The 52,538-nt window shown below is 50.9% G+C and carries 53 protein-coding genes, 1 pseudogene and 2 other annotated features (1 of these 56 only partly in view); of the genes and pseudogenes, 15 read left to right on the top strand and 39 right to left on the bottom strand.

Going from position 1 to position 52,538, the window contains the following annotated elements:
- Positions 1–157: 157 nt before the first annotated feature.
- Together QOX26_RS10155 and QOX26_RS10150 are read right to left on the bottom strand one after the other, a co-directional pair.
- Positions 158–1,180: a substrate-binding domain-containing protein gene (locus tag QOX26_RS10155; RefSeq protein WP_283674861.1), complete on the bottom strand. Its 1,023-nt coding sequence runs from the start codon at positions 1,178–1,180 to the stop codon at positions 158–160.
- Positions 1,181–1,553: 373 nt separating this feature from the next.
- The gene (locus tag QOX26_RS10150) at positions 1,554–2,579 is read right to left on the bottom strand and encodes a LacI family DNA-binding transcriptional regulator (RefSeq protein WP_283674860.1); all 1,026 of its coding nucleotides are present in this window, start codon (positions 2,577–2,579) and stop codon (positions 1,554–1,556) included.
- Positions 2,580–2,843: 264 nt separating this feature from the next.
- Here QOX26_RS10150 and QOX26_RS10145 point away from each other — a divergent pair, with 264 nt between their 5' ends.
- The 3 genes from QOX26_RS10145 (at position 2,844) to QOX26_RS10135 (ending at position 6,591) form a co-directional block, all read left to right on the top strand.
- Positions 2,844–4,505 (top strand): solute:sodium symporter family transporter, encoded by a 1,662-nt coding sequence (locus QOX26_RS10145; protein WP_283674859.1) that lies wholly within the window; start codon positions 2,844–2,846, stop codon positions 4,503–4,505.
- Positions 4,506–4,695: 190 nt separating this feature from the next.
- Complete coding sequence (locus QOX26_RS10140) at positions 4,696–5,712, top strand: Gfo/Idh/MocA family protein (protein ID WP_283674858.1); 1,017 nt, start codon at positions 4,696–4,698, stop codon at positions 5,710–5,712.
- 18 nt (positions 5,713–5,730) lie between these two features.
- Positions 5,731–6,591 (top strand): sugar phosphate isomerase/epimerase family protein, encoded by an 861-nt coding sequence (locus QOX26_RS10135; protein ID WP_283674857.1) that lies wholly within the window; start codon positions 5,731–5,733, stop codon positions 6,589–6,591.
- A 74-nt stretch (positions 6,592–6,665) separates the two neighbouring features.
- Here the strand turns inward: QOX26_RS10135 and QOX26_RS10130 are convergent, their stop codons facing one another.
- From QOX26_RS10130 to QOX26_RS10110, 5 genes are all read right to left on the bottom strand, one after another.
- Positions 6,666–6,968 (bottom strand): phage holin family protein, encoded by a 303-nt coding sequence (locus QOX26_RS10130; RefSeq protein WP_283674856.1) that lies wholly within the window; start codon positions 6,966–6,968, stop codon positions 6,666–6,668.
- A 157-nt stretch (positions 6,969–7,125) separates the two neighbouring features.
- Positions 7,126–8,202, bottom strand: coding sequence for a 3-isopropylmalate dehydrogenase (gene leuB, locus QOX26_RS10125; RefSeq protein WP_283674855.1), 1,077 nt, complete (start codon positions 8,200–8,202; stop codon positions 7,126–7,128).
- 3 nt (positions 8,203–8,205) lie between these two features.
- Positions 8,206–8,697: a 3-isopropylmalate dehydratase small subunit gene (gene leuD, locus QOX26_RS10120; protein WP_283674854.1), complete on the bottom strand. Its 492-nt coding sequence runs from the start codon at positions 8,695–8,697 to the stop codon at positions 8,206–8,208.
- A gap of 15 nt (positions 8,698–8,712) precedes the next feature.
- Positions 8,713–9,972, bottom strand: coding sequence for a 3-isopropylmalate dehydratase large subunit (gene leuC / locus QOX26_RS10115; RefSeq protein ID WP_283674853.1), 1,260 nt, complete (start codon positions 9,970–9,972; stop codon positions 8,713–8,715).
- An 18-nt stretch (positions 9,973–9,990) separates the two neighbouring features.
- Positions 9,991–11,529 (bottom strand): 2-isopropylmalate synthase, encoded by a 1,539-nt coding sequence (locus QOX26_RS10110; protein WP_283674852.1) that lies wholly within the window; start codon positions 11,527–11,529, stop codon positions 9,991–9,993.
- Between the two features lie 42 nt (positions 11,530–11,571).
- Positions 11,572–11,808 (bottom strand) — a binding site (T-box leader).
- Between the two features lie 146 nt (positions 11,809–11,954).
- Between QOX26_RS10110 and QOX26_RS10105 the strand changes: the two genes are divergently transcribed.
- From QOX26_RS10105 to QOX26_RS10095, 3 genes are read left to right on the top strand one after another with little or no spacing between them, the layout of a single operon-like run.
- Positions 11,955–13,148, top strand: a complete 1,194-nt coding sequence (locus QOX26_RS10105) for a dicarboxylate/amino acid:cation symporter (protein WP_283674851.1) — start codon at positions 11,955–11,957, stop codon at positions 13,146–13,148.
- 22 nt (positions 13,149–13,170) lie between these two features.
- On the top strand, positions 13,171–13,743 hold the full coding sequence (locus tag QOX26_RS10100) for a phosphatase PAP2 family protein (RefSeq protein ID WP_283674850.1): 573 nt from the start codon (positions 13,171–13,173) through the stop codon (positions 13,741–13,743).
- 10 nt (positions 13,744–13,753) lie between these two features.
- On the top strand, positions 13,754–15,184 hold the full coding sequence (locus tag QOX26_RS10095) for a lipopolysaccharide biosynthesis protein (RefSeq protein WP_283674849.1): 1,431 nt from the start codon (positions 13,754–13,756) through the stop codon (positions 15,182–15,184).
- Positions 15,185–15,232: 48 nt separating this feature from the next.
- Here QOX26_RS10095 and QOX26_RS10090 read toward each other — a convergent pair whose 3' ends face one another.
- The 3 genes from QOX26_RS10090 to ptsP form a co-directional block, all read right to left on the bottom strand.
- Positions 15,233–15,661 carry an RrF2 family transcriptional regulator gene (locus QOX26_RS10090; RefSeq protein ID WP_283674848.1) on the bottom strand — a complete coding sequence of 143 codons (429 nt, stop codon included), beginning with the start codon at positions 15,659–15,661 and terminating at the stop codon, positions 15,233–15,235.
- A 210-nt stretch (positions 15,662–15,871) separates the two neighbouring features.
- Positions 15,872–16,087, bottom strand: a complete 216-nt coding sequence (locus QOX26_RS10085; protein ID WP_283674847.1) for an alpha/beta-type small acid-soluble spore protein — start codon at positions 16,085–16,087, stop codon at positions 15,872–15,874.
- A gap of 192 nt (positions 16,088–16,279) precedes the next feature.
- A complete protein-coding gene (ptsP, locus tag QOX26_RS10080) occupies positions 16,280–17,992 on the bottom strand; it encodes a phosphoenolpyruvate--protein phosphotransferase (RefSeq protein ID WP_283674846.1) in 1,713 nt (570 codons plus the stop codon).
- Positions 17,993–18,184: 192 nt separating this feature from the next.
- On the opposite strand from ptsP, the gene QOX26_RS10075 reads away from it, so the two are divergent.
- Positions 18,185–19,480, top strand: a complete 1,296-nt coding sequence (locus QOX26_RS10075; RefSeq protein ID WP_283674845.1) for a DUF1015 domain-containing protein — start codon at positions 18,185–18,187, stop codon at positions 19,478–19,480.
- Between the two features lie 20 nt (positions 19,481–19,500).
- On the opposite strand, the gene QOX26_RS10070 is transcribed toward QOX26_RS10075, so the two are convergent.
- The 5 genes from QOX26_RS10070 to QOX26_RS10050 all read right to left on the bottom strand — a co-directional run bounded on the left by QOX26_RS10070 (position 19,501) and on the right by QOX26_RS10050 (position 23,251).
- The gene (locus tag QOX26_RS10070) at positions 19,501–20,079 is read right to left on the bottom strand and encodes a hypothetical protein (protein WP_283674844.1); all 579 of its coding nucleotides are present in this window, start codon (positions 20,077–20,079) and stop codon (positions 19,501–19,503) included.
- A gap of 77 nt (positions 20,080–20,156) precedes the next feature.
- Positions 20,157–20,519, bottom strand: a complete 363-nt coding sequence (locus QOX26_RS10065; protein ID WP_283674867.1) for a type II toxin-antitoxin system PemK/MazF family toxin — start codon at positions 20,517–20,519, stop codon at positions 20,157–20,159.
- 154 nt (positions 20,520–20,673) lie between these two features.
- Complete coding sequence (alr, locus tag QOX26_RS10060) at positions 20,674–21,795, bottom strand: alanine racemase (RefSeq protein WP_283674843.1); 1,122 nt, start codon at positions 21,793–21,795, stop codon at positions 20,674–20,676.
- 21 nt (positions 21,796–21,816) lie between these two features.
- Complete coding sequence (locus tag QOX26_RS10055) at positions 21,817–22,362, bottom strand: hypothetical protein (RefSeq protein ID WP_283674842.1); 546 nt, start codon at positions 22,360–22,362, stop codon at positions 21,817–21,819.
- 37 nt (positions 22,363–22,399) lie between these two features.
- The gene (locus QOX26_RS10050) at positions 22,400–23,251 is read right to left on the bottom strand and encodes an NAD(P)H-hydrate dehydratase (protein WP_283674841.1); all 852 of its coding nucleotides are present in this window, start codon (positions 23,249–23,251) and stop codon (positions 22,400–22,402) included.
- Between the two features lie 188 nt (positions 23,252–23,439).
- On the opposite strand from QOX26_RS10050, the gene QOX26_RS10045 reads away from it, so the two are divergent.
- Both QOX26_RS10045 and QOX26_RS10040 read left to right on the top strand, forming a co-directional pair.
- Entirely contained in the window at positions 23,440–24,552 is a 1,113-nt protein-coding gene (locus QOX26_RS10045; protein ID WP_283674840.1) for an ABC transporter ATP-binding protein, read from the top strand.
- 67 nt (positions 24,553–24,619) lie between these two features.
- On the top strand, positions 24,620–25,471 hold the full coding sequence (locus tag QOX26_RS10040; protein WP_283674839.1) for a helix-turn-helix domain-containing protein: 852 nt from the start codon (positions 24,620–24,622) through the stop codon (positions 25,469–25,471).
- Between the two features lie 106 nt (positions 25,472–25,577).
- On the opposite strand, the pseudogene QOX26_RS10035 reads toward QOX26_RS10040, so the two are convergent.
- The 3 genes and pseudogenes from QOX26_RS10035 to QOX26_RS10025 all read right to left on the bottom strand — a co-directional run.
- Positions 25,578–26,069, bottom strand: a pseudogene (locus tag QOX26_RS10035) (sigma-70 family RNA polymerase sigma factor); the annotation flags it as partial.
- Positions 26,070–26,091: 22 nt separating this feature from the next.
- Positions 26,092–27,465, bottom strand: coding sequence for a recombinase family protein (locus QOX26_RS10030; protein ID WP_283674838.1), 1,374 nt, complete (start codon positions 27,463–27,465; stop codon positions 26,092–26,094).
- Positions 27,462–27,650 (bottom strand): hypothetical protein, encoded by a 189-nt coding sequence (locus tag QOX26_RS10025; protein ID WP_283674837.1) that lies wholly within the window; start codon positions 27,648–27,650, stop codon positions 27,462–27,464. The genes QOX26_RS10030 and QOX26_RS10025 overlap by 4 nt, the downstream gene beginning before the upstream one ends.
- A gap of 155 nt (positions 27,651–27,805) precedes the next feature.
- Between QOX26_RS10025 and pta the strand changes: the two genes are divergently transcribed.
- Positions 27,806–28,780: a phosphate acetyltransferase gene (pta, locus tag QOX26_RS10020; RefSeq protein WP_283674836.1), complete on the top strand. Its 975-nt coding sequence runs from the start codon at positions 27,806–27,808 to the stop codon at positions 28,778–28,780.
- 216 nt (positions 28,781–28,996) lie between these two features.
- Here the strand turns inward: pta and QOX26_RS10015 are convergent, their stop codons facing one another.
- Genes QOX26_RS10015 through QOX26_RS10000 form a run of 4 tightly spaced genes read right to left on the bottom strand, consistent with a single transcriptional unit; the run spans position 28,997 to position 32,011 of the window.
- Complete coding sequence (locus QOX26_RS10015) at positions 28,997–30,334, bottom strand: AI-2E family transporter (RefSeq protein WP_283674835.1); 1,338 nt, start codon at positions 30,332–30,334, stop codon at positions 28,997–28,999.
- Positions 30,335–30,369: 35 nt separating this feature from the next.
- A complete protein-coding gene (locus QOX26_RS10010; protein WP_283674834.1) occupies positions 30,370–30,672 on the bottom strand; it encodes a hypothetical protein in 303 nt (100 codons plus the stop codon).
- Positions 30,673–30,692: 20 nt separating this feature from the next.
- Positions 30,693–31,316, bottom strand: a complete 624-nt coding sequence (locus QOX26_RS10005) for a 3'-5' exonuclease (protein WP_283674833.1) — start codon at positions 31,314–31,316, stop codon at positions 30,693–30,695.
- Positions 31,313–32,011, bottom strand: a complete 699-nt coding sequence (locus tag QOX26_RS10000; RefSeq protein ID WP_283674832.1) for a DUF2461 domain-containing protein — start codon at positions 32,009–32,011, stop codon at positions 31,313–31,315. Before QOX26_RS10000 ends, QOX26_RS10005 begins: the two co-directional genes overlap by 4 nt.
- 182 nt (positions 32,012–32,193) lie before the next feature.
- Between QOX26_RS10000 and QOX26_RS09995 the strand changes: the two genes are divergently transcribed.
- Positions 32,194–32,685, top strand: coding sequence for an Lrp/AsnC family transcriptional regulator (locus tag QOX26_RS09995; RefSeq protein ID WP_283674831.1), 492 nt, complete (start codon positions 32,194–32,196; stop codon positions 32,683–32,685).
- Positions 32,679–33,863, top strand: a complete 1,185-nt coding sequence (locus QOX26_RS09990) for a pyridoxal phosphate-dependent aminotransferase (protein WP_283674830.1) — start codon at positions 32,679–32,681, stop codon at positions 33,861–33,863. Before QOX26_RS09995 ends, QOX26_RS09990 begins: the two co-directional genes overlap by 7 nt.
- A 39-nt stretch (positions 33,864–33,902) precedes the next feature.
- Here the strand turns inward: QOX26_RS09990 and QOX26_RS09985 are convergent, their stop codons facing one another.
- From QOX26_RS09985 to ilvB, 6 genes are all read right to left on the bottom strand, one after another.
- Positions 33,903–35,507: a DUF6056 family protein gene (locus QOX26_RS09985; RefSeq protein WP_283674829.1), complete on the bottom strand. Its 1,605-nt coding sequence runs from the start codon at positions 35,505–35,507 to the stop codon at positions 33,903–33,905.
- Positions 35,508–36,170 carry an orotate phosphoribosyltransferase gene (gene pyrE / locus QOX26_RS09980; RefSeq protein ID WP_283674828.1) on the bottom strand — a complete coding sequence of 221 codons (663 nt, stop codon included), beginning with the start codon at positions 36,168–36,170 and terminating at the stop codon, positions 35,508–35,510.
- A gap of 117 nt (positions 36,171–36,287) precedes the next feature.
- Positions 36,288–37,952: a dihydroxy-acid dehydratase gene (gene ilvD / locus QOX26_RS09975; protein WP_283674827.1), complete on the bottom strand. Its 1,665-nt coding sequence runs from the start codon at positions 37,950–37,952 to the stop codon at positions 36,288–36,290.
- 114 nt (positions 37,953–38,066) lie between these two features.
- Entirely contained in the window at positions 38,067–39,062 is a 996-nt protein-coding gene (gene ilvC, locus QOX26_RS09970) for a ketol-acid reductoisomerase (protein WP_283674826.1), read from the bottom strand.
- A gap of 46 nt (positions 39,063–39,108) precedes the next feature.
- Complete coding sequence (gene ilvN / locus QOX26_RS09965; RefSeq protein WP_283674825.1) at positions 39,109–39,585, bottom strand: acetolactate synthase small subunit; 477 nt, start codon at positions 39,583–39,585, stop codon at positions 39,109–39,111.
- Positions 39,586–39,604: 19 nt separating this feature from the next.
- Positions 39,605–41,272, bottom strand: a complete 1,668-nt coding sequence (gene ilvB / locus QOX26_RS09960; protein WP_283674824.1) for a biosynthetic-type acetolactate synthase large subunit — start codon at positions 41,270–41,272, stop codon at positions 39,605–39,607.
- Between the two features lie 56 nt (positions 41,273–41,328).
- Positions 41,329–41,569, bottom strand: a binding site (T-box leader).
- Positions 41,570–41,745: 176 nt separating this feature from the next.
- Here ilvB and QOX26_RS09955 point away from each other — a divergent pair.
- The 3 genes from QOX26_RS09955 to QOX26_RS09945 all read left to right on the top strand — a co-directional run bounded on the left by QOX26_RS09955 (position 41,746) and on the right by QOX26_RS09945 (position 43,500).
- The gene (locus tag QOX26_RS09955) at positions 41,746–42,420 is read left to right on the top strand and encodes a DUF421 domain-containing protein (protein WP_283674823.1); all 675 of its coding nucleotides are present in this window, start codon (positions 41,746–41,748) and stop codon (positions 42,418–42,420) included.
- A gap of 1 nt (position 42,421) precedes the next feature.
- Positions 42,422–42,760, top strand: coding sequence for a DUF4363 family protein (locus QOX26_RS09950; RefSeq protein WP_283674822.1), 339 nt, complete (start codon positions 42,422–42,424; stop codon positions 42,758–42,760).
- Positions 42,761–42,876: 116 nt separating this feature from the next.
- A complete protein-coding gene (locus QOX26_RS09945; RefSeq protein ID WP_283674821.1) occupies positions 42,877–43,500 on the top strand; it encodes a flavin reductase in 624 nt (207 codons plus the stop codon).
- 90 nt (positions 43,501–43,590) lie between these two features.
- On the opposite strand, the gene QOX26_RS09940 is transcribed toward QOX26_RS09945, so the two are convergent.
- The 11 genes from QOX26_RS09940 to QOX26_RS09885 form a co-directional block, all read right to left on the bottom strand.
- Complete coding sequence (locus QOX26_RS09940; RefSeq protein ID WP_283674820.1) at positions 43,591–44,820, bottom strand: CapA family protein; 1,230 nt, start codon at positions 44,818–44,820, stop codon at positions 43,591–43,593.
- 19 nt (positions 44,821–44,839) lie between these two features.
- Positions 44,840–45,319, bottom strand: a complete 480-nt coding sequence (locus QOX26_RS09935; RefSeq protein ID WP_283674819.1) for a pyridoxamine 5'-phosphate oxidase family protein — start codon at positions 45,317–45,319, stop codon at positions 44,840–44,842.
- 13 nt (positions 45,320–45,332) lie between these two features.
- On the bottom strand, positions 45,333–45,656 hold the full coding sequence (gene hisE, locus QOX26_RS09930) for a phosphoribosyl-ATP diphosphatase (RefSeq protein WP_283674818.1): 324 nt from the start codon (positions 45,654–45,656) through the stop codon (positions 45,333–45,335).
- Entirely contained in the window at positions 45,653–45,985 is a 333-nt protein-coding gene (gene hisI, locus QOX26_RS09925) for a phosphoribosyl-AMP cyclohydrolase (protein ID WP_283674817.1), read from the bottom strand. Before hisI ends, hisE begins: the two co-directional genes overlap by 4 nt.
- A 4-nt stretch (positions 45,986–45,989) precedes the next feature.
- The gene (hisF, locus tag QOX26_RS09920; protein ID WP_283674816.1) at positions 45,990–46,754 is read right to left on the bottom strand and encodes an imidazole glycerol phosphate synthase subunit HisF; all 765 of its coding nucleotides are present in this window, start codon (positions 46,752–46,754) and stop codon (positions 45,990–45,992) included.
- Positions 46,754–47,467 (bottom strand): 1-(5-phosphoribosyl)-5-[(5-phosphoribosylamino)methylideneamino]imidazole-4-carboxamide isomerase, encoded by a 714-nt coding sequence (gene hisA, locus QOX26_RS09915; protein WP_283674815.1) that lies wholly within the window; start codon positions 47,465–47,467, stop codon positions 46,754–46,756. The genes hisF and hisA overlap by 1 nt, the downstream gene beginning before the upstream one ends.
- Positions 47,464–48,081: an imidazole glycerol phosphate synthase subunit HisH gene (gene hisH / locus QOX26_RS09910; protein WP_283674814.1), complete on the bottom strand. Its 618-nt coding sequence runs from the start codon at positions 48,079–48,081 to the stop codon at positions 47,464–47,466. Before hisH ends, hisA begins: the two co-directional genes overlap by 4 nt.
- 27 nt (positions 48,082–48,108) lie before the next feature.
- A complete protein-coding gene (hisB, locus tag QOX26_RS09905; protein WP_283674813.1) occupies positions 48,109–48,684 on the bottom strand; it encodes an imidazoleglycerol-phosphate dehydratase HisB in 576 nt (191 codons plus the stop codon).
- Complete coding sequence (gene hisD, locus QOX26_RS09900; RefSeq protein ID WP_283674812.1) at positions 48,671–49,972, bottom strand: histidinol dehydrogenase; 1,302 nt, start codon at positions 49,970–49,972, stop codon at positions 48,671–48,673. The genes hisB and hisD overlap by 14 nt, the downstream gene beginning before the upstream one ends.
- Positions 49,973–49,974: 2 nt before the next feature.
- Positions 49,975–51,609 carry an ATP phosphoribosyltransferase regulatory subunit gene (gene hisZ, locus QOX26_RS14395; protein ID WP_442870224.1) on the bottom strand — a complete coding sequence of 545 codons (1,635 nt, stop codon included), beginning with the start codon at positions 51,607–51,609 and terminating at the stop codon, positions 49,975–49,977.
- A 105-nt stretch (positions 51,610–51,714) separates the two neighbouring features.
- Positions 51,715–52,538: the end of a PolC-type DNA polymerase III gene (locus tag QOX26_RS09885; RefSeq protein ID WP_283674811.1), read on the bottom strand. Its footprint extends 3,541 nt past the window's final position; the window shows 824 of its 4,365 coding nt (coding positions 3,542–4,365); its start codon lies beyond the right edge, outside the window; its stop codon occupies positions 51,715–51,717.

Genomic DNA, 52,538 nt, shown 5'->3' with positions numbered 1-52,538 from the left:
CCCTTGAGTGCGCGCACGCCCGGAAATTCCTTGACAATATCATGCATTTCCAGGATGTATTCTTCACTCATTGTCCCTCACCCCTTCTTCATTGAACGCCTTATCAGGAGGGAGCCGCAGCTCATGTACGGCTCCCTTCTCCTGTATTCGTGAAAAATCAGTCGTAATCCGCAACATTCTCGGCGGTAACAGGCTCAAACGGTACCCACAGCACAAAGCCGGTGTCGTCCTTCTCATAGCCCGTACCTTCGGAAATGTCCTTGCCGTTAATCAGGTTAGCAGCTGCAAGGATTGCGCCCTTGCCCTGACCAACCGGATCCTGGAATACGCTCATTGCCAGTTTGCCGTCCTTGACACCCTGACGACCATCCTTGGATGCATCAATGCCGACAATCGGCTTCTCAGCAGGGTCGATGCCCTTCTGCTCCAGTGCTTCAACAACACCCAAAGCCATTGCGTCGTTATTGGAGATGATGCAGTCATACTCGGTTGAACCGATGAGGGGGGTAAACTTATCCATCGCCTTGGCACGGTCAAAATCGCAGGCCAACGGCGCGGTTGCTTCGGCTGCATTGATTCCGGCGTCCTTGAGTGCCTTCAGCACAGACTCGGTACGCAGTGTGGTCGAGGTCTGGCCCAAAGTGCCGTTCAGCAAAATGTACTTAATATCGTTCTGGCCCTTGCCCTTGAAATACTCCGCCAGCCATTCACCCTGGAACTTGCCGGAGGTGTGTTCATCCGAGCCAACGTAGATGCAGTTTTCGTCCAGCACGCTCGGGTCGGAGGGATAACGGTTGACGAATACGACCGGCAGGTCGCCTGCCGCTTCCTTCATTTCACCTGCTGTTTCCGGGTCGACGAGGTTAATGATGATTGCGGATGCGCCGGCATTCTTCGCGGCTTCAATTTGCTGAAGCTGCTTTGCCGCGTCGTTCTGCGCATCCTGCGTTTCAAAGCTGACACCGCTCGGGCAGTTGTTTTTCGCACCTGCCTCCATTTCGCTCAGCCACTCATCGCGCAGCGCCATAATCATGGTGATTTTCTTGTCGCCGCCCGATGCCGCACCGCTGTCGGTCGCGCCGTCCGCAGAACCTCCATTGGTCGCACCGCCGCCGCAGCCGGTCAGCATACCTGCCATCATCGTTCCCGCCAGTAACATTGCAAACAGTCTCTTTTTCATGTTCTTCGTCCTCTCCTTCTTCTTTCTCGTTGATTTATAATCGAACACCAAACCAAATCAGTGTGCGAGTCACATGGAATTCTGAAAAATTTTGAATATCAAATTGATAATAATCTATCAAAAGTGTACATTCACCAGAAATTTCGGAACATGTTCACGTGAACACTCCTGATGCTGTGATTATAACAACACCATATTTGAATTGCAAGACCAATTTGCATATTTTGCTCAACTTTATGGAATATTGACAGATGTTGACCAGTCATCTTGTACAATATAAACCTTCTGCGTGTTCTCGTGCACACACGAATAAAATAACACCGCCCTCCGAAAAAACTTTCGTAGAGCGGCGATAACCTTCTATATATTGCTTTTAGACATTATATCGATTGCGAATATCAATATTTGTTAACATATATTCCGTTTGGGGCCTTGTCCCCGTCAACACATAATCCAGCAAAATCTCAAGGGGTTTAACCGCCTGACTGTGTGCGTCCTGATCAATCAAGAAGTCGATGAGTCCTGCCCGGGCAAAACGTACATTTGCCGGTGTGCAGTCATGTCCGATAACACGCACCTTGCCTTGCAAGCCCAGTTCCTGCAAGGCGGCACAGCCGCCCTCCGGCCCTCCGGCAGAAAAATATAAGCCGTGCACCTCTGGGTTTTCTTTCAGCACACGCAGCACAATTTCTCGTGCAATTGCACCGCTATCACTGCATCGCTCAAGCGGCAGCAATTTAATTCCGGGATATTCTGCACGAATTTCAGCACTAAACCCGTCAATTCGCCTTTGCTGTGACAGATTTGATACGTATCCCGTCACCATAAGCACCGTGCCGATACCGCCGAGTAAAATATTCATCAGACCTGCACAAGTTCGCCCACTCAAATAGTTATCCTGTCCTACGTAACACAGGCGACGCGAACCAGGCATATCAGTATTGAATGTTACCACAGGAATGCCGACTGCAAAGAGTTCATTAATGCGATCACATATCCGATCATCTTCAACAGGAGTTAACGCAATACCATCTACCTTTTCGCGTTCCAACTCATCCAGAAGTCGTAGCTGTTCCCCCAAATCTATGTTATTCGTGGTGTAGACGAGCAGTTCGGCTCCCATCTCCTGTATGTGCGGACGCGCCCTTTCAATTTCCGATAGTACTGTAGACATGAATGCAGTTTCCACAGACTGGAGCACAACGCCGATTCGCAGCGAGCGCTTTGTTCGTACCAAGAGGCTGCCCGCGCGGTTCGGTCGATATCCCAATTCGTCAGCAATTTTTCGAATACGCTCAGCAACTTCGGGGTCTACGCGACCTCGATTATTTAATGTTCGATCCACAGTGCCACGTGAGACACCGGCCAACTTCGCAATTTGCTCCTGTGTTACTGCCATTTTTCAGGCCCTCCAAGATGTAAATGATACGCCTCTTATGTGCAATGCACGCAAGACTTATTAGTAGTATAATACGTATTCTTTCATTTGACAAGAGCTAAAGATTTTTCCTTATTGTCGAATTAACTAAAAGGCAACACACTATTTTGGTCATTCTTCCATCTTGTCTCAATCTCGCACCCATGTTATTGTAATAAACGCAAGGTGCGTTCACGTGCACGCCGCACCGATTCATTATTTACAGTATCGGCAAAGGAGTATCTCATGCAATTTTTTAATTCACTGGCGTGGATCGCCATCTCCTTTCTGTTGTTCACCGTTATGGTTGCGGTCATTTCCAGCTGGAAGACCCGCGGCGATAACCTTGACACTGCAGAAGGTTATTTTCTCGCAGGACGAGGCCTGCCCGGAGTCGTGATCGCCGGATCACTTCTGCTCACCAATCTTTCCGCCGAGCAGCTGGTCGGACTAAACGGACAGAGCTGGAAAACTAATATGGGTCCAATCGCCTGGGAAGTTGGTTCCATGTTCACCCTTCTTGCGCTCGCCTACTATTTTCTTCCCAGATTTCTGAAAATGGGTGCCATGACTATCCCGTCGCTGATGGAAGAGCGGTATGGCCGCGGCACCAAGACGATGTTCTCTCTAATTATCGTCATCATGTATTCTATCCTCAATCTGCCGGTTATTTTATATTCCGGCGCCGTTGTATTCGAGCAGATTTTTGATATTTCCGGCATTTTGGGTGTTTCTAAATTTGCTGCCGTCGCAGGACTTTGTGTCATTGTTGGTATTGTAGGCGGCTGTTATGCAATTTTCGGTGGTCTAAAAGCTGTTGCAGTATCGGACACCATCAATGGTGTCGGCCTGATTATCGGCGGCTTGATGATTCCCTTTCTCGGATTTGCTGCACTATCCGCCGCAACCGGTGGCAATGGCATTCTGGATGGCGTTCGATACATTATTGAGGCAGATCCTACAAAACTCAACGCAATCAATGCATGGAATGCACCCGAACCTCAGGTTCCATGGCCGCTGCTGATTACCGGTATGTTTTTCAATAACTTGTACTGGTGGTGCACCAATCAGTCATTTGTACAACGCTCCTTAGCAGCAAAGAGTTTGAAGGAAGGCCAAAAGGGCGCGATTTTCTGCGGTTTCCTCAAGTGCCTTGGTCCCCTGTACCTTGTTGTTCCGGGAATTATCGCGTTCTATTTGCCGTCCATTCAGGACAAACTGGCAGCTGCTGGCTCTTCCGCGATTGACTTTGCGTACCCCGCGCTGATTGCAGAAATCGTCCCGAAGCCTGTCATGGGCTTCTTTGCCGCAGTCATGTTCGGCGCGATTTTATCTTCCTTCAATTCGGTGCTGAATTCGGCTTCAACTATGTTTACGCTTGATTTGTATCGTTCAACAATCAATCCGAAGGCTTCCGATATTAAATGTGTTCAGGTCGGCAAGATTTACGGCACAATTGCGGGTTGCATCTCAATTGTTGTGGCTCCCTTTGTCATGTATGCCAACGGCATCACAACTTTCTTGAACTCAATGAGTCAGTTTGTGTCGCTTCCCGTGCTGTGCACTATTCTCGGCGTATTCATGTTCAAACGCTTACCCAAGTATGCGCCCAAGGTGATTACCGTGTTCCACGTTGTCTGTTATGCGTTCTTTTTGTTGCTGAAGCCGTGCTATCCCGGCGCAAGCAATCCTATTCACTACTTATACGCCATGGCGGTTCTCTTTCCCATCGAACTGGCAATCATGTGGTGGCTCAATAAATATCGTGCAGGTGAGTATTACGAAATTCACGATGTCGGCGCGGTCGATCTGACGCCTTGGAAGTACCGACATATTGTATCGATTGTCGGCATCGTACTCGCGATTGGCATTTATATTCTGTTTTCACCTCTCGGCATTGCTGCGTGACCGTGCACACTAAAATTTACAATTTTTCTGACCCTCATTTATTCACGTTGACAAAGTTTAAATTTTTTTCAAAAAATGCTTGTGTTCACGTGAACACAAGCCTATAATAAGGGCATCGAAGGCGCCGCGGATTTATAATCTCCGTGGATTGCCAAAACTCATATCTATATTTTGAGAAGGAGAATCTATCATGGGAAATCTGAAAATCGGCGTTGTAGGCTGCGGCGCAATCGGCCGCGAACATATTAATCGTCTGGCACACAAACTGCAGAACAGCGAAGTTGTTGCAGTAATGGATGTATTTGAAGAAGGCGCTAAGCGCGGTGCTGCTATGGCCGGCGAAAACTGCCGCATCTATACAGATGTTGCATCCATTGTAAACGACAGCGAAGTGGATGCCATCGTCGTCACAACACCGGGTTTTGCGCACAAGGAAGCCGTTATGGCTGCTGTAAAGGCCGGCAAGCCGGTGTTCTGCGAGAAGCCGCTGTGCACAACCGCGGCTGACTGCAAGGAGATCGTAGAAGCGGAAATTGCCTCCGGCAAGCACCTCGTTCAGGTTGGCTTCATGCGTCGCTATGACCGTGGCTACAATCAGGTGAAGGAACTGCTTGACGGCGGCAGCTTCGGCAAGCCGCTGGTAGTCAAGTGCACACACCGTGCTATTTCGGTTGACGATTCCTACTCTACCGAAATGGCGGTTACGGATACCGCAATCCATGAAATCGACTGCCTGCATTGGTTGCTGAACGACGACTGGGCCAAGGTACAGGTCATCACCGGCGCAAACACCAAGAATGCACATGAAGGCCTGATGGATCCGCAGGTAATGATTATGCAGAGCAAGACCGGTGTAACGGTTATCCTCGAAGTTTATGTCAACTGCAAGTTCGGATATGACATTAACTGTGAAGTCGTATGTGAAGAAGGCGTTATCAATCTCCCCTGCCCGTCCTTCCCGACCGTTCGTAAGGACTGTGCAATCTCCACTGCAATCGAGCAGAACTGGATCCTTCGTTTTATTGATTCCTATGATGTGGAACTTCAGGACTGGATCAGCAGCGCACTGAAGGGCGAAGTAAACGGCCCGACCGCTTGGGATGGCTATATTGCTGAAGTGACCGCAGATGCTCTTGTTGCGGCACAGAAGTCGGGCAAGATGGAGGAGGTTTCTTTCGGCGATACCCCTGCATTCTATCAGAAGTAAGAAAAGGAGCAAACAATTATGAAAATCGGATTTAACGAAGGCTGCAACCGTTTCTGCAAGGATCATTCTGTTATGAAAGATCTTGAACTGTGCGAGAAGTACGGTTTTGACTACATTGACATCCAGTCTGAGTGCCTGAACCGCGATCTGGAAGCCGGCAAGTATACGCTGGAGGAGATGGGCAACTGGTTCCAGACTCATCATCTGAAGATGCTTTCCTATAACGCACTGATTTTCTTTAATATGAAGCAGACACAGCAGGAAAAGGATGCAGTGATGGCTGAGCTTGACGAAATTATTCGCCGCTGCAACATCCTCGGCTGCAAAATGATTGTTGTTGTACCTTCCATGGACCTCAACGTTCACGCGACTGTCGGACAGATTAAGGATGATGCTGTAGCGGTACTTAAGGAAATGGTCAAAAAGGTTGAGCCGTACGGCATCAAGCTGAGCCTTGAATTCTGCGGCTGCCCCACCATGTCCATCAACCGTTTTGAGTATGCTTATGACATCGTAACGGCGGTTGGCTCCCCTCTCGTCGGCATTACCCTTGACCAGTACCACTTCCACGCAATGGCATCTCAGTGGGAGACGCTGGAGAAAGCAGACGGCAAGAAGATTTTTGTCTGGCATCTCAACGGCATGGAAGATATGCCCTGCGGCGCAGCTTACAACAATGACGAAAAGCGCCTGTGGCCCGGTGAAGAGGGTGACTGTCTCGATCACAAACGCTATGCTGACACCCTTAAAAAAATTGGCTTTGAAGGCGATGTCTGCACGATTGAAGTATTCCGCCCCGCTTACTATGAGCTGTCGCAGGAAGAAAACGTCAAGAAGGCAGCCGAGGTTACCAAGGCGCACATCGCAAAGTACTGTTAATTACCCTCTCCTATTTTGTATTCAAAAGAGCCAAGGCAAGTCTTTCAGCTTGCCTTGGCTCTTTGCAAATTATTTTACCCTTTATCTGAACAATTACAGGAATTCCAATGCTTGATGACCTCATTTGTGTACACCGACATGCCGGTACACAGTACGCCCTGTACCACACCATCATATATTGCGGCAGCCAGATTCGCATATTCCGAAAATCGCGCTAACACAGACAAGCATGCCAATCCTACGCCGCAAACAGTCAGCACGAACGGTATCCACTGGTTGGGAAACTTTTTTAACGCCTTCAAGCCACAGCCGAGACAATACAAAACGGCAACGAGTATGGCATAATCCGGCTTAATAAACTGCGACACTTCTTGCATTTGCGTACCCCCTGATTGGTGCATGCCAAGGCAAAACACAACTTCCCTTTTTATATATGTCCCGAAACCGGGCGAAAGAACAGAGGGGGCATTCTTTTCACATCCAAAAACAACAAGGCGAAGACTCTGTCAAATCGAGTCTTCGCCTTGTTCTATTTTATAGTGCGCTGCGAATCAACTGCCCCATTTCGGCAGTAGAACAGACTTCTTCGCCCCGAGCCGCGATATCGGCTGTGCGATGGCCGGCATTCAGAACCGTTGTAACCGCATTCTCAATCGCCGCTGACTCGCTCATCAGCCCAAAGGAATAACGCAGCATCATTGCGCACGACAGAATCGTCGCAATCGGGTTGGCAATGCCCTTGCCCGCAATATCGGGAGCTGATCCATGAATCGGCTCGTACATGCCCTTTCCGGTTTCGTTCATCGAGGCCGAAGGCAGCATGCCAATCGAACCTGTAATCATAGATGCTTCATCCGACAGAATATCGCCAAACAAGTTACCCGTTACAATGACATCGAACTGACCCGGATTGCGGACAAGCTGCATCGCACAGTTATCCACGTACATATCCGTATAGTCCACCTCGGGATATTCATCCTTAATACGGTGCATTGTCTCACGCCAAACACGGCTGGTTTCCAACACATTTGCTTTGTCAACCGAGCAAACCTTCTTGCTCCGCTTCATTGCCATTTCAAACGCGCGGCGGCCGATTCGCTCCACCTCATAGGCAGAGTAATTCATATCATCCGCGCCAACCACGCCCCAGCCGTTTTCGCTTTCACGGCGGTAGTGCTTACCGAAGTAAACATCGCCGGTCAGCTCACGGCAGACGAGAATATCAAAGCCGTCACCGATGATTTCCGGTTTGATGGGGCATGCATCGGCGAGCGCTTTGTGCATCTGCGCCGGGCGCAGATTCACGAACAGACCCAAAGCCGCGCGCAGGCCAAGCAGCGCCTTTTCCGGACGCTTTTCGCTGGGCACATCGTCCCATTTCGGGCCGCCAACCGCACCAAGCAGCACCGAGTCGGCAGCATTACAAATATCGATGGTTTCCTGCGTCAGCGGTACGCCATTTGCGTCGATTGAGCAGCCGCCCGCAAGAACTTCCTTAAACTCGAAGGCGTGCCCAAACTTTTCGCCAATCACATCAAGCGTTTTCATGGCCTCCGTGACAATTTCAGGTCCGATTCCGTCACCCTTGACCACTGCGATATTGTACTTCATCGCTCATTCGCCTCTTTCCTTGAGCGACTTCAACAGGCCGCCCGCTTTGATGATGCTCTGGATAAACGGAGGAAAGGCCGCCGCCTGATACGTCTCACCCTTTGTGATATTTTGAATCACACCGGTATCAAAATCGACCGCGACTTCGTCGCCTGCATCAATACCGTTTGCCGCGGCCTCGCATTCGAGAATCGGCAGACCAATGTTGATTGCATTGCGATAGAAAATACGCGCAAACGAACTTGCAATGACACATGAAACGCCGTTTTCCTTAATCACTAGCGGCGCATGCTCACGAGACGAGCCGCAGCCAAAGTTTTTGGTCGCTACAATCACGTCGCCGGGCTGAACCTTGTTGACGAATTCGGTATCGATGTCTTCCATCGCATGAGCGGACAGTTCCTTGGGATCTGCAATGTTCAGATAGCGCGCCGGAATAATTACGTCCGTATCAACGTTATCACCGTATTTAAAAACCTTGCCTTTTGCATTCATCGTTCTGTTCCTCCCTTACAGCGCTTCGGGCGCACAAATGTAGCCCGCGACAGCCGAAGCCGCCGCAACCGCGGGGCTCGCCAGATAGATTTCCGAGGTCACATGACCCATACGGCCGACAAAGTTACGGTTGGTCGTTGCAACGGTCTTCTCTCCATGCGCCAAAATGCCCATATAACCGCCCAGGCAAGGGCCGCAGGTCGGAGTAGAGAGCACTGCGCCGGCCTGAATGAAGATTTTCGCAAGACCTTCCTCGATACACTGCAGGTAAATCGACTGGGTCGCCGGAATGACAATCGTGCGAACGCCCTTGGCAACATGACGATCCTTAAGAATCGCAGCCGCAACGCGCATATCCTCGATACGTCCGTTCGTGCACGAGCCAATAACCGACTGATTGATTTCAATTCGCTCCAATTCATCAATCGTCTTCGTGTTTTCCGGCAGGTGTGGACAGGCAATCGTCGGACGCAGCGTATTCAGGTCAATGACATAGGTCTCATCGTAGGCAGCATCCGCATCGGCCGATGCGATATTCAGCGTGCGATTCACACGGCCGTTCATATATTTCATGGTTTTCTCGTCAACCGGGAAAATACCGTTCTTCGCACCGGCTTCGATAGCCATGTTGCAGATTGTAAAGCGATCATCCATCGAAAGCGCAGCAACGCCCTCGCCGGCAAACTCCATCGAACGATACAGTGCGCCATCCACACCAATTTTGCCGATAATATGCAAAATCACATCCTTGCCCGATACATCCGGCTGCAGTTTGCCCTTCAGCTCAAATTTAATAGCGGACGGCACCTTGAACCAGGCCTTACCCGTTGCCATGCCGGCAGCGAGGTCGGTCGAACCAACACCGGTCGAAAATGCGCCAAGCGCGCCGTAAGTACAGGTGTGGCTGTCCGCGCCGATGATGAGTTCGCCCGCGGCTACCAAACCTTTTTCGGGGAGGAGCGCATGCTCGATGCCCATTTCACCCACATCAAAAAAGTTAACAATTTGATGCTTTTTAGAGAATTCGCGGCACTCAAGGCACTGCTCCGCCGACTTAATGTCCTTATTCGGCACGAAGTGATCCATGACAAGTGCAATCTTCGTGTTGTCAAACACCGTTTTAAATCCAGCCTTCTCCATTTCTCGAATGGCAACAGGGCCTGTAATGTCATTTGCAAGTGTCAAATCGACGTTCGCTTCAATCAGTTGTCCTGCCGAAACGCTCTCCAATCCCGCGTGATGCGCGAGGATTTTTTGGGTCATTGTCATTCCCATGATTATTTATCCCCCTAATCAGTTCAGAAAGTACTTGTTGATGCCGTTGACGTAGGCCTTAATCGAGGCTTCAATTACGTCGGTCGACACGCCGCGGCCGGTCACCATATCGCCATCGTCGATTACAATCTTAACGATTGCTTCCGCCTGTGCGTCCTCGCCGTCGGTCATAGATTTGAGAGAGTAGTCCTCAAGCACAATTTCCTTGCCAACGATCTTGTTGATCGCACGATATGCTGCATTAATCGGGCCGTCCGAAGCCGCAACGCGCTCGCAGGTCTCGTCGCCCTTCTTCAACCGGATGACGGCAGTCGAAGTAATTGAATTGCCTGAATTGATAACAAAGTTGTCAAGTGCGTAGCGTTCCTCGCCCGAAACCGGTACAACACCGATGAGCGCTTCCAAATCGCGATCCTTGATGACTTTCTTCTTATCCGCTAATGCCTTGAACTTAGCAAATACCTTATCGAGTTTCTCTTGATCGAGCGCATAACCCAGCTCGCGCAGACGATCCTCAAACGCATGACGACCCGAGTGCTTGCCCAGTACAATGGCGTTTTTCGGAATACCAACCGATTCAGGTGTCATAATCTCGTAGGTTTCCTTGTTTGCCATCACGCCGTGCTGATGGATACCCGACTCATGCGCAAACGCATTTGCACCGACAATCGGCTTTGTCGGGGAAACTGGTACGCCCGTAATCGTCTGAATCATACGGCTCGCGCGGTAAATCTGTGTCGTATCAATCTTACAATCAATTCCAAAGAAGTCCTTACGGGTTTTGAGTGCCATCACGCATTCTTCCATTGACGCATTACCCGCGCGCTCGCCAATGCCATTAATCGTGCACTCAATTTGGTCGATGCCTGCCTGCACGCCGGCCAGCGAATTGGCAACCGCCATTCCTAAATCATTGTGCATGTGGCAGGACAGGATGACGTTTTCAATTCCCGGCGTATGCTCGCGCAGATAGCGGACGCGGGCAGCGTACTCTTCAGGGGCCATGTAACCCACCGTATCAGGAATGTTCAGCGTGGTCGCGCCTGCTTTGATGGCAGCCTCGAACGCGCGACACAGAAAGTCAAGATCGGATCGAGTCGCATCTTCTGCCGAGAACTCAATATCCGGGCAGTATTTTTTGGCGTACGCCACATTGTGAGCAATGGACTCCAGCACCTGCTCCGGCTTCATTTTCAGCTTATACTCCATATGCAGCGGAGAAGTAGCCAGAAATACGTGGATGCGGGCGGAATCTGCCATACGGATGGCGTTCCATGCGGCATCAATATCCTTTTCGACGCAGCGGGCGAGCGAGCAGATGGTGGAGTTTTTCACCGTATCTGCAATGGCGGCAATGGCCGCCGCATCACCCGGCGAAGCAATAGCAAAGCCGGCTTCAATGATGTCAACACCCAGTGACTCCAGTTCCTTGGCAACTTCGATTTTTTCGTTCAGGTTCATGCTGCAGCCGGGAGATTGCTCGCCGTCACGCAGTGTTGTGTCGAAAATTTTGATGGTGCGTTCCATAGTTTTGTCCTCTCTTTCTGATGTTACCATGTGTTTTTAGGGACAAAAAAAGCTCCGTCCCTTAACCCGAAAGTAAGAGACGAAGCGAAAGCTCCGCGGTACCACTCTTGTTGCCGGAAAGCCGGCCACTCGTGCGCATCAAACAATGCGTCTCCCCTGTAACGGAGGGCATCCGATCATACTTACCAGTGTTTCCACCTTCAGCAGACAGCTCCTGGGCGAGTTTCATCACGTTTTGCCACTGTCTTACACCAACCGACAGCTCTCTGCGGACATCCGGCAATTACTTTACCCATTCATCACTTTGTAATATGTACCTATATTATCCTTTGCCAGCCGACTTGTCAAGTCCTTTTTGCAATTTTTCCGTTTGTTTTCCCTATCCATAACCTTGAAATAGAGCGAATTTTCTGGTATAGTGGTTAGGCTGATTGTATAAAGGAGAGTATGTAAATTTGAAACATTTCGGTTTATTAGCAAGATTAATCACCGGCATTGTGTTCGGAACGCTGCTTGGACTGTGCGGCGGGTGGTTCGGCATTTCAGAATCAGTCGGCTTTGTTTCCGTTGTACGGCTGCTGACTACCTTTTCCTCGCTTTTCTCAAGCTTTCTGTCGTTTATGATTCCGCTGATTATTGTATCCTTCATCACGGTGGGTTTAGCGGAACTGGGCAAAAAGGCCAATCGCCTATTTGGCATCACCCTGCTGCTCGCTTATGGGACAACCGTGATTTCCGGTTTCGTGGCGTTTTTTATCGGCAAGGCTGCACTGCCAATGCTGATTCAACCTATCTCGGGCCATGTATTAGAGGCGAATGCATTTGAACCGTTCTTTTCCATTGAGATTCCGCCACTGTTCGGTGTGATGACCGCGTTGATTCTCGCCTTTACGTTAGGTATCGGCATGGCGAATATTAAGGGTTCTTCCCTGCTCGGTGTGTGCCGTGATTTACAGAAAATCGTTACCGGTGTGCTCTCTCGCATCATTATTCCGCTGATTCCGGTGCATATTGCCTGCCTGTTCTGCAGCATTGCGGCCGAAGGCCGCATCTTTGCAACGGTCAAAATGTTTGCTTCGCTGTATGTCATTATTCTGGCATTGCAGCTGCTGTATATCTTGTCTCAATTTGCTTTGGCAAGCGCAGTTTGTCGCAAAAATCACTTTAAGAGTATGAAAAACGTTGCACCCGCATATTTCACTGCGCTTGGCACACAGTCTTCTGCCTCCACCATCCCAGTTGCGCTTGGCTGCGCCTACAACAATGATGTGGAAGAGGATGTAGCAGATTTCTGCATTCCGCTTTGCGCGACCATTAACCTCAATGGCGACACCATTTGTCTCGTTCTTGGCGCAATGGGTATCATGATTGCGAGTGGTCTGACTCCGTCATTTTCCATGTTCGCCCCCTATATTATGATGCTCGGCGTGACCATGGTAGCCGCACCCGGCGTTCCCGGCGGCGGTGTGATGGCGGCGCTTGGCCTGATTTCTTCCATGCTCGGCTTTACGCCTGCGATGCAGCAGCTTATTATTGCGCTGCACTTCTCGCAGGACAGCTTCGGCACGGCGACCAATGTCACCGGCGATCAGGCAATTGCACTGATGGTAAACCAATTTGATCATATGCAGGAACGTAAAAACTCATAAATCCGAAAGGACCTGACAGCAAATGGACGTCTTACTTGACATTATTCACACCTTTGACTATGATATCCTGTTACAGATCTCCAGTGCTTGGAGAGGCGGCGCTTCGGATTCATTTTGGGCCCTTATTACCGCGCTTGGTGATAAAGGAATCCTCTGGATTGTTCTGGCCATTGTGCTGCTCTGTTTTCGAAAAACGCGCCGTGCAGGCGTTGCTGTTTCCTGTGCGCTGTTACTGGGCCTGCTCGTCGGAAACGTGTGGCTCAAAGAAATGATTCAGCGCCCGCGCCCCTTTGTGACGCACGATGACTTAATCGCTTTGGTCGATCCGGGGGATCGATGGTCCTTCCCGTCAGGGCACGCCTTATCGTCCTTCGCCGCTGCAACTGCGCTGTGTTATCATTGGCGCTGGGCGGGCATTGCCGCCTATTTGCCTGCCGCGATGATTGCTTTTTCCCGTCTGTACGCCTGTGTTCATTATCCGACCGATGTGCTCGGCGGTGCGGTGATTGGCGCACTGTGCGGCTTTGTCGCTGCGTGGGTCACCGACCGCTTAATTGACCGCTGCCATACCATCCGTTTGCGCAAGGGCGCGTAAAGGAGTATTCATGAACCAGTACAAGCGTCTGTTGAACAACACCTTTATCTTTGCAATCGGTACGTTCAGTTCCAAACTGCTCGTATTTTTCATGATGCGGTTTTACACCGGCATACTTGCGCCGGATGAAATGGGCGTTGCCGACCTTATCATGAAAACGACCAACATTCTTTATCCTATTGTATCTGTCTCCATTGGTCAGGCGGTCATTCGGTATGGATTGGAAAAAGCGCATCGCAAGGATGAAGTATTCTCCATCGGCATTGTGACGGTGCTTTGCGGCTTTTTAATTTCGCTGCCGTTCTCGCCGATTCTCAACCTCGTCCAATACAAGACTTCGTCAGGCGGCGCACATTCGCTGATGCCCTATGCCTATTTGATTTACTTGTATGTCCTGACTTCCTGCCTGCAAAATGTTTGTAGCCAATTCATTCGCGCCAAGGGCATGGTCAAACTGTATGCAATTGATGGCATCTTCCGCACGATGATGACCATTCTTTTCAACATTTTGTTTCTTGCTGTATTTGAATGGAGCATCTTTGGCTATGTTTTTTCGGTCATTTGCGCCGATGCACTGTCTTCTGTTTGCTTAATCTTAATTGCAAAACTCTGGAGATTTTTCAGCTTTCGCAAACTCAACACACACCTTTGGAGAAGCATGCTGCAATATGCACTGCCGCTTGTTCCGGCAGCCATTCTTGTATTTGTCATCGGTTTTTCCGATCAGATGTTTCTGGCCCGGTTTCGTGATACGGCAGAAAGCGGTATTTATTCTGTTTCTTACAAAATACCTACATTGATTAGTCTGGTGGCTTCCATTTTTGTGGATGCATGGCAAATCTCAAGTATCAATGACAATAGCCATAAGGAACAGGTGCATTTTTTCTCAAATGTAGGCAACGCTTACGCCTCCATCGTGTTCATTGTCGTATCCGGTGGCGTGATGTGCTCCAAACTTGCGATGAAACTGATTGCAGCACCAGATTATTATATCGGATGGACCTTCATTCCCCTGCTTGCTCTCGGTGCGGGATTTTCCTGTCTATCTAGCTTTCAAAACAGCGTTTATATGCTTGAAAAGCGCACCTTCCCTTCCTTCATGAGCACAGCGTTTTCAGCCGTACTCAACTTGACGCTCAACTACATTTTCATCCATCCCAATTTACTCAACATGGGTGGTAACGGCGCAGCACTTGCTACGCTCATCAGTTATTTCTTCCTCTTCCTTTATCGCGCATTAGACAGCCGCCGCTTCATGCCGGTGCGTTGGAAGCTGCCGCGTCTGGTAATCACCGTAGCCCTTACTTCGCTTCAGGCGGCGCTCATGCTGCTTGAACCGCCATTCTGGCTGATTTGGCAGCTGCTGCTCTTCTGCTTGGTCTTTTTGATTAACTGCAAAGAACTGCTGCGCGGCGCGAAAAGAGTGCTCCATCGAGCATAAACAGGCATAAAAAAAACGGACGATACATGTATCGTCCGTTTTTATTGCTCAAATTGAAAAATCCAGCACTTTGCCGCGATTAATGAGGTCTTCCAATGTAGTGGCATCCACATAAGCGTTGATGACATCAAACAGGCCTCTCCAAAAATCGAGTGTAATGCATTCCCCTGCGCGATCACACTCAATAGGGTCATTTTCAAGGCAGGCAACTGGCGCAAGCGATCCTTCGGTGATACGTAAAATATCGCCCACCGTATATTCATTGGGTGTCTTTGCAAGTTGATATCCGCCCTGTGCACCCCTTGTAGAGCGAACGAAACCCGCACGCGAGAGTTGAACGACAATCTGTTCCAAATACTTCGCTGAAATTTCCTGACGCTTGGAAATATCCCGCAGCGGCACATAAATACCGACATCTTGCTGTGCCAAATCAATCATAAGGCGCAGAGCATATCTTCCTTTTGTTGAAATTTTCATGTTCAAACTCCTTTCTTCTGTTATACCATAGATTCAGTATGAATTCAAGTGCAAAATGTTTTTTTGAAGACCATGATTTTTACCGACGCTTTGCAAAACATGTAATTTACCCATCTATCTTGATGTGCACGATAGGAGCGTTTTTAAGACATAGGAAAAGCGCTGTTTTCGTGATTATTTACACGAAAACAGCGCTTTTTTATGGGTTAATTAGCCCTGACCAGCCAGCTTCTGCTCATAGGATTCAATCATTTTCTTAACCATCTGACCACCGATCGAACCTGCCTGACGAGAAGTCAGATCGCCGTTGTAACCCTGCTTCAGGTTTACGCCAACTTCGGCAGCAGCCTCCATCTTGAAGCGATCCATAGCGGCGCGAGCTTCGGGTACCATACCCTGATTGGAACCATTGTTCGTAGAAGTCATTGTTTTTCTCTCCTTTTCAATTGGTTGTTTGGGTTTTGCTGATAGTATCTTGTGCGGAAAAGCGCCGTATATAACTTGTACATTCTGTGTACTATGGCAAATGCTGAGCAAAATGTTTGATTCAAGATTTGATTTCATTTTTCAAGAAAAACAGGCAGCTTCTACATAGAAACTGCCTGTTTTGTATTGATATTAATCCATCCAAGCAGAGAAAATTTCTTCTGCTTCGGTCGCATTCGGTGCTTCCAACAGCTTGTCAGCCAGTTGCTTGCACTGTTCAAAGGTAACAGCCGCCAAATCCGCTTTTGCGGCGAGCATGGCCGCCGCCGACATAGACAGATTTGTAATACCTAAACCGCAGAGAATAGGCGCAAATCCCCTCGTACCTGCCATCTCACCGCAAACGCCAACCTCTATGCCGGCTGCATTACCGGCCTGCGCTGTCATTTTGATAAGCCGCAGCACACCCGGATGCAGAGGACGATATAGATACGAAATTTTTTCATTGATTCGATCCACCGCACAGGAATACTGAATGAGATCGTTGGTGCCGATTGAGAAGAAATCAACTTCCTTGGCCAGCACGTCCGCCATGACGGCTGCAACCGGAATTTCGACCATAATACCGACCTTTACATTTGGCTCAAAATCTACGCCTTCTACCCGCAGTAAATCCTTTGCCTGCTGCAGCACATGCTTTGCGTTGCGAATCTCTTCAACCGACGAAATCATCGGGAACATAATGCGCAAATCACCAAATCGAGCCGCACGCAGCAGCGCACGCAGCTGCGTGAGAAACAGGTCGGTTTGGCTCAAGCAAATACGGATGGCACGATAGCCAAGAAACGGATTCTGCTCTTTCTCAAGTCCCAGTGCCGGCACTTCCTTATCGCCACCGATGTCCAAGGTACGAATAATGACCGGCTTGCCCGCCATTGCCTGACAAGCTTTCTTATATGCCTCAAACTGTTCTTCTTCACTGGGCAAATCATTTCGATCCATAAAAAGAAACTCCGAACGGAACAGGCCAACGCCCTCGCCGCCCAGTTCGGCAACACGCACCGCGTCGTCCGGCGTGCCGATATTGCCTTCTATAATGATACGATGCCCGTCTGCGGTAGCCCCCTCTTTTTCTTTATAGGCTGCCAGCATGTGCTTGCGCTCATCCGCGGCCTTCTTCTTACCTTCAAACACCGTTAACGTCTCTGCGTCAGGCAGCACGATAATTTCACCCGAACCGCCGTCCAGCAGAAGTTCGATGCCGTCAGCAATATCATCTGCCTTGTCGCCCATGCCAGCCACTGCCGGAATGCCCATTGATCGCGCCATAATCGCCGAATGGCTGGTTCGCCCGCCAACGCGCGTAATAAACCCGACCACCGGCTTTGTGCCGATTTTAGCCGTATCTGACGGCGAAAGGTCATTGGCCACAATGATGCAGGGTTCGTTGATCGCATCAATCTGATTGTCAGCAACGCCCTTGAGCACCTTTAATACGCGTTGCGAAATATCTCCAATGTCGGCAGCACGCGCCTGCATGTATTCGTCATCCATTGAACGGAACATTTGTTGAAAATTTTCACAGTTGCAGAAACATGCGTATTCCGCACTGATTTTCTCGTCCGCAATCAGTCCGGTCATACCTTCGACAAAATCAGGGTCTTCCAACATCAGCAGATGCGCGTTAAAGATTTCCGCCTCTGCCTCACCAATTGTTTTTGCAGTTTGGTCACGAAGCGATTCAATTTGTTTTTTTGCAGCTTCCACGGCATCTGTTATGCGCTTTTGTTCTGCCACAACGTCGGTAATGCTCTCTTTGATGACTGTCAGATCGACTTCACGAATGACCAGCGCTTTTGCATGCGCCAATCCTTCCGAAACGCCGAGCGCCTTGATACGAATCATCTTTTTATCCTCCCGCCACTTGTAATTCTTTACTAAAAGCTTAAGAATAGTGTACGCTATCTTGATGCACTATGTCAAGCAGCGGCAAACGTTTTCAAAAAATGTTACGGAAATTTAAAATTTTCCGTGCTGCTTCGCTAAAATTCTGTTATAATAATCCCAATCCAACAACCGCAAGGAGGAACGACAACGATGGCAAACCGTTGCACACATGTACCAGAAATTATGATGCCCCAAGCGGGCACCGACCTTTCAAAATGGGCTGTAATCGCCTGCGATCAATATACCTCGCAGCCGGAATACTGGGCCGAATCCGATCGTATCGTCGGCAGCGCTCCGTCTACCCTGCGTTTGACCCTGCCTGAAGTTTATCTCGAGGACAGCGATGTAGAAACGCGCACTGCGCAGATTCATCAGACCATGCAGCACTATCTGGCGAGCGGCACACTGACTCAACTGCCTGCCGGTTTTGTACTGACTGAGCGTTTTTCAGGCGGGTCGTGCCCGCGGCGTGGCCTTGTACTGTCGGTCGACCTGGAAGCTTATGAATATAAGCCCGGCTCTCAGTCGCCGATTCGCCCTACGGAAAAAACAGTCATTGAGCGTATTCCACCTCGCCTCAAGGTGCGTCAAGGCGCTTCTCTGGAACTGCCCCATATTATGATTCTGATTGACGACCCCGACCGCACCGTCATCGAACCGCTGTTTGACAAAACCGATTCGTTTTCTAAGCTGTATGACACCGACTTAATGCAGGGCGGTGGTCACATCAACGGATGGTTCATCCCGCAGGGTGCCGAAACCGATGCAATCGAGGGCAAGCTGGAAGCACTGTGCGATCGCTCTACCTTCAACAAGAAATATGGCTGCACCGATGAGCAGGCGCTTTTGCCATATGCAGTCGGTGATGGCAACCACTCGATGGCAACGGCCAAGGCTTATTGGGAAGAAATTAAGCAAGATCTGTCAGAAGCCGAAATGGCCGATCACCCGGCGCGCTATGCACTGGTTGAGGTGGTCAACATCCATGATGAAAGCTTGATTATTGAGCCGATTCATCGTGTAATGTTTCATGTGGACGCAGACGATTTGCTGACTTCAGCCATCGCCTTTTTCAAGGATAATGGATGCGAAGCTTCTCTTTCCGAAGGCGGCGCGCATGCATTCCCCTATTGCACGCAAACATCCAGAGGTGTGCTGAGCGTTAATAGTCCCAAGTGGGCAATCCCGCTCGGAACACTGCAAGCTTTTCTGGACCATTATCTGGAACAGCATTCCGAGGTCAAGATTGACTATATTCATGGTGCAGATGTGGTGGAAAGCCTTGGAACACAGCCGGGCAATATGGGATTTTTCCTGCCGGATATCGAGAAAAAGGATTTGTTCCGCGGCGTTATTTTTGACGGCGTACTTCCCCGCAAAACCTTCTCTATGGGCGAAGCGCACGAAAAGCGCTACTACATGGAGGCAAAGAAAATCATTAAGTAAATAGAAAGAGGACGCAGTCATCAGACTGTGTCCTCTTTTTTAATCTGCACAACCGCCTGCCCATCAGTCACCTTGGCCAACACAAACACAGGCGCCAGGGCAAACGGCTGATCTGATGCAAACGCACAGCGCAGTATGATTTCCCCGCTGTTTTGTGTAGTCTGTACCGCTGACAGATTGATAAGCGAATCAAGTATGGTATCACCGGTCCGGATATGCTCCGGCTCTTCACTACGGCTTGGCTCCGGCATTGTTTCCGATTCCAGCAATGAATTTTCCTGCTTTGATTCAGTAGTAGGCAGCGGTACAGCGATTGGTGAACAGCCGTCAGACAAATAAAACCCGCTTGGCGGCAGTTCCATACAGCCTGCGGTTTTCAGCATTTCACGTGATAGGTGGCGCGTCAGTGTTAATCTCCCTGCCTTTGGCTCAGGCAGACCGATGAGCAATGGCTCACCCGCTGTCAGGCCATAGCACCGCAACAGTGTCAGCGGGTCGCAGGGCTGCGCACAGTCAACCGTCACCTGCACGCCGTACGCATCCGGCTCCCAATCGATTTTTCCGACCTCTCGTTCATCAAACATTACTGCCGCACGCAATTTACCCACCTCCGCACATAAAAAGACGCGTATCCCGATACAGTAGGATACGCGTCTTGTGCTTTATATATGACTATTCAGTCCTGTACAGCGCCCAAGCCAAAACTGACGGCCAGCGCTTCATCAACATGTCTCATCGCGTCTTCATCCAGCGAGCCCATTTTCTCGCGCAGACGTTTTTTATCCAGCGTTCGAATTTGTTCTGCCAGAATGATGGAATCACGCGTCAAGCCAAAATTGGGAGCGCCCAGGGTAATATGCGTTGGCATTTTGGCCTTATTGATCTGGGACGTGATCGCCGCAGCAATAACCGTAGGGCTATAGCGGTTTCCCACGTCGTTTTGGACAATAAGTACCGGACGAATGCCACCCTGCTCGCTGCCGACCACAGGACTGAGGTCGGCATAATAAATGTCTCCTCGTTTGATGCCAGTATCCACTTGGTTCACACTCCGATGAAATAGATTTGCAGCGGTTACCCCTGCAACTCTATTTTTCCCACACGCCCCATATTTATAACATGGCATGTGAAAAACTTACGTCGAAAAGGCTTCAGCCTTTCCGCTTCATCCTATGTTGAGTGTCAGCCAAATGTCAATCCAGATAGAAGCGCGGCACGCGATGGCTCATTGCGCACAGTACCTCGTATGAAATCGTACCCGCTGCATCGGCTACATCGTCTGCTGTCAGCTTGTCCGTGCCAAAGATTATGACTTCATCACCGCGGCGAACCGTTACACCGTCGGGAATCTGCGCCATGCACATATCCATGCAGATACGCCCCAAAACCGGAGTCTTCACCCCGTCTATCAAAACATGTGCCTTGCCGGAAGCGGTGCGAAAATACCCATCCGCATAGCCGATGGACAATACCGCCACTCGGGTCGTCTCGCGCGTTTCATAGGTTCTGCCATAGCTGATTGTAGTTTCTGCCGGAATATCGCGCACCTGAATGACACGCGCTTTTACCGTCATAGCAGGATGCAAATCCAGTACAGGCGGTACCGAAGCGTCCGGGCGATACCCATACAGAATGATTCCGGCACGAGCCATGGTGCAGTGCATTTTTTGATGATGCTGGATTGCTCCGCTATTCGCGCAGTGGCGCAAGGGCAAATTCAACCCGCCCGCGGCCAGTCCGTCGCATACATCCTTGAAGCGACGATATTGCAGGGCAGTGTAAGACGTGCCGGATGGTACATCCGCAACCGCAAAATGCGTAAATATCCCCTCTGCCTGCAGGCCGGGGAGCTGAGCGAGCGAAAGAATTTCCGCAACCGTCTGCCGGAACTCCCACGAAGGGAAGCCGAGCCGCGTCATTCCGGTGTCCAGCTTGAAATGAACCGTCAGCTGCTGTCCGGCTCGCACGGCGGCAGCGGAAAGCAATTCCGCCGTTTCACGGTCGTAAATCGGCGCGGTGATATGTTGTTTGACCGCCTCATCCATATCAGCCGCGTCGATATACCCTAAAATGATAATCGGTGCTTGAATACCATTTTCGCGCAATTCGATTGCTTCACTCATGGTTGCGACCGCAAAATAGGGCGCACCCATTTTTTCCAGTCTCTTTGCCACCGGAACTGCGCCGTGGCCATATGCATTTGCCTTGACAACCGCCATGACCGGCGATTTCGCCCAATCACAGATTACCTGATAATTATGTTCAATTGCGCGTAGGCTGATTTCCGCCCACGTGCGATGCTGATTTGCTTCCATCGTTTTCTTTCATCCCCGGTTTTATGTAGATTGGTAGCTTGTGAACTGAAGCGTCAATACACACACTTTATCAGCATACAGTTCGGCACAGACGGGCTGTTTCCCATCCGCTGTCAACCATATTTGCTTGCCGACAGCGCCTTGTTCGTCTTCGCTGTCATAGCGCAGTACGAGCAATTTCTGACCCTTGACCTCTTCAGTCCATTGTTGGGTGGGCGCATCGTCCCGCAAGTCGCAAAGCAGTCCGAACAGCGCATCTGCCGGCGTCAGCCCGCTGCGCTGCGGCATGGCATCATCCAGCTTGGTGTTATCATATTGCAGCGTAAACGCTCCGCTGTCTTTGCCTGCTATTGTTCCGCTAATCCCTGCGAGAGACTCCGGTGCTGTAATGACGAATTGATCGCTATCTTCTTTATTATAAACGTAGTGGACCTCGTATTCCAGTACATCTTTTTCAAAATTGGATAATATTTTAACGTGCGCCGTGAAACCGTTCAGTTCATTCCAATAGGTGCGCACATCGCCATCATCAGCCGTTGACGTACGTCCGCAACCGCAAATAAGCAAAAAGCAAGCCAAAACAAGGCCAATTTTTCGTTTCAGATCACCACTCCCTTGAATTATACCGTTTGAGTATCCGCGGCAGGCGCTCCAGCATGTCAGTCGGCGTCATTCCATATTCTGAAAGCTCATTCGCCGCAAGATCCCCTGCTCTGCCATGCAGCCATGCCGCTGCGCAGGCTGCGTCCTGTGCCTGTAATCCTTGACCGCAAAGGGAAACCAACATACCCGCAAGAACGTCACCGCTGCCCCCTTTGGCCATGCCGGGATTGCCCGAATGATTTCGATAAGCTGTCCCGTCAGGCGTGTGCACCGTTGTTTGATGTCCTTTGAGCAGCACAACACAGCGATTGCTCTTTGCAAAAGCAGCAGCCTCTTCCCCCTGCGATACTCGAGCAAACTCCCTGACATGCGGAGTCAGCACCACCGGCTTTGCTGCCTGTCTCAATATATCCTTATGCGCAGCAATCGCATTTATGCCGTCTGCATCAAGAACAATCTGGCACGACGCATGCGTAATCAACGCGCATACCAGTTTCCGAATATCCTCAGATTGTCCCAAGCCGCATCCAATCAGCATCGCGTCCGCTCGCTCGGACAAATGAAGCAGACTCGGAAGGGCATCCAGTGACACGAGTCCATTCTCATCGCATGGCAGCGCACGGACGACCGGCTCGTTCAGCTTGGCCGCAAGGACAGGCCAAGCGAATCGACTCGTCGCCAGTGTAACCACACCGCTGCCCATACGCACCGCTCCCTGCGCGGAAAACCACGCCGCACCGGGGTACATCCCGCTGCCGCAGACACACAGCACGCGGCCAAAGCTGTTTTTATCACTTTCGGGATCCCGTGGACGCAAATGTGCATCAACCCATTCCTGATTGATTTCAATCATAATGTCATCCCCTTTTCTTTCGTTTAGTATATCACAGGGCTCACATTTTTGCCATGCCGCGAAAGACATCAATATTTTTATTCCAATATCAATATAATACTATTGATACTCATAATAAAGCGATATATACTAAGAATAACAAAACAGAAGATCATTATTTTACATGATATGAAAAGAGGTCATCCATCATGGCAAACATCTCGCTTCGCGGTATTAAAAAGGTGTATCCGGGTAATGTCGAGGTCATCGACAACCTGAATCTCGAGATCAAGGACAAAGAATTTATCATTTTAGTCGGTCCTTCCGGCTGCGGCAAGTCGACCACACTGCGTATGATTGCAGGTCTGGAAGAAATTTCGGGCGGCGAGCTCTACATCGGTGACAAACTGGTCAATGATGTGCCCCCCAAGGATCGCGATATTGCAATGGTGTTCCAGAACTATGCGCTTTATCCGCACATGACTGTTTATAAGAATATGGCCTTCGGCCTGTCTCTCCGCAAAGTGGACAAGAAGGTTATCGATCAAAAGGTGCATGAGGCCGCTAAAATCCTCGACATCGAGCACCTACTCGATCGCAAGCCCAAGGCGCTTTCCGGCGGTCAGCGCCAGCGTGTCGCGCTCGGTCGTGCCATGGTGCGTGACCCAGCGGTTTTCCTGCTTGACGAGCCGCTCTCCAACCTTGATGCCAAGCTTCGTACACAGATGCGTACCGAGATCACCAAGCTGCACAAAAAGCTCGACACCACCTTTGTCTATGTTACCCATGACCAGACAGAAGCGATGACGATGGGCGACCGTATCGTCGTAATGAAGGATGGCATTATTCAGCAGGCAGATACGCCGCAGAACCTCTACGATTCTCCCTGCAACATGTTTGTAGCCGGGTTTATCGGATCTCCCCAGATGAATTTCATCGATACGACCATTTCGCAAAAGGGCGATCAATATTTCGCCGACTTCGGTCCCTATTCGATTCCGATTCCGCAGGGTCGCGGCGGCGCCGAAGTGTTCGGCAGCTATGTCGGCAAGTCGGTAATGATGGGTATCCGCCCCGAGGATCTGCACGGCGAACCCGCCTTCCTGGATGCATCCAAGGAGAGCGTAATCGAGATGGACGTTGATCTGGCTGAGCTGATGGGTGCTGAAATCTATCTGTATGGCACATGCATCGGTACTTCGCTGACCGTCCGTACACCTGCCCGCATTCAGGCACGCACAGGAGATAAAATCCGCCTTTCGATTGACACAAATAAAATGCATCTATTCAATAAGGAAACCGAGCAGGTCATCAGCAACTGATGTCATCTGCATTGAGGGCTGCTTCCATCCGGTGGCAGCCCTCTTCCTGCACAGAAAGGAACGTTCCATGGAAAGCCGTCATCTGACCCTGCCCGCGCCACCGCCCGCTGCCGCAAGATATGCACACCTGCCACTGTGCGGCGTGCAGCATGTTTCATCCGGTCAACTGGCAACGCTGCCGTTTATGCGAAACGGTTTTTTAATTGCAGGCGTCTGCTCGGGCAGCTTCTCTTTTTCCTATGAAGAGCAGAGTTTTGCTCTCTCCTCCGGCGCCGCGGCAGCTTTTCCCGCCACTGGCATTGTTCCCTTGCTTGCCGAACAGGAATCCGAACTGATTTATGGCGTTCTAACAGGCGAAGCCGCCGACACCCTATTGGGCGAGACCTTACGGACGAGCGTCTATTTTCCGCAGGGCAGTGCGGCGCTTGCCGAGTGTCTGTTGCCGATTTTCCAAACTGACGATATGGACACAGCTTGTGACGGTGCCATAATTTCTGCGACGGCATACGGATTGCTGCTCCGTCTGTATGGTGCAAGTGCGCAGCCGGATGGTCAAAGCGCCTATCCTCCCCTAATTTGCGACGCGCTTGCGATGCTGCAGGAGGAATTCGTCTATTTATATGGTATTGAAGATCTGGCTGATCGTCTGGGTGTATCTGCACCACATCTCATCCGTCAGTTTACCCGATCGGTCGGTATCACACCGGGGCGATACCTTACACATCTGCGGATTGAGTATGCCAAGCTTGTGCTGCGCGGCGGGGAAACATCCATTGAAGCGGTTGCCGCTTCTGCGGGTTTTTCCGGCGCAAGTTATTTTGGCAAGGTGTTCCGCCGCGAAACCGGCATGACGCCACGTCAGTACGCTGCAACTACATCTGCCATTCGCAGTGAAAAAGTGGATGCGATTTATTTATAAAGCAAACACCTGAAAAAAAAGAAAGCACCGCTGCCATAGGACAACGGTGCTTTCATATTGTTTTCTCGACTCGACAAGGGTAAATTAAATCCGATTGGCAGTTGTGTTACATCTGTTTCCTGATGTGCGCGAGTGCACCTTTTTCCAATCGTGAGACCTGCGCCTGCGAAATCTGAATTTCGTCTGCAACCTCCATCTGTGTGCGGCCTTCAAAAAACCGCAGATGCACGATTTTTTTCTCACGATCGGACAAACTGTCAATAGCCTCTCGCAGTGCGATTCGTGCCAACCACTGCTCGTCGGTGTTTTTTTGATCTCCGACCTGATCCATCACACATACCGTATCCGTGCCGTCGTGAAAAACCGGCTCAAACAGTGAAACCGGATCGAGAATCGCATCCAATGCGAACACGACCTCCTCCTTTTTTACACCCATTGCTTTTGCCAGCTCTACAATATCAGGTTCGCGCTGGTGCTCACGGATGAAGCTTTCTTTCGCCTGAAGCGCTTTATACGCTGTATCGCGCAGCGAACGGGATACACGCAGCGCACTGTTATCGCGTAGGTAGCGTCGGATTTCACCAATAATCATCGGGATGAATGTTCGCTGTCGAAACGGACTATCCCACCTGCTCACGCCCTGTGGCGTCAAAAGCGTAAAAGACCTCTATTTTGTCGTTTTGCAGTACGATGTGATCTACACAAGCGCGAACGAGCGACTGTCTCTGCACAGTGTTTAAGCCATCCCAGCTCGCGCCGATTGTGCGCAATGCCTGCAAGGCCGCTGTGTCATCCTGCACCTGCTGAGCATGCTCAGCTTCGTGCAATGCGTTTTCTGCGCGCTGCTGCTCCCGTTTTGCCTTTTGTATTGTGCTCAGCAGCGTGTCGTCCTCAGCTTCAGCATACAACTCATACAAGCGCCGCAGCTTACGCTGCGCTTTTTCCAGTATGCGGCGGCACGACGCTTCATCATTTTGGCGCACCCGTACCGGCAGCGGTTCAGCGGATAGCCTGCACAGATCTCGCACAACGACACGTTCCACTTCTTCTGCCATCACACCTCGGTTAGGGCAGTTGATATCGTGAACCAGATGCGGCTTCGACTTATCGCGCGAGTAACAGACCAGTTTATCCCCGGCATTACCCCATTTCTGGTAACGCATCTTGGCGCCGCAATGGCCGCAGACCAGCAAGCCGGTCAACAGTTTCCCGCCCTCGGCCGCTCGCGGACGATTCGGCGCGCAGAGCCGCCGTTGGGCACGGTCAAAGGTTTCCCGATCAACTAACGGCTCATGGCGTCCCGGATAAACTTCATCTTTATAGACTATCACGCCTGTATTGCTCTCTCGGCGCAGAATCTGCTTGACCAAATGCTCATATTTCAGTCCCAGATCACGCGCAATGCGGCCGGTCGATTGTCCCTCCAGATAGCGTGCATAGATTTCGCGCACCGTATCGGCATCGCTGTTGGGCACCAGAACTCCCTTTTGCGCATCGTAGTCATAGCCAAACGGAATCTTACCGCCGCCGGGCCAGTATCCCTGTTTGACACGCTCGACCATGCCCATCCGCGTACGCAAAAAAATGTTCTCACGCTCGAGCTGTGCAAAAGCAGACAGAATGCCTATCATTGCCCGTCCATAGGGACTGCCCGTATCAATATTCTCATTGATGGATACAAAATCCACTCCATGCGGCAAAAACACGTCCTCGATGAGATATAACGTGTCCTTTTGGCTTCGGCTCAGACGGTCCAGCTTGTACACAACTACACGTTCTACTTCACCCGTGCGGATTTTCTCAATTAGTTCGCCCATTGCCGGACGAGACAGGTTCGAACCGGAAAAGCCGCCGTCTACATAGCGTTTAAATGCAGAAACGCCCTTCATCCGGCAATATGCTTCCAATTTTTCTGCCTGTGCGGCGAGTGAATAGCCTTCATCAGCCTGTGCTTCGGTCGATACGCGTAGATATAATGCGGTGTGCTTGCTCATGAAAGATCCTTTCCAAAATCGCCGCCCTCCGCATTCAGTATAGCAGAGCAGGACGATGGCGGCAAAGGCAATTCCTGCCTCTGGCACGCTTGTGAAAGCAGCGCAGCAACTCCTTCCTGATCGATAATGAGCGGCGGCATCGCACCGTGCAGACGCACGCCGTTGAGATAGCGAATGATTTGCATAAGCCCCCTCCTTTCCGTTTTTAGTATCGCCTACTCACGGACTTTTTAGCCGAAAGGGAAATTTTGATTTATGGGTTGAGCCCGAGGGACAAGAGGTGTATAATATTGATATACGAATGTTTGCTTAGCAAGCAAAATTTGGGAGGAGTATTGCAATGTTTGAAAATCTGATCGCCACCCTGAAGGCGGACAAGCGCAAGATCGTATTCACCGAGGGTCCCGATCCGCGCATCCTTGAGGCGGCTGCCCGCCTGAAGAAGGACGCACTGCTGGAGTCTATCCTTGTCGGCAATGTAGACGAGGTCAAGGTTGCTGCCGCTGCCGGTGGTTTTGATATTGAAGGCTTGGAGATTATCGATCCCCAGACCTACCCTGAAATGGACGCCATGGTAGCAAAAATGGTTGAACTGCGCAAGGGTAAGATGAGCGAAGAGGACTGCCGCAAGGCACTGTCTAAGGGCAACTACTTTGGCACGATGCTTGTTAAGCTGGGCAAGGCTGACGCACTGCTCGGCGGCGCTACCTATTCGACCGCTGACACGGTTCGTCCCGCACTGCAGATTATTAAGACCAAGCCGGGCAACAAGATTGTGTCCTCCTGCTTTATTCTGCGCCGTGACGGCAAGGATGGCGGCGACGAAATGTACGCGATGGGCGATTGCGCAATCAACATTAATCCGGGCGAGGACGATTTGGTCGAAATTGCAATCGAGACTGCCAAGACCGCGAAGGCCTTCGGTATCGATCCCAAGGTTGCTCTGCTTTCCTACTCGACCATGGGTTCGGGCAAGGGCGAAACCGTCGATATGATGCGCAACGCCACCGCCAAGACCAAGGAAGCCGCTCCAGAGCTTGCGGTTGACGGCGAATTGCAGTTTGACGCTGCTTTCTCTCCCGTTGTTGCCAAGACCAAGTGCAAGGGTTCGCCCGTTGCCGGTCAGGCCAACACCTTCATCTTCCCCGACATCAATGCCGGCAACATTGGCTACAAGATTGCACAGCGTCTGGGCGGTTTTGAGGCTTATGGCCCGATTCTGCAGGGTCTAAACGCTCCGATCAACGACCTTTCTCGCGGCTGCGACGCGAATGAGGTTTATCAGATGGCAATTATCACTGCGGGTCTGAAGTAAGCTTTTCTGCAAATCAAAAAATCCCGCTAATAAGCGGGATTTTTTTTATCTGCCGAGAAAGGTGAAACGAGACGGCTACTGCCGCCTCGTTTCTGGGAAGATTATAATGAAGAGTGGATACGGGCTGTTTCTGGTATGCTTTTATGATAGCACCCGCATATGAAATAAACCCCAAACTGATATCAAATCTAAGCAAAAAAAAGACTGACCCACAGGTCAGTCTTTTTTTGCTTTTTCCGCTTCCTTTGCTGCGTGGCGGCGTTCCTTTTTGGAAACCGGATGCGCTTCATCCTGAACATCAACAAATTCATGGGAATTCGGGTCTAATCGCCCAGAGCCACGATAAGCAGTCGTGCTAATCGGAAGTCCTTTTTTCTTCAGCAGATTATTCAGACGATCTGTCAAAATGCTGTACAAAACCGCAAACAGTGGCACCCCAACCGCCATACCGACAAAACCGAATATGCCGCCGAATACCAAAATAGCAAACATAACCCAAAAGCTTGTCAAGCCGGTTGAGTCACCAAGAATCTTAGGCCCGAGGATATTGCCATCAAACTGCTGCAGCGCCAAAACAAAGAGCGCAAAATACAGTGCCTGTACCGGACTGATGACCGCAATCAACAGTCCACTTGGTATCGCGCCGATAAAAGGGCCAAAAAACGGAATGATGTTTGTTACGCCAATAATGACTGAAATCAAAACCAGATATTCCGATATCGTGAACACACCTAGGCTGTTCATAATGCTGAGCACAACAAAGCACAACAATCCAATAATCAGAGAGTCAATTAACTTGCCTGTGATAAATCCGCCTAACACCCGATGCAAATGATTGACACGCGATAACACACGATTTGCATATGGAATCGGCATCAGACTATAAGCCGCTTTTTTTGCCTGTGCGCAAAAGGTATCTTTGCTGTTAAGAATATAAAGCGCAATAATCACACCCACAAAGATATTAAACAGTACTGACACCGTGCTCATCACACCGGTCATTAGTTCAACCAGTTTAGGCGCAATGTTCTGCACCCAACCAATAATCTGGTCAGATAACTGATCGTACAGCGTCATAAAATTGCGTTCAATGACCGGATTGTCCTTGAGCAGCGCGGCTACCCAGTTTGAAATTTCCGCCAGATATGAATCCATGGAGTCGAGCAGCGAGAAAATACTGAGTACCAATTGCGGAATGACCATCCAAAGCAATCCGCCCACGACTGCAATGCCGGATAACAGTGACAGCGCACTGGATACACCCTTGGCAATCGGGATGCCGTTTTTAAACCGTGGCACACACCAAGGTTTGAGTTTGTCATACAGCCAATTAAAAATTGGCAGCAGTAGGTAGGCCATGACAAAGCCATAAATAAATGGCTCCAGAATTTTTAGCAGCTTTTTAAGTAGCACGTAAATTCCCGGCAGCCATTTTAAAAGATAAGCGACTAAAATACAGGCGCCTATCACACAGAATGCAGTCAATCCCCATTGAAAATAGTGTGACCTGCCATCTTTATGCTGTGATGAATCGTTTTCGAATGGATCGCGCACAGATTCACTCCTCTCCCGCAGATTGCGCGGGTAAATCAGTCTTCGTCATCAAAGAAAATACGCCAGAACAGGTAGAGCCAGCTGGCGGCAAAAAGCACAAACAATGCGCCGCGGAATTTCTTAAAAAACTTTGCAAAACATGCACCCAGCCAAATGCCAAGCGACAGCAGGCACAGCTTGAAAACCGCAAAATCGAAAACAGAAAACTCCTGCGCCTTAGACACACCGTAATCGACCCACCGGCCGGCGCACCCTTTTGCCGTATTGGCATAGTCAAGCATCTGCTCCGCACGAGCCTTGAGTTCGGCACGATCGAGATTTTCCAAGTAGTTTGTCATGTCTGTCCTCTCCTTTTGTTTTATTGTGGACGACAGCCATCGGCTGTACGTTTTTTCGCAATGCTGCATGCCGTTTTACCGGACGCTGAAAGTCGGCCAAGCTGCATTCCGATTTGTCTGGAAAGCTCCTTTGCATCCGCACATCCGGTTTCACGCAGTGCTGCCTGCAGGATTAATCCTGCCGCCATCGCATCGCTGCCTGCCTCATGGTGATGCAGCGGGATGCCCAGCGCTTCGGATACTGTATTTAGTTTATGATTGTCGAGCGCCGGCCATACCCGCTTTGATACTTTGACGGTGCAAAGATAGGTGCAATCCGGCATCGGCAACTCATAATACTCCAGGCAACGGCAAAGAACCGAGGTATCAAACATCGCGTTGTGGCACACAATCACGCTGCCCTGCACCTCATCTGCCATGCGACTCCACACCTCGTCAAACGTTGGCGCATCCGCCACCATTTTTTCACGAATACCGTGCACCCGAATATTTCCCCAATGAAAATGGCCAATGCAGGCAGGCGGTTTAATCAGCGAAACCTCTTGACGCACCAACTGACTGCCTTCAAACACGGCGATGCCGAGTGAACACGCGCTGAGCGGGGATGCATTGCCGGTTTCAAAATCAAGGGCAACATATTTCATCGTGCAGCCTCCCTGCCGGCCTGTGCGCGTTCCTTTGCCGCCCACAGTAGCCGATAGAACGGCGCCAGCCGATGAAAATACAGCAGCATTTGTTCTGCAAAAGTGCCATCCAACACGGGTGCAAAATCGGCCGTTTCATAAAAATCGACGCCGATGCTTTTTCGGTTCAGCCATGTCTGCAAAGCAGGGGCAGCTTCCGGATGCTTCGGCCGTTTGAACAATTCGCCTGCAAGCGTCATTCCCGGGCATGCATCGAGCGCTGCCTTGGCCTCTAAAAAGCGCTTGTCGCTTTTTAGCACCATGTCGCGCAGTTCTGCCATCTCTCCTTTGCCGAAACCACCCCAACAGCCATAACCCCAATGATCCGGCCCGACCTCCATATAAAAGAACGGAACATCTTCATATTGGGCACGCGGCCGACGAAAATAAAGCCATAGGTTGGCGCGGTAAAGCGTTTTGTCGTTGGTATATCGCGTATCACGTCGCACGCGGGAGACCATGCGTGACGGCACAGTGACAAACAGCGGGTCGATTTCCAGCATGTCCGGTGTCATGTGCTCAATTAAATCGTAAAACGGCTGTACGCCAAGCCGCTTGATTTCCTCTTTATGTTCTTCATAAAACGCCTTGTCATTCTGCAATCGATTCAGCTGCAACAGGTCGATTCCCGCGGCGTGAAATCCTGTAAATGCCATGAAACGGGCACCTTCCCTTCTATTATTTATTGTACCGCGTTTCCGACCGATTCGCAACAGCATTTTGTATTTTCATAAAAAACAACCGCAAAATATGCGGGGACGTTTGTGATTTTCTCTTTGCATCGCGGACAATCTGGTGTATAATGTTTGTAATCATTTTTTGCAGGGAGGATATGAATATGAACAACCCCGAAAAGCTGCTCGACCTGCTCTGCCAGGACGCGCGCCTTACCTCGGCGCAGCTCGCGGCAATGACGAATAATAGCGAAGAAGACGTAACGGCGGCCATCCGCGCCTTTGAAAAAAACGATACCATTCTCGGCTATAAAACCATCATTGACTGGGACAAAACCTCGCGCGAAAGCGTTACCGCGCTGATTGAGGTCAAAATCACCCCCCAAAAGGGTATGGGTTTTGATGAAATTGCGCGCCAAATTTATTCCCATCATCAGGTGGAGAGCGTTTACTTGATGTCCGGCGGTTTTGATCTCACCGTTATCATCACCGGCCGCTCCATGCGTGAGGTCGCACGCTTCGTATCCGAGCAGCTCGCACCGATGGAAAACGTGCTGTCGACCGGCACACACTTTATTCTCAAGAAGTATAAGGAGCAGGGCGTTGAATTCGATCCCGCTTCCGGCGACAAGAGAGAGGTCATGGTGGCATGGTAGACTACGAGCAGCTGCTCTCCGACCGTGTCAAGATTGTCAAGCCATCCGGCATTCGCAAGTTTTTTGACATTGTCTCCACCATGGAGGACGCGATTTCGCTTGGCGTCGGTGAGCCTGATTTTGAAACGCCGTGGGCGATTCGCCGTGCCGGCATTCAGTCTCTGGAAAAGGGACGAACCTTTTACACCTCAAACTGGGGTCTGGCCGAGCTGCGCAGCCAAATCGCAGGTTTAACACGCCGTAAATATCAGCTTAGCTATGATGCAGAAAAGGAAATTCTCATCACTGTCGGCGGTTCGGAGGCCATCGATAACGCGCTGCGTGCCTTTGTTTCCGCCGGAGATGAAGTGCTCATCCCGGAACCGTCTTTTGTTTGCTATACGCCGCTTACCATCATGGCAGGAGGAACTCCAGTTCCCCTGCCCACTGTAGCGGAAGACCAGTTTAAACTGACGCCTGAACGACTACGCGCGGCAATCACGCCTAAAACCAAGGTGCTGATTCTTCCCTATCCCAACAATCCAACCGGCGCGATTATGACGCGCGACGAGCTCGAAACCATTGCTGCTGTTCTGCGTGACACCAATATCCTCGTCATTTCGGACGAAATTTACTGCAGCCTGACCTATGGTCCTGATCGTCATGTCTGCTTTGCTGAACTGCCCGGCATGCGCGAGCGTACCATCGTAGTAGACGGTTTTTCCAAATCGTACGCAATGACCGGTTGGCGTCTTGGCTGGGCCATGGGCCCAAAGGAACTGATGAAACATATTTGCAAAATCCATCAGTTTGGTATTATGTCTGCTCCGACGACAGCGCAGTTTGCAGGAATTGAAGCTATTCGCACGGGCGATGACGATGTTGAGCATATGCGTACCCAGTACGATATTCGCCGCCGTTATCTGCTTGGAGAGCTTCGCGCGATGGGGCTCGAGTGCTTCGAGCCGGAAGGCGCATTCTATATGTTCCCCTCCATTGCCTCAACCGGACTTTCTTCCGAGGAGTTTTGCGAAAGACTGCTGCGTGAGCATAAGGTCGCGGTCGTGCCCGGTAACGCGTTCGGTGACAGCGGCGAGGGCCATGTACGCATTTCCTATTCTTATTCCATGAATCACCTACGTGAGGCATGCTTCCGTATGCGAAACTTTTTGGATCACCTGGAACAATCCCATGCATAGCAAAATGGACGCTTCCCAGATAGGGAAGCGTCCATTTTATCATTCTGTCCATTCAATCTCCGAACGGCGAGGCAGAGAGTAGTACTGCTTAAAGTAAGCAGTATAGTAGTCATTATCATATGGCATCACCCAACCGTATAGCGGTCTTGGCAGTTTGCGCAGATTATATACGGTTGTATCGCTTGCTTCTATCTCATCAAGCACTGCTAAATCAGCCTGATACACCGCGTAATTAAGTTTATATCCGTCATAGGTGTCCTTGAGCGCAAGCCATGCGCAAAACAGCAGCGGTACACAGCACAGCATCGCGCCAATCATCCGTGCTGCTTGGAATTTCCGCAGTAAAAACAGCACTGCCGTGCCGGCCAGTACGATAACCACCCATGCCTGACCGATATGCCAACCATACACACAGCCTACGCCGAGCATATACAAATAGGGTGCTTTTTGAATCAAGCAGGCAGCGACGAGCAGCATCATGCCCGCGCAGCACAACATCGTACGCGGCCCGACTGTTGGCGAAACCAACATCATCACCTGCGAACCCACACCCAAAATCCACGCATAGAGAGGCACACGCTGCTTTTCAGCAAACGCCACACATACCGCGTACAGGGAGCAGAGCAGATAGCCTGCTAACACCGCCAAAAACAGCCGATCAACCGAGACCGGCACTTCCCCATAGGATAGTAGTCTCTTATCCTGCTGCGGCAGCCAAAACCAGCCTGCCGTGGTCAGTGCAGCTACCGCCGCGACCAAACCATGCAGCAGCTTTCGCCGCTTGACAGTGCAAACGAACAGGTAGCACACAATCGCGCCCAGGGTCAAAAAGTGAATCGGGTACATGGCTTCGCCAAATAAAAAACTGCGGCGCAGATTGAGAATATTGTACCGCACCATATCCAGTACGCCGCCCGAAACCGGAAGCTTCGTGACCTCTGCACGGTGTGCGTTGCCCGGCGCCAGCAGCACCGTCAGCATGCCGAAAAAGGTCAGCACCAGCGGAGCCAGCATAATGCGGCGCAGCTTTTCTTTGCGCACCCATAGAATTTCACACAACATCAGCACCGTCAGGCCAAACGCCATCATGCTGATTTGCTCTACGGTCAGACCCGCCAAAAGCGCAAACACACAGCAGGCTGTCCATCTACCACCTTGCAGGCTACGCCGCAGCAACACCCAGTATTCAAGCAGAATAGCCAGTGGCAACACATAATTCATCGCGCCGGTAATCCAGTAAACGCTCTGCCGCGTCAGTTCTGCTGGCAACATAAAGATACCGCACATCAGTATTGCAGCCACCGCCAGTGTCCCCTTTATTTCGGCATCTGCCAGCCGCAGTCCGTTAAACACAATCGAGCCGAGCAGTGCAGCAATCAGCACTCGTGCGATTTCGATTCCTGCTTGCGACCCAAGCAGAACTCCTGCAAAAATATGCACCAAATTTCGCCCGTTGGCTAATTGATAATGCTGTACAACCTGTGCGGCAAAATCACCGACCGACAATCTTCCCCATCGTCCATAGTAAAGGTCGTCCCCCTGTGGTACGACATAACGCAGCACCGCATAGCATCCAACCGTTACAATCAGAAACGCCGCCCAATACAGCCAGAGGCGTTTGTCTTTCTCTTGTTCCGCCTTCATTTAAAATACACAGTACTGCGCCATATACTGCTCCATCAGCGGCAGCAAATGCGCATAATCTGCCTGACCCTGCAGGTATTCATGAATGTCCTGTACCGTGACCAGTGCATGCACCTTGATGCCGAACTCCTCACCAACCTCCATGACCGCCGTCTTGCCCGGCGTAGTGCCAACCTCACAGCGGTTGACTGAGATAAACATGTCCGTCACCTTAACAGCCGCACAACCCTGCAGTACCGGCATGGTCTCACGAATCGCAGTGCCTGCGGTAATGACGTCCTCGATAATGATGATCCGGTCACCGTCCACCGGCTTATAGCCGACAATGTTGCCGCCTTCGCCATGGTCCTTTGCTTCCTTGCGGTTGAAGAAGAAGGGTTTATCGATGCCGTAATTGCGTGCCAGCGCACCGGAAACCGAGGTTGCCAGCGGGATGCCCTTGTACGCCGGGCCGAACATTGCGTCAAAATTCTCTCCTACCGTCTCCTGAATCAGCGCCGCATAAAACTCGCCGAGTTTTGAATTCTGCAGGCCGGTTTTATAGTTGCCGGTGTTCACGAAGTAGGGCGTCTTACGACCAGATTTGGTTGTAAAATCACCGAAACGCAGCACATCTGCGCTCATCATAAATTCAATAAATTCCTTCTTTGCCTGAGTCAGCATAATGATTCCATCCTTTTTGTTAATTCTATATCCCCATTTAAGCGTTTACTGCTCAATATCTTATCCATTATAGCATAAAAACACCCGCAAGCAAATAGCTTTGCGGGTGTTTTTCTATTATTGCAATATTGCGCCTTGATCGGCCGATGTGACCAGACGCGCATAGCGCGACAGCCAACCGGTTTTAATTTTGGGCTCGTGCGGAACATATTTTTTGCGACGAGTTTCGAGTTCGTCATCCGACACCTTGACGTTTACGCTCGAATGCGGAATGTCGATGGCGATGATATCGCCTTCCTCAACCAGTCCGATTTCACCGCCAGATGCCGCTTCGGGTGACACATGGCCAATTGAAGCGCCGCGGGATGCACCCGAGAATCGTCCGTCCGTAATCAGCGCACAGTCTTTGTCCAACTGCATGCCGGCGAGTGCCGAGGTAGGATTGAGCATCTCGCGCATACCAGGGCCGCCCTTCGGGCCCTCATATCGAATGACAACCACATCACCCTTAACAATCTTACCGCCGTAAATCGCGGCAATCGCATCATCCTCGCTGTCAAACACGCGAGCTGGGCCTTCGTGCACCATCATTTCCGCCGCAACCGCCGAACGCTTAACTACACAGCCATTCTTTGCGATATTACCCCAAAGCACAGCAATGCCGCCAGTCTCCGAGTACGGTGTTTCAAGCGGACGCACAACCTCTGGATTCCGGTTGATCACACCCTCCAGATTTTCACCCACGGTCTTTCCGGTCACCGTCGGCAGTGTCAAATCCAACAGGTTGCGTTTGGTCAGTTCCTTCATGATGGCCGGTACGCCGCCTGCCATATAAAGCTCCTCAATATGATGCGGACCCGCGGGTGCAAGGTGGCAGATATTCGGGATTTTGGCAGATAACTCGTTGAGCGTTTCAAGGCTCAGGTCAACACCCGCCTCATTGGCAAGCGCCAGCAGATGCAGTACCGAATTGGTTGAGCAACCGATTGCCATTTCACAAGTCAGCGCATTGCGGAAGGCCGCCATGGTCAAAATATCACGCGGTTTTACGTCATTGGCGATCAAATCCATAATACGCATACCTGCGTGCTTGGCGAGCTGAATGCGCTCCGCGTGCACAGCCGGAATTGTTCCGTTGCCAGGCAGCGCCATGCCGATGGCTTCAGACAGGCAGTTCATCGAGTTTGCCGTGTACATACCGGAGCACGAACCGCAGCCCGGGCACGAGCCAAGCTCGCACTCGTGAAGCTTTTCCTCATCAATCAGACCGGCCTTATATGCACCAACCTGCTCGAAGGTTTTGGACAGGGAAACTTCCTCGCCGTTATAGTGACCTGCCAGCATCGGGCCGCCGGAAACAACGATGGACGGGATATTCAGTCGTGCTGCCGCCATCAGCATGCCGGGGACAATCTTATCGCAGTTCGGAATGAGCACAAGGCCGTCGAACTGATGCGCCTGTGCAAGGGTTTCCACACTGTCGGCAATCAGCTCGCGGCTCGGCAGCGAATACTTCATACCGATATGGCCCATGGCAATGCCGTCACACACGCCGATAGCCGGAACCATAACAGGTGTGCCACCTGCCATTGAAACACCGGTCTTAACAGCGGCTGTAATTTTATCGAGATTGATATGGCCGGGAATAATCTCTGAATGCGCTGAAACCACGCCGATAATCGGGCGGCTCATCTCCTCTTCGGTCAGGCCGCAGGCACGCAGCAGCGATCGGTTCGGCATACGCTCTGCGCCTGCTGTAATATTGTCACTTCTCTTAGGCATGGAATGTACCTCCTTTTTAAGAAGAGGGCGGACGGCACGCACCGTCCGCCCTCTTGGGAATTCTATGGATTGCAGCTTATTTTTCTTTTTTTCTGTTGCAAAGCACGCTGTTTCTTACTTCTTCAGCCAGCTCATCATGCCGCGCAGACGCTTACCGGTCTCTTCGAGTTCGGACTCAGCTTCCAGCTGACGGGTAGCGAGGAACTTCGCACGGCCGCCCGCACGATTCTCCTGAATCCACTCGGAAGCGAAGGTGCCGTCCTGAATCTCGCGCAGGATCTGCTTCATCTCCTTACGGGTTTCCTCGGTGATGATGCGCTTGCCGGTGCGGTAATCGCCGTACTCTGCGGTGTCAGAGATAGAGTAGCGCATCTTGGCAAAGCCGCCCTCGTTGACAAGGTCAATGATGAGTTTCATCTCATGAATGCACTCAAAATATGCGTTCTCGGGTGCGTAACCAGCCTCAACGAGCGTCTCAAAGCCAGCCTTCATCAGCTCGCAAACGCCGCCGCACAGAACAGCCTGCTCACCGAACAGGTCGGTTTCGGTCTCTGTACGGAAGGTGGACTCAAGGATGCCCGCACGGCCGCCGCCGATACCGGCAGCATATGCCAGCGCAATGTCCATTGCCTTGCCGGTAGCGTCCTGATGGATGCAAACCAGATCCGGAACACCATGACCCTCAACATACTGAGAACGAACGGTGTGACCCGGGCCCTTCGGTGCAATCATGATGACGTCAACATCAGCCGGCGGTACGATCTGCTTGTAGTGGATATTGAAGCCGTGTGCGAAAGCCAGTGCATTGCCCGGCTTCAGGTTGGGTGCTACCACATCCTTGTAGATGTCAGCCTGCTTCTCATCCGGAACGAGCATCATGACGATGTCGCCGGCAGCAGCGGCTTCAGCCGGAGCCATAACGGTCAGGCCGTAATCCTTTGCCTTCTTCTCGTGCGCAGAGCCGGGACGCAGGCCAACAACAACGTTGACACCCGAATCGTGCAGATTCATCGCATGTGCGTGGCCCTGCGAACCAAAGCCGATGATTGCAACGGTCTTGCCATCCAGCAGAGACAGGTTACAGTCCTGATCGTAAAACATCTTTACCATTTTTATTTCCTCCTAAGTATATAAAAAGTGAATTTAGGAACCTAACTTATTTTAGAATTGCCGTTACACCAGAACGGCACATCTCCAAAACCTTGAAATTACCGATGACCGACAGAAATGCATCGATACGGCTGGGCACTTCGGTCAGCTCCACGATGATTGCACCCTCTGTCGATTCCACAATGTGTGCACCGTAAACATCGGACACCTGACGCACCGCATCCCGCGCTGCAGTGTCCTCTGCGGCCAGCTTTACAAACACCAGTTCACGGCAATAGGAGTCGGTTTCCTTCAGGTGCTCCACCCAGAGAACTTCCTCCAATTTGGAAACCTGCTTTAAAACCTGTTCGAGAATCGGTTCGTCGCCCGTTACGATAATCGACATGCGGGAAATTGCCGGGTCGGTCGTCGTTGAAACGGTCAGCGAATCAATGTTATAGCCGCGTCGGCCGAACAGACTCGAAACACGTGCAAGCACGCCTGAATTGTTGCGGACGATCACGGAAAGGATATATTTCTGCATATAGCTTCCTCCTTCCTCGTCAACCGGAGACAATGTCGTCAACCGTGCCGCCGGCCGGAATCATAGGCAACACGCGTTCGTCACAGCCAATCACGCAATCAATTACGACCGGTCCGGTGCGTTTGAGTGCATCCTGCATGGCTGCGCGCAGTTCGTCCAGCGTCGTGCAGCGGAAACCACGTGCACCGAAGGCTTCCGCCAGCTTGACATAATCGGTCTTGCGATGCGGATCGGTTGCGGAGTAGCGTTTTTCATAAAACATGGTCTGCCACTGCCGAACCATGCCGAGCACCGAGTTATTCATCAGCACCGTTATGACGGGCAAATCGTAGGACACCGAAGTAACCAGTTCATTTAGGTTCATATGGAATGATCCGTCACCCGTGATATGGATAATTGTCTTTTCCGGCTGTGCCACCTGCGCACCCATGGCCGCGCCGTAGCCAAAACCCATAGTCCCCAAGCCGCCGGAGGTGATAAACTGATGTATGCCGTTGCGGTGGCAATACTGCGCCGCCCACAGCTGATGCTGTCCTACGTCTGTTGCAAAAACTGCGTCGTCGCCCGCCATTTCCGCCACCAGTTCTATAATTGTATGCGGCTGAAGGTGGCCTTCCGGGTCATTCTTGGGTGTATAATCCAGTTTCGACTGCCACTCTGCGATTTGGGCACGCCACGCATCATGCTTGCTGGGCTTGATGTACGGCAGCAGCTTTTCAAAGAACGTGCGTGCATCAGAAACAACCGCATAGTCAACGCCGATGTTCTTATTGATTTCCGCCGCGTCAATATCCACATGGATAATTTTTGCCTGCGGCGCAAAACGGCTGGTATTGGTGGCTACACGATCCGAAAAACGCGCACCGACCGAAATCAGCAAATCGGAGCGATCGATTGCCCACGATGCAGATACCTTGCCGTGCATACCGATCAAACCGAGATTGAGCTGCTCTTCCCCGCGGACACAGCCAATCGCCATCATCGTATGCGTTGCAGGAATATCAGCCTTTTTCATCAGTGCCAGCAATGCCTCACCGGCGTCCGACGTCTGCACGCCGCCGCCATAGTAAATCACCGGACGTTCGGCCTTTGCAATCATTTCGGCGACCGCCTGCAGCTGCTCCTCTGCGACATCGTACTTTTCTTCACCCTCTACCCTGCCGCGCGGAACATACTCATACATCGCGGCAGTCACATCCTTCGGGATGTCGACCAACACAGGTCCGGGGCGGTCAGAATTGGCAATACGAAACGCATCACGGATGACATCAGCCAATTCTTCTACATGACGAACCACGAAATTATGTTTGGTAATCGGCATGGTAATGCCGGCAATGTAAACCTCTTGAAAGCTATCCCGGCCAATCAGCGAGGTGCCGACGTTGCCGGTGATTGCGACCATTGGGATGGAGTCCATGTATGCGGTGGCGATGCCTGTTACAAGATTGGTTGCGCCCGGCCCCGAGGTTGCAAGGCAAACGCCCGTTTTCCCCGTGGCTCTCGCGTATCCATCCGCCGCGTGGGACGCGCCCTGTTCATGAGCGGTCAAGATATGTCGAATGCGGTCGCTATTCTTATAAAGCGCATCGTAAATGTTAAGTACCGACCCACCCGGGTAACCAAAAATCGTGTCAACACCCTGCTCTACCAATACATCCACCAAAATTTCCGATCCGTTCTTCTTCATGCGAAGCCGCCTCCTTTCTAAATATCAGAGAAAATAAAAAAATGCCCTTATCTCAAACAAGAGACAAAGACATAACTCTGCGGTACCACTCTTCTTGCCGCACGTCAATCCGCGCGACCACTTACCCGGCCCGTTAACGTTGGCCAAACGGAATAATTTACACGGGGCCTTATTTCATCCCTTTTCAACCATCTGCTCTCGGGGAGACTTTCGCACTTTCCTTCCTCCACCGTCTTACACCAGCCAACGGCTCTCTTTAGGATTTCGGACGCTACTTTTCCCGGTCACTGCACTTTTCCCGATGAAATTGTACTTCATTATTATATAGCCGCTTTTTCCAAAAGTCAACACCATTTTGCGATTTATCAGATGAAAATCTTTTTCACTGGGAGAAGCAATTTCTGTATTCGCATATTTTGGCTACCTACTGTCCATACTATGCAGGAAACTCTTTGGAAGCGAGGAATACTTTTATGGCTGTACCACTGTTGCGAACTCTCATTCTATATCTATCCGTCGTTATTGCCGTGCGTGTCATGGGCAAACGGCAGATTGGTGAACTGGATCCGTCCGAACTGGTCATCACGATACTAATTTCGGACTTGGCCGCTATTCCGATGCAGGATCTCGGCATTCCGCTGTTTGCCGGCGTTATTCCAATCGTGACACTGATTTCGGTCGAAATCCTGATGAGTTTTTTCTCACTCAAAAGTCGTCGTTTTCGCCGCCTTATTAATGGGCAGCCTGCTATTATCATTCGCAAGGGCAAACTGGATATTCACAAGCTTAGGCAAATGCGCTTGACCACTGACGAAGTGATTGAAACCTTGCGCAAGCAGAGTGTGTCCTCCGTCAGTGATGTAAAATACGGCGTAATTGAGCCGGACGGCTCGCTTTCCATCGTGCTCAAGCAGCCGCAGCAACCTGTAACCGCAGAAATGTTTGGCCTGTCTCCGAAGAATCAGGGTCTGCCCGTTGTTGTCGTTTCTGACGGCAAGCTGGTGCCTCGTTCCCTTCAGCTGCTGCAGAAGGACGAACAGGATGTGGTCAACCAGCTTCGAAACCAAGGTTTGACCATTGCCGAGGTCTTCTTAATGACGTTAGACGACTGCGGCAATGTATTCGTCCAACCAAAGGAGGCGAAGTAAGATGCGCAGAGTGCCAATTGCATTGGCCTTACTTGCTCTGATTATTTTCGGATGCTTTTGGAGCAATTCGGCGATTGAACGAACGGTTGCGGATATTGTCTCTGACATTGAAAGCGGATCTGTTGGTACCGCATACGAAAAATGGAACAACGCTCAGAGTCTGCTCGGTGCTCTTTTAATGCATGAAGAGCTTGACCAGGCTGACAAACTGTTCTTCCGCCTGTTGGAGGCCGAAAAAATTCAGGATGATACCGAGTATACACTCACCCGCAGAGAATTGGTCGGCCAGCTGATGCATCTGCCGGAACTGGATTCCCCGAGTATCAAAAACCTTCTATAACTGCTCAAAAGTGCAAAGGATATTTGGTTAATTTTTCTCTATCATTTTCTTTAACAATGATGTAATATATTATTGTAATTAATAATTATTATCATTACAAGAAAGGATTGTTTGATATGGATGCTACTGCATATAAGAAATTGAATTATAGTCTTGCCCTTGCGTCAACCGTGTCTGAAGGCAAGCATTATGGGTGCATTGTGAACTCTCTGCATCAGGTTACCTCATCTCGCCCTGTAAAGTTCTCTGTTTCTATCAATAATGATTCCGCAACCGGAGCCGCCATTAAAAAGAGCGGCATTCTTTCTATCACACTGCTCAGCAAGGATGTCGATAAGCGCATTGTCAATGAATTTGGTTACAAATCCGGCCGCGCAATTGATAAATTTTCAACCGTTTCCTTTGATACCGATGCGCAAGGCTGTCCTTACCTCAAGGAGGGTATGGTTTCGCGTTTATCGCTCAAGGTGATTGAAACCGTTGCTGTTGGTACGCACACACTTTTCATTTGTGAGATTGCCGATGCCGAGGTATTCTCGGATGGCGACTGTCTGACCATCAAAGAGTTTGAGTCTCGCGGGCAGGATGCACCTCCCGCAGCACCCGTTTTCCGTACGCTCGAGGAGAATGTAGGTTGGAAATGCACGGTTTGCGGTTATATTCGTTTGGATGATGAAATCCCTGATGACTATATCTGCCCCATCTGCCATGCTCCCCGCTCTAAATTTGTCAAGCGCTGATCTTTATTTTGTCAGAGGCCCTCTATCGCGGCAGTCCACCCGGACTGCCGTGTTTTTTTAGAAAAAAAAACGCCTATGGCGTCTCTTTTATTATTTCAGTGTTTCCGTCGGATATATAATTCTGTGCAAATCGTCCAGTCCCTTTTGCAAACGCTGATAGACATTTTCACCGATTAATGAGGTATCTCCGTTTTGAAAATCCTGCATGGTTTTATGAATATCAAGCAGTGCATAACGCTTCACATTGGATGCATCCGGATGCAGCATATACATTGGAATATACTCACATCCGCTGACGTTTACTGCTCCCGTCTTGCCGTCCTTGGTTAGTTCCAAGTTTACGGCAGCAGTCAGATTGGTAAAATCATCATGCTGATTTGAGATAAAATTTCCCAGGCAATAGCATAAAAAGCCAGTGCGTCCGTCCGGCAGCTCCCGCAATTCCATCGGTTGCGGCACATGAACATGACCGCCCAACACCAGTGTTGCACCATTCTCAAACAAGAAATTCGCAACTTCTTTTTGCTGATCGCTCGGACTTGTACTATACTCCTGCCCCCAATGCATATAAACCGCAATTGCATCAGGTTTTAGCGCTTTCGCGCGCTCCAAATCCGCACGCATCATATCGTAATCCACATCAGCGCCATCCGTCATATAGTCCTTGTTATACACGCTGACTGCATAGGAGTGCTCTCCAAGCGGCAACCCATTCGTCCCATAGGTATATCCCAGAAAAGCTATCTTGATTCCTCCTACGTCGGCGATATGGACTGTATCCCGCTCTTGCTGCGTGCGATAGGTGCCCACATGTTCCAATCCCGCCTTGTCCAGTACGTCCAGAGTGCGTACTAAACCGTTATAATACGTGTCCAGACTGTGGTTCCCCACCGTTGAAAGCATATCAAATCCGACCGATTCAAGTCCGAAAGCCAGCTCGTCCGGTGCGCAGAATTGCGGATAGCCGGAATACGGCGGGCCGTTAAAGGTCGTTTCCAAGCACGCAACTGCATAATCGGCTTTCTCAAAATAGGGACGAACTTGCTCAAACAAATACGTGTAATCATAGGTGTTTGACGAGGCGTTATAGGCCTCGTTGGTAATTGGCATATGCATGACAATATCACCTGCAACGCACAGGGTAGCAACTGTATCTTCATATTGTTCCGTCTCTTCCGGCAGCTTTGGCAGTTCAATAGACGGCGTCGCGGGCGGCGCTTCACCGCTGCTGTTTGGTTCACCGCTCAGGCCAAAATAGACCAAACATCCCGCCAAAATCAACATTGCCGCTATTACTGCGGATGATATGACACGTTTCATCGAGTCCTCACCGTTTTCCCTATCGCTTAGGGTTCTGCGACGCTTCCACGCAATCGGCATGAACGTAGAATACCTCTGTCACCATGAGCTGTGGGTCGGGGTATGTCCAACCTTCCCTACCAGTCAGATGCTGCATGATGCAGTTCAGGCCATGGCGTTTTTCCTCGGCATTCTGCGCAAAGCGCATGTTTCCTTCTCCAATCACAGATGAAAACGCATAGCTGTGTTTGCAGGCAACGTCACCGCCAGAAATCACACCATCCTCCACATCCATCTCGAAACAGATTGCAGGGTTTTCCCGCATCGCATCTATCTTTTTGCCCTTTAGTCCGCTGTGAAACCAGAGCGTCAGTCCATTGTCGTCCCATTCGTACCCGAAGCACATCGGTACAACATAAGGTTTGCCCGCCGCAATCATCGCTATACGACAAACCTTACATGCTTTAATAATAGCCTCGATCTGGTCACGGCCGGACACCTCGCGGTCTTTTCTGCGCATGTGCAACCTCTCCTTATGTGTTATGATCCGATATGTGAAACTGCTTCAGGTTTCCGATTTTTGCAGAGCGCTGGTCCATCTCTTTGCAAACATCTGCAAGCGATATGCCGCATTCGTCCATCATAACCATCATGTGATAGAGCACATCGTTGATTTCTCCAACCAATTCTTCCTTATCGCCGTTTTTAGCGGCAATAATGGTTTCTGCACATTCCTCTCCTACCTTTTTGAGGATTTTATCCAGTCCCTTTTCAAACAGGTAGCAGGTGTACGAGCCTTGCTGCGGCTCACTGCGCCGCTGACGGATGACCGCTTCCATTTGTTCAAACGAATTCACTTGTTACTCTCCTTTTCCCACAAGGTTGTAAAGAAACAGGTTCGGTTGCCCGTATGGCAGACCGGGCCTTTGGGTGTGCCGATATAAATCAGCGTATCATCATCGCAGTCCGACAAAATCTTAGAAACAAAGATAAAGTTGCCCGAGGTTTCTCCCTTGTTCCACAGTTTCTGCCGCGAACGCGAGAAAAACCACGCCGTGCCGCTTTCCATCGTCCGCTTCAGCGCCTCTTCATTCGCATATCCAAGCATGAGCACCTCGCCGTTCGTCTCATCCTGACAAACCACCGGAACGAGATCACTTTTCGTAAAAAACTTTGTCAATACCATGTTGTTATATCCTCACCGGTATGTTTTTCTGTTTCAAATGCTGCTTAACCTCATCAACTGTCAGCTCCCCATAGTGGAACAAGCTGGCAGCCAGCGCCGCGTCGCATCCTGTCACCTCAAAGACTTTGGAAAAGTGCTCCAATGTGCCGCAGCCGCCGGATGCAATGACCGGGATACCAACCAGATTTGCCACCTGCTTTGTCATTTCCAAATCGAATCCCGACTTTGTACCATCCTTATCCATAGAGGTCAGCAAAATCTCGCCTGCGCCACGCTCATATACTTCTTTTGCCCACGCAATCGCATCGATGCCGGTCGGCGTGCGGCCGCCTGCAACGTATACTTCAAAGCCCGAAGGCGTTTTGCCGGTATGCCGTCCATCAATCGCTACGACAACGCACTGACTGCCGTATTTTTTTGCCGCCGCGTTCACAAGCTCCGGATTCTTGACTGCCGAGGAATTGATTGAAATTTTGTCTGCCCCCGCGCGCAGAACATCGCGAAAGTCATCGACTGTACGAATACCGCCGCCAACGGTAACGGGAACAAAGACCTCCCGGCAGGTGCGGCGCACGACATCCGCGATGGTATCGCGGTTATCACTGGTCGCGGTGATATCAAGAAAGACGATTTCGTCTGCGCCCTGCTGTGAGTAGAACTTTGCCAATTCGACCGGATCGCCCGCATCGCGCAGACCGACAAAATTCACGCCCTTGACCACGCGGCCATCCTTTACGTCCAAACAGGGAATGATTCGTTTTGCCAGCATCATTCTATCTCCTTGATGGCTGCCGCCAGATCAAGTGCGCCTGTGTAGACTGCCTTACCCGCGATGGCCTCATCGATTCCCAATGCTTTCAGCTTTCGGATGTCCTCAATCGTGGACACGCCGCCGGACGCGACAATGCCGCAGGAAACTGCCGCTCTGAGCATGCTCAGCTGCTTAAAGTTCGGTCCGGCAAGCATACCATCCTTATCAATATCGGTAAAAATAATGCTCTGCACGCCAAAGCACTCCATCAGCTTAGCGAAGGAAATAAAATCCTCACCGCTGTCGTTGAGCCACCCCTCCGTGCGCACTGTGCCGCTCTTGGCATCAATGCCGACCGCAATCTTATCACCGTATTTCTCGACAGCTTCCCGCACAAAAGACGGGTTTTTGACTGCCGCTGAGCCAATAATAACCCGTGTGACACCCAGAGCCAGCACGGCCTCCACATCAGCCATCGAACGCACACCGCCGCCCAGTTCAACCGTTGCACCGGTTTCCTGTATGACACGTTCCACCACACCGTAATTGGCGTGCGAGCCATCCTTTGCGGCATCAAGGTCGACCATGTGAATCAGCTTCGCACCTGCGGCGAGAAATCCCCGCGCCGTTTCGACCGGATCCTCCGCTACCTTGTGCGCCGTTCCATAGTCGCCCTTCTGCAGACGAACACACTGGCCGTCCTTTAAATCAATTGCCGGGAGAATTCTCATCTGTCAGCCTCCGTCAGTTTTGCAAAGTTTCTGAGCATGCTCAGTCCCACTTCCCCACTCTTCTCGGGATGAAACTGGCAGCCAAAAAGGTTGTTTCGTGCTACCATTGCCGGAACTTCCGTTCCGTAATCTGTTGTGCAGGCCAAATCGTCCTGATTCGCAGGTCTGGCCATAAAGCTATGCACGAAGTAGACGTAATCGCCCTCCTGCACATTGGCGGTCATTGCGTTGGGACGTTGTATGTGCAGTGCATTCCACCCAATCTGCGGCAGCTTAAAGTCCGTTTTGATGCGTTCAATGCGTCCGGGCATCAGTCCCAGCCCCTTGCACAGCCGCACTTCGTCCGACTCCTCAAACAGCATCTGCATCCCAAGGCAGATGCCGAGAAAGGGCTTTTCCATTGCAGCTTTCAGCACCGCATCGGTAAGGCCGGATGCATGCAGCGCGTCCATTGCGTCCGGAAAGGCGCCCACACCGGGCAGGATAACGCCCGCAGCATTCTCGATAATCTCAGCTGTGTCTGCAATTTTGTTGTCATAACCCAGGAAATCCAGTGTATTATGCACACTCATCAGATTTCCCGCACCGTAGTCTACAATTGCGATATAGCTCATACTTTTCCCCTGTTGTCTATTCATTGCTTACAGCATACCCTTTGCGCTCAGTACCCCGCCGCCTGTTTGGGTCGCCGCCTGCTTGAGTGCGCGGGCTAATGCCTTAAACAAGGCCTCAGTCATATGGTGCGCATTATAACCATAAACGGATTTCAAATGCAGCGTTAGTCCACCATTGACTGCCAGTGCGCGCATAAACTCTGCCGTCAGACAGGTGTCATACGCGCCGCACGTCGTCTGCGGCATAGGTGCATCAAACACCAGATACGGACGCCCTGAAATATCCAGCGCGCAAAAACCAAGCGCTTCGTCCATCGGCACATATGCCTCACCGAATCGCGCGATTCCAGCCTTATCGCCAAGGCACTGACTCAATGCCTGCCCAAGCGCGATGCCGCAATCTTCTACCGTGTGGTGTCCGTCCACTTCGAGATCACCCTTGCAGGAGAGTATCAGGCCGAAGCCGGAGTGTACCGCGAAAGAATTGAGCATATGGTCGAAAAAGCCGATGCCGGTATCAATCTTACGCTCACCGCCATCAAGAGAAAGGGTCAGTTCAATCTCTGTTTCCTTTGTTTTTCTGTTGATTTCAGCGTTTCTCATCGGCTGTCTCCTCCTGAAAGCGCACGGCGACAGAATTCGCATGTGCATCGAGATGCTCACTTTGCGCGAGCGCAATGATATCATCTGAATACGCTGCCAGCGCATCGCGCGAGTATTCAATCACACTGGTTTTCTTGAGAAAAGTATCAGTTGAAAGCGGCGAAAAAAACCGCGCCGTACCGGAAGTTGGCAGCACATGACATGGCCCTGCCATATAATCCCCTAACGGTTCAGGCGCGTATTGACCAAGGAAAATTGCACCCGCATTGTGCAGATACGGCAGCAGCCGGCGCGGCGCGGCGGTGACAATCTCCAGATGCTCCGGCGCAACCTGATCGGCCATTTTGCAGGCATCCTCCAGTTCCTCAAACACGATTGCGCAGCCGTAATTTTTAACGCTGTCCTGTATGATTTCCCAACGCGGCAGCAGCTTTGCCTGACGCTCCATCTCGCAGGAGATTGCCTGCGCCTGTGCCATCGAATCGGTCAGCAGCACGGCGGAGGCCAATTTATCGTGCTCCGCCTGCGAAAGCAAATCGGCCGCAACATAGGTAGGATTTGCGGTATGGTCGGCAATTACCAGCACCTCGGACGGGCCTGCAATCATATCAATATCAACCGTGCCAAAGGCTAGTTTTTTCGCGCTCGCCACGAAGGCGTTGCCGGGGCCGACAATTTTATCAACCTGCGGAATAAATCCCGCGCCATATGTCAGTGCGGCGATGGCCTGCACGCCGCCAATAGCGATAACCGTGTCTACACCCGCAATTTTGGCCGCCGCCAGCACTTCCTTAGACATATTTTCAGTCGGCGGAGTGACCATGATAATTTCGCCCACACCTGCAACCTTGGCAGGAATTGCGTTCATCAGCACGCTCGACGGATAAGCCGCCGTACCGCCCGGCACATAAATACCGACCTTGTGCAGGCCGCGCACAGTCTGACCGAGCCTTTCGCCCGAGCGCCGCTCCCATTCCCACGATTTGACGAGCATCTGCTCATGATAATCGCGAATATTTGCCGCCGCTTTTTCGAGCGCCGCAATCAGCTTGGGGTCGCAGCTGCTATACGCCTGATCGAGCAATTCCTGCCCGACGACGTAGGGCTTCTGCCCGTCAAACTTTTCGGCATAAGCACAGACCGCATCAAATCCACGTGTCTTGACATCGTCCATAATCGCACGAACGGTCTGCTCGATATCACCGCGGGCACTCTCTGCGCGCGCTTTCATCTCACGAATCACGGTCTGCTCAGCACAGCCATCCGCAAGCACGGTTTTCAAAAACATTCTCAGTCCTCCAAGCCGCTTTCCAAGTCACGGATAATCGTTTGAATTGCGGTTTTCTTCATCTTTGCACTGGCCAGATTGACGATGACACGCGCCGTGATCGGTGCCACATCCTCAATGACCTCAAGGCCGTTCTCCTTAAGCGTCGTACCGGTCTCTACAATGTCCACAATCGCATCCGCCAACTCAAGTAGCGGAGCTAGCTCAACCGAACCCTCAATCTTAATCGTTTCCACGTCCATATTCTTTCGGTTGAAAAACGCTTTGGTAACTGCCGGATACTTTGTTGCAATCACCGGGGTTTTATAACCGCTATACACGTCCTTGCCCTTCTTGGTTGCCAGTGCGAAGCGGCATTTTCCAAAGCCTAAATCAACCATTTCATAGAAGCTTCCGCCCTTTTCCATGATGGTATCCTTGCCGACCACACCCATATCGCACACGCCATGCTCTACATACGTAATCACATCCGCCGCCTTCGCCAGCACGATTTCAATACTGGTCTCAGGCAGGGTGAAAATCAGCTTACGCGAACCGGTTTCCAGTTCGGAAATATCGTAACCCGCATTTTTGAGCAGCGCAAGTGTTTTCTTTTCCAGTCGTCCCTTTGTCAGTGCAATGCGTACGGTATCGCGACGAGTGGCCGCTTCGGGCTTCTGTGCACCTGTTAGACTTTCGGCAACGCGTTCTACGTCGATACCGAAGCCGCCTGCCGGCATATCCTTACCAAACTTAGCGCACAACGCGTTGTACCGCCCGCCGGATAGAATCGCAGCGCCTGCACCCCCGATATAACCGCGGAACATCACACCTGTGTAATAATCCATTTCATGCACCAGGCCGAGGTCTATCATCACGGCATCGCCGTACCCTGCTTCGTCGAGCGCTCTGTACAGACGGCGCAGATAAGATACCGCACCCAAAACCCGAACGTTTTGCGTCAGATTTTCGACGGCATCCAATACTTCCGTTCCGCCGAACAGTTGCGGCATCGCCTTGAGAGCACGATAACCGCCGCGGTCTTTATACGGTGCAAGTACATCGTCCAGCGCGGCGAACGACTTGTTTTCAATGAGACGACGAACCTGTTCTGCCGTCCCTGCATCCACACCAAGCGCTTCAATCAGTGCCTTGTAAATCTCAGCATGCCCTAATTCAATGCGGAAATTATCTGCTCCTGTTTCAGCCAATGCACGGAATGCCGCTGAGAGAATATCTAAATCAGCTTCAAGGCCGTCCGCCCCAATCAGTTCAGCACCAATCTGCAGAAATTCGCCCTTGTGCCCATGATCCCCGGTGACCGAACGGAATACCTTTTGGCTGTAATACAGCCGCACAGGGAGCGCCGCATCGTCCAGACGCGTTGCCGCGATACGGGCAATCGGGGTAGTATTGTCCGGTCGCGCCACACAAATTCGACCCGAACGGTCGATAATTTTGAGCATATTCTCCTGCGAGAGCTCTGGGTTTGCCTGCGCGAATACATCGAAATACTCGACTACCGGTGTGATGATCTCACTATAGCCGCGTGCCTCTAGCGCACCACAAATTGCGGTTTCCGTTTGGCGCAGCATACGGCACGAGGAAAAGAGTAAATCGCGGGTTCCCTCCGGGGTAGAAATACTAAAACGGTTCATAAGCGTCCGCTATCTCCTTCATTACTTTATCATAGTAAAATAATAACACAAGAAATCAACATTGTCAATCTATATTTCTTTGTGCCCGCTGCACACGCTTTTTCCTCAGGCAAACAGAGAAATCTGCGTCGTCTTCGGCATCGAACCGAGCGCACCAATTTGATCGAGCAGCTCAATAACGGATTTCGATACCTTGGGGCAGCGCACCGACATCTCCTCTGCCGAAAGGAACTTTCCGTTTTTACGCTCTTCCACAATGTTGAGCGCCGCCTGCTCGCCAATGCCTGGCATCGAGGTGAACGGGGGAATCAGTCCATTTTCGGTCACGATGAACGTCGTCGCATCCGAATTATATACATCCATCGGTTCGAATGTAAAGCCGCGGCGGTAAAACTCATGACAAACCTCAAGCGTAGTTGACATATCCTTTTCTGCTGCGGAAATTGTTTTATCACGTTCTTTCAGAGATAGTTCATGCAGTTTATCCAGACAGACCTTGTCCCCCCGAATCATGCAGGACGCATCAAATCCCTTTGCACGCACCGAAAAATAAGCCGAGTAGAATGCAAGCGGCCGATGCACCTTGAACCATGCGATTCGAAACGCCATCATAACATAGGCCACTGCATGCGCTTTCGGGAACATATATTTGATTTTCTTACAGGAATCCACATACCAATCCGGCACATTCTGCTCTCGCATGGCGGCCTCCATCTCCTCGGTCAGGCCTTTGCCCTTTCGCACCGATTCCATGGTTTTAAACGCAAGCTTGGGTTTTACGCCCTGCAAAATCAGGTAGTTCATGATGTCATCACGGCAGCAGATACAGCCTGACAGCGGAATACCCTTGCGAACCAGTTCCTGCGCGTTGCCCAACCAAACATCGGTGCCGTGTGACAGTCCCGAAATGGACACCAATTCAGCAAAGG

The sequence above is a fragment of the Butyricicoccus sp. Marseille-Q5471 genome (assembly GCF_951230135.1).
Classification (GTDB): domain Bacteria; phylum Bacillota; class Clostridia; order Oscillospirales; family Butyricicoccaceae; genus Agathobaculum.
This window is presented reverse-complemented; position numbering and strand designations above follow the sequence as displayed.

Coding starts and splice junctions, on each gene's coding strand:
- QOX26_RS10155 (WP_283674861.1), bottom strand. CDS start 1,180: ATGAAAAAGAGACTGTTTGCAATGTTACTGGCGGGAACGATGATGGCA.
- QOX26_RS10150 (WP_283674860.1), bottom strand. CDS start 2,579: ATGGCAGTAACACAGGAGCAAATTGCGAAGTTGGCCGGTGTCTCACGT.
- QOX26_RS10145 (WP_283674859.1), top strand. CDS start 2,844: ATGCAATTTTTTAATTCACTGGCGTGGATCGCCATCTCCTTTCTGTTG.
- QOX26_RS10140 (WP_283674858.1), top strand. CDS start 4,696: ATGGGAAATCTGAAAATCGGCGTTGTAGGCTGCGGCGCAATCGGCCGC.
- QOX26_RS10135 (WP_283674857.1), top strand. CDS start 5,731: ATGAAAATCGGATTTAACGAAGGCTGCAACCGTTTCTGCAAGGATCAT.
- QOX26_RS10130 (WP_283674856.1), bottom strand. CDS start 6,968: ATGCAAGAAGTGTCGCAGTTTATTAAGCCGGATTATGCCATACTCGTT.
- leuB (WP_283674855.1), bottom strand. CDS start 8,202: ATGAAGTACAATATCGCAGTGGTCAAGGGTGACGGAATCGGACCTGAA.
- leuD (WP_283674854.1), bottom strand. CDS start 8,697: ATGAATGCAAAAGGCAAGGTTTTTAAATACGGTGATAACGTTGATACG.
- leuC (WP_283674853.1), bottom strand. CDS start 9,972: ATGGGAATGACAATGACCCAAAAAATCCTCGCGCATCACGCGGGATTG.
- QOX26_RS10110 (WP_283674852.1), bottom strand. CDS start 11,529: ATGGTAACATCAGAAAGAGAGGACAAAACTATGGAACGCACCATCAAA.
- QOX26_RS10100 (WP_283674850.1), top strand. CDS start 13,171: ATGGACGTCTTACTTGACATTATTCACACCTTTGACTATGATATCCTG.
- QOX26_RS10095 (WP_283674849.1), top strand. CDS start 13,754: ATGAACCAGTACAAGCGTCTGTTGAACAACACCTTTATCTTTGCAATC.
- QOX26_RS10090 (WP_283674848.1), bottom strand. CDS start 15,661: ATGAAAATTTCAACAAAAGGAAGATATGCTCTGCGCCTTATGATTGAT.
- QOX26_RS10085 (WP_283674847.1), bottom strand. CDS start 16,087: ATGACTTCTACGAACAATGGTTCCAATCAGGGTATGGTACCCGAAGCT.
- ptsP (WP_283674846.1), bottom strand. CDS start 17,992: ATGATTCGTATCAAGGCGCTCGGCGTTTCGGAAGGATTGGCGCATGCA.
- QOX26_RS10075 (WP_283674845.1), top strand. CDS start 18,185: ATGGCAAACCGTTGCACACATGTACCAGAAATTATGATGCCCCAAGCG.
- alr (WP_283674843.1), bottom strand. CDS start 21,795: ATGGAAGCAAATCAGCATCGCACGTGGGCGGAAATCAGCCTACGCGCA.
- QOX26_RS10050 (WP_283674841.1), bottom strand. CDS start 23,251: ATGATTGAAATCAATCAGGAATGGGTTGATGCACATTTGCGTCCACGG.
- QOX26_RS10045 (WP_283674840.1), top strand. CDS start 23,440: ATGGCAAACATCTCGCTTCGCGGTATTAAAAAGGTGTATCCGGGTAAT.
- QOX26_RS10040 (WP_283674839.1), top strand. CDS start 24,620: ATGGAAAGCCGTCATCTGACCCTGCCCGCGCCACCGCCCGCTGCCGCA.
- QOX26_RS10030 (WP_283674838.1), bottom strand. CDS start 27,465: ATGAGCAAGCACACCGCATTATATCTACGCGTATCGACCGAAGCACAG.
- QOX26_RS10025 (WP_283674837.1), bottom strand. CDS start 27,650: ATGCAAATCATTCGCTATCTCAACGGCGTGCGTCTGCACGGTGCGATG.
- pta (WP_283674836.1), top strand. CDS start 27,806: ATGTTTGAAAATCTGATCGCCACCCTGAAGGCGGACAAGCGCAAGATC.
- QOX26_RS10010 (WP_283674834.1), bottom strand. CDS start 30,672: ATGACAAACTACTTGGAAAATCTCGATCGTGCCGAACTCAAGGCTCGT.
- QOX26_RS10005 (WP_283674833.1), bottom strand. CDS start 31,316: ATGAAATATGTTGCCCTTGATTTTGAAACCGGCAATGCATCCCCGCTC.
- QOX26_RS10000 (WP_283674832.1), bottom strand. CDS start 32,011: ATGGCATTTACAGGATTTCACGCCGCGGGAATCGACCTGTTGCAGCTG.
- QOX26_RS09995 (WP_283674831.1), top strand. CDS start 32,194: ATGAACAACCCCGAAAAGCTGCTCGACCTGCTCTGCCAGGACGCGCGC.
- QOX26_RS09990 (WP_283674830.1), top strand. CDS start 32,679: ATGGTAGACTACGAGCAGCTGCTCTCCGACCGTGTCAAGATTGTCAAG.
- QOX26_RS09985 (WP_283674829.1), bottom strand. CDS start 35,507: ATGAAGGCGGAACAAGAGAAAGACAAACGCCTCTGGCTGTATTGGGCG.
- pyrE (WP_283674828.1), bottom strand. CDS start 36,170: ATGCTGACTCAGGCAAAGAAGGAATTTATTGAATTTATGATGAGCGCA.
- ilvD (WP_283674827.1), bottom strand. CDS start 37,952: ATGCCTAAGAGAAGTGACAATATTACAGCAGGCGCAGAGCGTATGCCG.
- ilvC (WP_283674826.1), bottom strand. CDS start 39,062: ATGGTAAAGATGTTTTACGATCAGGACTGTAACCTGTCTCTGCTGGAT.
- ilvN (WP_283674825.1), bottom strand. CDS start 39,585: ATGCAGAAATATATCCTTTCCGTGATCGTCCGCAACAATTCAGGCGTG.
- ilvB (WP_283674824.1), bottom strand. CDS start 41,272: ATGAAGAAGAACGGATCGGAAATTTTGGTGGATGTATTGGTAGAGCAG.
- QOX26_RS09955 (WP_283674823.1), top strand. CDS start 41,746: ATGGCTGTACCACTGTTGCGAACTCTCATTCTATATCTATCCGTCGTT.
- QOX26_RS09950 (WP_283674822.1), top strand. CDS start 42,422: ATGCGCAGAGTGCCAATTGCATTGGCCTTACTTGCTCTGATTATTTTC.
- QOX26_RS09945 (WP_283674821.1), top strand. CDS start 42,877: ATGGATGCTACTGCATATAAGAAATTGAATTATAGTCTTGCCCTTGCG.
- QOX26_RS09940 (WP_283674820.1), bottom strand. CDS start 44,820: ATGAAACGTGTCATATCATCCGCAGTAATAGCGGCAATGTTGATTTTG.
- QOX26_RS09935 (WP_283674819.1), bottom strand. CDS start 45,319: ATGCGCAGAAAAGACCGCGAGGTGTCCGGCCGTGACCAGATCGAGGCT.
- hisI (WP_283674817.1), bottom strand. CDS start 45,985: ATGGTATTGACAAAGTTTTTTACGAAAAGTGATCTCGTTCCGGTGGTT.
- hisF (WP_283674816.1), bottom strand. CDS start 46,754: ATGCTGGCAAAACGAATCATTCCCTGTTTGGACGTAAAGGATGGCCGC.
- hisA (WP_283674815.1), bottom strand. CDS start 47,467: ATGAGAATTCTCCCGGCAATTGATTTAAAGGACGGCCAGTGTGTTCGT.
- hisH (WP_283674814.1), bottom strand. CDS start 48,081: ATGAGCTATATCGCAATTGTAGACTACGGTGCGGGAAATCTGATGAGT.
- hisB (WP_283674813.1), bottom strand. CDS start 48,684: ATGAGAAACGCTGAAATCAACAGAAAAACAAAGGAAACAGAGATTGAA.
- hisD (WP_283674812.1), bottom strand. CDS start 49,972: ATGTTTTTGAAAACCGTGCTTGCGGATGGCTGTGCTGAGCAGACCGTG.
- hisZ (WP_442870224.1), bottom strand. CDS start 51,609: ATGAACCGTTTTAGTATTTCTACCCCGGAGGGAACCCGCGATTTACTC.